Below are 57,246 nucleotides of genomic sequence, written 5' to 3'. Positions count from 1 at the left end.
TTCAAACCCCAAACTGTGTCACAACATACGGTGTTTTCGTGGCAAAACCTTCCGCAAATGAAATCAGGCTGCGCTGTCCAAGCAAGGAATCACGAGCTCTCACCCGTTCGATATAACCTTGATTCAGCGGCGTAGAAACAATGCCTTCACCCTGCTCAAACTGGGAGCGATAACAGCGAAGCGATGCTTCCTTCTGTTCATAGTGTTCCGTAATATCCACAATCAAATCCGTAGGACCGATATCGTTAATAAAATAAAAATATGTTGCCTCTACTTGCACAGCAGGCATATCCGGCAAGTAATTTCGTAGCTTTGCGTTAAATAACGCTTCCTGAACAAGTTTACTGCACATGATATGATCGGGATGCCGATCCTCCCAATAAGGAGCAAAAACGATGCGCGGTGCATGTTTGCGTATCTCCGCAGTAACCGCTTGTACCTGTTCAGGTGTAATATAAAGTCCGCGGTCTGGCAAGCCGAGATTGGTCCGACACGAAAGACCGAGGACGCGGGAGGCTTGCTCCGCTTCCTCGGTTCTGCGCTCGACTGTGCCATTGGAGGACATCTCCGCACGCGTCAAATCACATACACCTACCTTTAAACCGGCAGCTGTATGTTTCGCAATCGTTCCGGCCATTCCAATCTCGGCATCATCTGCATGTGCTCCGAAGATGAGAATATCCAGGCTCATTCAGCATCACCTGTTTGGATTCCAGCCTCAGGCTTGTACTTATGTACCAGCTCTCTCCAAGCAAAATCACCGCGATCCAGTGCTTTAACAAGAATCTCGGCGGTTGCTATATTCGTTGCCAGCGGTATCCCCTGTACATCACACAGGCGGAGCAGCGCATTGATGTCCGGCTCGTGCGGCTGAGCCATCAGCGGGTCACGCAGGAATATGATCAGGTCCATCTCGTTTTGCGCTACCAAAGCACCGATCTGCTGGTCGCCTCCCAGCGGTCCTGATTCAAAACGATGAATCTGCAGGGATGTGCCCTCCATAATACGAAGACCCGTCGTGCCCGTGGAATATAATTGATGATCCGTAAACACAGGCTCATAAGCGGTCACGAAGTTTACCATTTCTTCTTTTTTGCGATCATGGGCGATAAATGCGATTTTCAACATGACAATCTTGATCTCCTTTACATGACTATCTTTAAATTTCCTTCTAATCGATAAAGTTGTCAAAGCCGTATACGAGACCCGTATATTCCATGACCTTTTGTACACCGATCTTGACTCCCGGCATATAACCTGCACGTTCATATGAATCATGTCGTATTTTCAGCGACTGTCCGTAATCACCGAATACCACTTCCTGCTGAGCGAATACACCCGGCAGACGCACACTATGAATGCGGAACCCGTTGTAATATCCACCACGTGCTCCTTCAATCGTTTCTTCCTCATTCGGATTGCCTTGACGGATTTCTTCACGATTGGCCGCAATCAGCTCCGCTGTTTTGATGGCTGTTCCTGAAGGTGCATCCAGCTTCTGATCTCCGTGATACTCAATGATCTCCACGTTAGGCATGTGCTTGGCCGCCTGTGCGGCAAAACGCATCATCAGGATCGCTCCAATTGAGAAGTTAGGCGCAATCAGTCCGCCAATGCCTTTCTCCTGGCACTGCTTGTCCAGTTGTTCGATCTGCTCCGGCGTGAAGCCGGTAACACCCATGACAGGTCTTACGCCATGACGAATGGCAATCTCTGTGTGAGCAAAGGCAAATTGAGGCACTGTAAAATCAACCATGACCTGCGGTTTGGTTTCGGCAAAAGCCATTTCGATATCATCCGTTACCAGTACACCGCATTCCGGCAATCCTACAAGTGTCCCGGCGTCCGTGCCTGCTCCGGAGCGGTTGACAGCGGCTGCAAGCTCCAGATCCGGGTCCTGTAGTACCAGCTTCACCACTTCACGGCCCATTCGGCCAGCCGCTCCGATCACGGCAACTCTAATCACTTCACTCATCTTGGCTGCATCTCCTTCACTATGTTCGTTCATGTATTCGTCTCAACCCAGCTGATCATCTCAGACGGTAATCCAGACTGTGATGATCTCTTACTGCATGGATTTCATACGCTGCTTCGTATCCTGTAACATTTGATGCAGCTGCCCATTCTGCGGATCAAGCAGGATGGCATCCTGAAGGGCCTGCAGGGCACTCTCGTACTCATTCAGATCACTGCAAGCCAGCGCCAGCATAACATGAGCTTCCACCGACAGCGGGTCCAATCTGACCGCTTCTTTGAGAAGCGTAGCGGCATCGACATAAGGCGTGGTTGTTTCTTTCCCCGCCTGCTCTAGCAGCATTTTGGCCGTCACTGTCAGCTGCTTCGCCTCAAGTGTCTGCAGATGAAGCATATATTCTTCTACGCCTTCGGATAACTCCACTGCCTTGCGGGCGTATTCAAGTGCAGGCAGCAGATGATTGCTGCGAGCATGTGTAATGGAACAGCGATAATACAACTCGGCATGTTCCGGGTGAGCATGAATGGCCGTCTCAAACCAGCGAATGGCCTGCTCAAAATCATTTTGCAATATACAGCGGTAAGCCTGCTGCATATAATCTTCCGGTTTCATCATCAAGCTGACCCTCCCCGTGCGGGTGATGGTACAGCATATGTAATTTACGCCTAATCGGTGTTTTTTGGAGTCCACCGATTTGCGTCGCGGGTATTAAATTTATGCATGACTTTATCATGTGCCTCAGCCAAATCAATACCGAGCGAGTTTGCAAAACATATCGTGATAAACAAAATATCTCCGAGCTCAAGTTCAATCGAATTGGCAGCTTCGGAAGCCTTCTTCGGTTTCTCTCCGAACTCGTGATTCACTTCACGGGCAAGCTCTCCAACCTCTTCAGACATCCGGGCCAGCATGGCCAGAGGACTGAAATATCCCTCTTTAAACTGGGAAATATAGAGGTCAACCTCACGCTGCATTTCCGCCAGACTTTTCTCCATGAGAGCAGGTTCTCCTTCTATTCTGATGTCGTGTTTGTTCCTAATAATATCAGTTATTGAAGCTCACTTCCACCATCATCCGGCACAAATTCATTTTTAAGGTCCTGCATAATTCCATTTTCAAGCTCTTGAACAAACCATTTTTAAAGATTGAAGAAACAGGTATACTAATGTGGGAATGATTGCTTGCACATTCTAATTCATGTACAGAGAGGGATCTTATGAGCACTGCCAAAACATGGGTTCAACTAAAGCTCGTACTGCCCATTCTGCTGGGTACAGCCTTGTATGCTTTCGGGCTTCTCTATTTTATTATCCCCAATCAGCTGATGGAGGGCGGACTTACCGGGGTAACCGTATTAATCAACTATGCCTTCGGGGTTTCTCCTTCACTGACAACATTGATTCTGAACGTGCCGCTGTTTCTCATTGGCCTTAAAGTGCTGGGCGGCAGACAGATGATTTACACCGGCATCGGGGTCGGCGCGCTGACGGCATTTCTATGGCTTTTTGAGAAGCTGATCCATCAAGGCTGGATTGAACCGTTACATACCGAAAACGACCTTCTCTTGGCCGCTTTGTATGCAGGAGTAACCCTTGGAGCCGGCCTTGGCATCGTTTTTCGCTGGGGAGGCACTACAGGCGGATCTGATATTATTGCACGTATTCTGAACCGCAAATATGGCTGGAGTATGGGACGTGTGCTGTTAGGCATCGACTTTGTCATTATCGGGCTTTCACTCATCTACATTCCCAAGGAAAAAATTCTCTATACACTGGTAGCCGTATTTATTGCGTCCAAAGTAATCGACTTCATTCAGGAAGGCGCTTATTCTGCCCGTGCGTTTATGATCATCAGCGACCATGCCCCGCAGATTGCAGAGCAGATCACCAAAGATATGGACCGTGGTGTTACACTGATTCCCGCTATCGGAGCTTATTCCAAACAAGCCAAACATATGGCATACTGTGTTATTTCCAGACAGGAGTTCCGCAGACTTCAGACCATTGTGCGCTCGATCGACCCAAGAGCCTTTGTCATTATCAGCGATGTACATGATGTACATGGCGAAGGTTTCAAGGAAAGCTGACACCCGTTTTCGGAATGTAAAACATATAAGGAAAACCTCTTTCCGCATGTATAGCCATGAATCTGGCTGCTTGCGTTGAGAGGTTTTTTTATTAACGTCGATATGTAAAAATATCCTGCTGCTGTGCACGGTATTTGCGGTATCCCGCATAACTGAGCGCAGCGACAATGACCGAACTGATCACCAGTCCCGCGACCCTGCGGTCAGGCCCCTGTACAAAAGGAACAAATGCACTCTCATCCTTCTCACGTCCAAACAGCTGGTTCACCAATTCTTCTCCGTGAGCAGTCATGCTTCTCAGCTGCGCAGCATCAGGCTGCTTTGCCTGTGTCAGCCCTTTGATATGGGAGAGCCATGCATCTACCTGTGCAATCTGGTGCGGCTCCAGACGAATCATCGCAGCCGGCCGGATCGTTTCATAATGCTGCTCAAGTACCAGATATTGACTCGCGAGCGTGGTCGCGTTCTGGTTTTGATTAGCTGCGAGTGACAACGCGTCCAGATCATCCTTCATGATTTTATAATACTGCAGCCAAAGCGGCTTCACCGGGTGAGCTAAACTGTCCGCGGCAAGCCTGAGCTTGGCCGATGACTCCAGAAGCAGCTGTTTATCCGCCTGCAGTTTGACCGCAGCCTCTTTGACTTCGACTATTGTTTCAGATAAAGCATGAATGCCCTCAACCGAGGTTTGACCTTCAAACGAGATATGCTGCAAGCTGCTGCTGATGCGCAAAATGCTTGCGCGCACTTCCTCGATATTATTTTCCAGCGCTCGGCGATACAATACAGCGGCCTCTTCGTTCAGTTGTGCAATCGTATACTTGGAGGACACTTCCTGATTCCTGTTCGGACTGGATTCATCGTTTTGCGCAGATACTTGATTAGTTACATTCGTCCAAAGCAGCAGAGCCATGAGCGTTACGGCCAGAAATCCCGCTTTACTAATGCATCTTCTCTTCATGGACATCCCTCCCACCATCAATGTATGGCCAAGCGGTGTTCATTAGAACATGCAAAAAATCATACTGAAACACCTGCTTATTCGGGAACACAGCCTGCAGCGAAAGGGAGGGGCTTATCCTTCATCATGTGAAAATAATGAGAAGAAGCCCCAACGTCAAGGCATACAATCCTTACGTTAGAAAACTATACCTAATCCTGTTAACGTATTTCCGCTTTTCTGCAGGGCATACTTCATGATTTGACCATGATAGAACTCAACCTTCAGAATAAGAGCTCCGTTTGGAACAGAACTGTCAAAGGCATCTTTCAGGAGGCCAAGTGATCCATTGTTGTAGTCCGCTGTGAAATCGCTGCCAAACTTCATATATGGAAACCAGGAATTCCCACCTACTCTTTTGCCGGATGTATCAAGCAGAGAAGCTCTTCTAACTTTTGCACCGCTGTACTCCACCGGAATATGAATACCTTCGGTTATGTTTCCAGAAGCCGTTCCAAACACCGGAGTTGAATATCGAATGAAATACTGATGCCAGTCCGCACCTTTCGAGAACACAAAGACCAGATCGGCAATAACGCCATTTGCATGTTGATTGAATTTCTCATTTATAAAATTTTTCGAGATCGTAAGTGTTGAAGTTGACGAATTAAAGGAATAATGTTGTGGATTCACTCCCTCAATGTGTTTGAAGGTATTACCATTCATCGTAAGCTGAATTTGAATATCCTCTTGAACCGGCTGCTCGAAATAGAGTTCATTCAAACCTGTGGAATATGAGGAACGCTGTTTCTGATTCGCTGCTTGAATTGCGGCTCCGAATTCCGGATGCCAATCGAAGGAGGGAAGTCGTGAAAATGGACCTGGCCAGACCATTGAACTCACACCGTTTTGCGATGCCTTGTGATTCAGATATTCAAGATATTTTATCTTCTCACCCGACTGCATTTTTGCAGCTCCTTCGTCCGGGGACAACCAGCCGTATTCACCAATAACCACACCTACCCCTTTGGAGATAAATGTGTTGTTAAGTGTTTCAAACATCAAATCCACATTGCCTCTTGCGGTATCCATCCTGCCTTCATAGAGCGGTTCGTCAAATCCGGTAATCCCCAAGTTTCCACTAAATACCCAGTCGCTATAAAAATGCACTGTGGCAATTATATTCGGGTCATTCAACCCTGCAATAAAATGATAGGCTGCATCTGCATGTTGAACGTCTGCACTTGTAGAATAAGTTGGGACAACGATCATTCTTGTATTGTTTTTTCCGCCTGTGCTGCGAATGACATCATAAGCTGCCTGATTGATTTGATTCAATTTATCTTGTTTGGTGATCATGCCTGAATCACTCTCAAAATAAGGCTCATTGATTGTTTCAAACATGACCTTATGAGGTTCATCTTTAAAGTGATTTGCAAGCTGTGTCCACAAATCCACAAATCTTTTATATTCCTCAGATTCCTTATTTCCATCCCATGCTGAAAGCCACGACCAGGAATCATGATGAAGATTAATCATGACGTAAAAGCCAGCATCAACTGCCCAATCAACCACTTGCTTATATTTGTTTAGCCACTCGGCATTAATAACATAGTGTCCATCTGCCCCTAGCGTGTACCTTGTGTATGCAGTCATCGGAATTCGAATACTGTCAAACCCTTTAGCTTTGGCAGCCAATATCAACTCCTGAGTTACTCTTGGCTGCCCCCATGAGGTTTCATCCGAAAGCGAGAAGTCATCCGTTCTAAAACTGTCATAAGTATTGAACACATTCCAGCCCTTACCCATTTTCAGAACATAATCCTGAGAAGGAGATAATTTTGATGCGGCTTCTGTACTCACATAGAACGTGTGGAATGAAATAGAAAGCGTTATCAAAAAAATGGTAAGACTCCTTAACAATCTTGTTCTGTTCATTTTACATGTCCACCTTTCTTTTCGGTTAGTATGAGATTCCAGAAACCCTAATCAGAACTCAGGCCACCCCCTTCGCATAAAACATTAAAAGGAATTAATTACAATCATTATTATAATCCATTGCGAATCGACCACCTTCATTTTCGAGCCATAGGACAGCACAATATAGACACAAATTAGACAAAAAAGAAGCCCATCCCATGTCCCATAGGTCATAAATTGGATATAGAACGCTATGTTAAACTGTTAAAATTAAAAGAAACCGTTCCTTGGTCAGATGGGAGGCACAACCCATCATTCGAAAGGAGACGGTTTTTTATAGGTCACAATTTGAAATCATGTACGCCTTGCTTGCTTTAAGCTTAGCCATCCCAATAAAATGCTGATCAACGTTAGCGTAAAGGTGAAATCACGCACACCATCCACATGATTGTACAGCGTTGCGGGCAACCATGGATAGATGTCATATGTATAATCCATTGTATCGTTCAGCAGTGTCCAGAGACCAGCTACAATCAATGCTAACCAGCGAAAGCCAAAGAAACGCACATAAATCAGGGCTTCAATAGCCATCGCACTGTGAGAGGCAATCAGCATCCAGTCCTGCCAGTGCTGTGCCCCTCCTTGAAACCAGCCTGCAAAAATAACAGCCACGGCCCATACTCCGTATTTTACAGAGGTTACAACCGCAAGAGCCTGAATGACATGTCCGATTCGCTGAAGGACTACCGACTTGACCGGATAAAGTACCCATAACAGCGCTAATGTGAAAAACAAGCTTGCTGTTGGGCTATCTGGCACAAATACGATCTGCCACGCCGGCTGATGGGCAAGTGTCCACTTCATCTGTTCTCCGTACCAGATATAACCGTATACCGTGCCGAGCGCATTACACCAGAACAAAAGCCACAGGAAATAGCGATTGGTCAGAAACTCCCTGCTCCAAAAAAACGATAAAGCCACGCGCACCGCTCCTTCTTTCTTCTTCAAAATAACCGCATGCCGTTCTTCAACAAAAAAAGGCTTCAAAAAAACCTGATCGATGAACGATCAGGTTTTTTCATTAATTTGATTTTACTGTTCTGCCTTCTGTTTCGCAAGCCATTCGGCCAGATGAGTGATCTCCTCATCCGTAACACCTTGAGCTACAGCTTGGTCATACATTGGAGGCATTCCATTGTAACCTTCTTTAATAATCGTCACGATCTCTTCCTGGCTATGTTTGTCGCCAACGCCTCGAAGAGAAGGCGCATTGCCCTGACCTTTCATATCAGCTGCGTGACAGCCAATACATCCGGCTTTTTTGTACGTTTCCATTGCCGGGTCATCCTTGTCAACAATCGCAACTTCCTCCTGCTGCTGTCCTGGCGCATTGGAGGTAGGCAAGCCTTGCTCATGTTTCTCAAGAGCTTCTTCCTCCCGCTGAATATGCTCCGGCTTCTGACCTGACGCTTCAAGCTCATGCTTGTAGTGAGTCCAGGCTACGTTCGTGAGATAGAACACCGAAATTACAGACAGAAACATTAGAGCAGATGCAATCGGCCGTTTGTAGAAGCGACGCTCTTTTCCCGTGTCCAGGAAGGGAGCCAGCAGCAATGCCCCAAAAGCAACACCACTGACACCCAGCACGCCCAGCAGGACATAATCTCCGGATGCGTAAGGATATTTCAAATACTGATACAGGAATAAAAAGTACCAGTCTGGCATCGGAATAACCGATGCACTTGGATTGGCCGGATAGCCGAGAGGTGCAGGTTCTGATATGGTCAGCACCAGAATGCCGACCAGAACAACGACACCTACCATCCACTCCTTCAACAAGAAGTTCGGAATAAATGCTTCCGATTTGCCGGGATATGCCGTGTAGTCAGGTGGAGTGATAAACCCCGCCCCCTTGCGGACGCGTGAATCACCGACAAAGATAACCTTTTCCTCATCATTGTTCTTGTGCCCGTGAGCCATTACGTTTCCTCCCTTCTTTCGTTTATAGTGGTCCCGAAATGCCCTGTCTGCGGATCATAATAAAGTGTCCGACCAGAAGCACCAGAAGCACCGCAGGGAGGAAGAAGACGTGCAATGCGAAGAACCTTGTCAGTGTCTGTGCACCAACGATTGTTCCCCCTTGCAGGAACTCCTTGATAATTGGTCCGAGCCAAGGCACTGTGTTGGCAATCTCTAATGTTACTTTTGTTGCAAAATAAGCTTTGTTATCCCAAGGCAGCAAGTATCCTGTCAGACCCAGACCCAGCATGACGAAGAAAATCAGCATGCCAACGACCCAGTTCATTTCACGCGGAGCCTTGTAAGAGCCTGTAAAGAAAACACGCATCGTATGTAGGAACATCATGACGATAACCAGACTGGCTCCCCAATGGTGCATACCGCGTACAATCTGACCAAAAGCTACTTTCGTTTGCAAATACTCTACACTCGCATAAGCGTTAATAATATCTGGTACATAATACATCGTCAGGAACATCCCCGACAGGATCTGAATAACGGTAATAAAGAACGTCAATCCGCCAAAACAATAAACGAATGCGGAAAAGTGATGAGCCGGGTTAACGTGCTCTGGCACTTCATGATCCGCAACGTCCCGCCAGATCGGCGTGATGTCAAGACGCTCATCAATCCAGTCATAGACATTTTTAAACATCTGCGTTCACGCCTCCTATTTCACTCGGGTGTTCGGAACAATCTCGCCCAGATAAACCCAGCCTTGTTCCTCCTTAACCACATATTCATCCAGCGGTTTCGGGGCTACGGCAAGATTCTTCCCTTCCTTGTCATAGTGCGCGCCGTGACATGGACAATGGTACTCATTCGGATAATTTTTGTCGCTATTCCAACCTACTGTACATCCCAGATGTTTGCAGATCGGGGAAAGCGCATAAATTTTCCCTTGTTCGTCCTTACGAATCCAGGCCACCAGCGAGGCATTGCTCAAATACCATCCATCCTGCTGCTTCAGTTCAAACGTAAATTCTTGAGGTTCATTCGTAATTTTGCTGATTTCAGCCACTTTGACAGAGGTTCCTTCTCCCTTGTGCTGCAAAATCGGGTCCACCGCAAAACGGACCATAGGAAGAATTGCACCGGCGGCCATGTAGGCTGTAGCTCCACCAAGCGTGTAAGTCAAAAACTGCCTGCGTGACATTTCCAATCTGCTTGGCGGTTTCATCGAGGCTTCGTGCTGGTCATGCTCACTGCTCATACTGTCTCCAACCCCCTTTTAAGCCAACTCTCTCAATCGTTTTCATTATCATAAATTCCACGACTTACTAGAACATACATAATCATATAGTAGCCCTAGAACACCGTCAAGAATTTGTCACACATTTTTAAGGTTGAATTGTAAGCGTTGTTAAAAAACTGTTGGAAATTTGTCACATTTGTCATCAAGACGTCACTTTTTCCATAGTTCGCGAATACATTCCCCTACATATCGAGCGATGGACTCGTTTTCCATTTGTTGAAGAAGGTCCCGTTGACTCAATAACAAATCTGCATTCGGAATATGCATGTCCGCAAAAGATCCGTCTGCTGACATGATGACCACATATTTGAAACCCGAAGCTTTCAGTTCAGACGACAAGGTATTTAATGTCATTGACATTTCTGCACTTATGTAATGATAGGCCGGATATGTCATAATTCTGCCTTTGAACGGAATCTCTACTGTGTCTAAAAAATCTCTCAGCCTCTCCAATGCTTCAGTCGCTTCGACTGGGGATTGTTGACCGCTCATAGCCGTGAACGGAACAAGGCATGTATCCAGATAGAGCTGCAGTTCGGCCCAGCTATCCTGATTCATCTCACTGAATTTCAATTCCCTATATCCCCTTCCTATCCATTTTATTCCCATATTATATATGAGCATATGTTATAAAGCCAGATATTCATTTTTTTTCAGCATGCAAATTAAAAAAGGAACGCGCGGCTGCGCATTCCTTTAAGTTCAGCATTCACTCTATGTTTACCATTCGCTGATCTCTTAATTGATCGTCCTCAGTTCATCCGTCAGACTCCGGAAAGCTACTTCGTCTCCGGTAGCCAACGCTTTGTCGATTTCCAAATAAAGCTTCTCGCTGCGCTGTTTGCGAAGCGCCTCGTCCCAGACCATCTCAGCCGCCAGCCCCAACATGACTTCATACGTAACTTTCATTTTATCCAATAGGATGCACCTCCAAAACGGATTTAAGAGCTCCTATATTCTCTTCCTTTGATCACATAACCAAGTGTAGTTTTCGACATTCGCTGCAGATCAGCTTCAGTCAATTCTCGAATAACTTTGGCGGGTGTGCCCAAAGCGAGAGTATAGGGCGGAATTTTACTATTTTCAGTAACCACAGAGCCGGCGCCGATTAGTGAAAATTCACCGATTTCAGCCCCATTCAGCAGAATGGCTCCCATGCCGATCAATGATCCTGTGCCAATGCTGCAGCCATGAATGATGGCAGCATGTCCTACGGAAACATCGTCTCCGAGCACTAAGGGCTGATCGGTATTAACATGTCCAACCGTGTTATCTTGGATATTACAGCGCTTTCCAATCCTGATGGGTGCCAAATCAGCCCGCAGGACTGCATTGAACCATACGGAAGAATCTTCTCCCATAGTGACATCACCAATCAGTTTCGAGCCTTCAGCCATGTATATTGTAGGATGTAACTGTGGTTGTTTACCTTGATAAGAAATTATCATTCGTATCACTCCTTAATTTGGGAGTGATTTTAACAACTTGTCCCTCACTTGTCAAACAGAATCGGCTTGACATCTCCCGAGATGGAACGGCAGGAAGCCGCAAGTTTCGAACCCCAGGCTGTCATCTGCACCGTTCTTCCTTGCTCATGCTCACCAGCACGAACCAAACCGAGATGTAACATCATTTTGATGACTCGCTTGTCATAGATATCTTCCGCTGTATCGTAGTAGAAGGGCTGAATGAACGGTCCAATTTGCTGAAAGAGAGATTCGGTTGTAGACCAATCAGCGGCACACTCCCCCGTCCAATACACAATTGACGACAAGTTTGGAACAGCGCCTTTATAAAGTCTTAACCAAAACCGAAAAAGCTGTATCATTTCGGCCGCTTTATCCGCATTCAGCTTTTCTTCTCCCGCTGCTGTCATCCTTAGAAACCCTTGATCTTCCCGAATGAGCCGGTGATGAAATGCGTAATCATACACCAGCGCAAAGCGGTCAGGATAGTCCTTGAACGAGCGGCCATATCCGAATCGCCAGCCGCCTTTGCCAACCAGTTCTTCGGGGATATGCAGATGCTCCATCACTTGCTGCTGCGAACGGCGGTACATCATGCCTTCTGCATTGACTGCGATCTCATGCTGCTGCACAAATCTCAGAAAGAGCTTAAGGTCCTCGGCCATTAGATGATATTCTTCACGATACATGGCTGGCTCGGACGTTTTGGTGATGCCTGCTCGTAAATGTGCTGATAACACATCTCTGAACCTTAACTTCAAATCTTGAGGCACTTGATAGAGGTATCTTGTCTGCTGCGTTGTGCCACTGAACAACCAACCGCTTTTGGTAAAACGAATGATCAGATCACGCGGACTCGCACCAGCTTCACTCTCCTTCTTGTCCATAGATTGACGGGCTATGGCGATGAGCTCTTCCATGCCATAATACTGGCGGGGATCAAATAACAGGTTATTCAAAAACCGTTGGTCTGCCTGGGTTAGCTGCCGTACCTGGTTCTCAAAGAAAGGTTTGCTGCCCAATGTAGTGAGAATGCTCTGGATGAGTTCATGTTTGGAATTGGGCTTACATTCACATTGATAGTAATCTGCTATTCGATTTAACTGGCCAATATCAGCAAAAGTCAGCATATCTGCTAGATTCATGGGTCCATCGCCTCGCCCCTTCACTGCTTACGGCTGCTGATTAAAGCCTGTAACAGTGTGGTTTTGTAAACATCGTTGACGGATTCTCCACAATCTAAACCTCTTTTAGCGATTTTTTTTGATTTATCTCATTCTATGCCTGAACCTGGTCGATCAGAAGAAAAGAAGAGTTATTGCATTGTTTATGGCTTTTACTCTTGGAAACTTAGTATAAAAAAAACAACCTGAGTTTTATCACTCAGATTGTTCGGCAGTGTCCATAGACAAATGTTTTGTGCAATTATATAAGATTGGAATCCATTCATCAGCCTGCTGCTCCAGAATGGTCAACGACAGATTACCGATTCGTTCCGTGTACTTATCTTGGAATAACGCAGTTAACAGATTGGCAAGAAGTGCGCCATGCGTCACAATAAGCACATTTTCTTGCCCATGTGAAGACCATAAATCCTGCAAAAAAGCCATGGCACGTGCCTGAATATCCGCGATATGCTCCTGCCCTAAATCGAGCGTGTCCCACGACTCCCCGAAGCGTGTAACTCTTTCCTCCGATGTAAGCCCTTCGATCTGACCGAAGCCTCTTTCCTTCAAGCGTGCATCCGGTTCAAGCATTGGTACCTGAAGCAGCCTCGACAGGATCTCGCCTGTCTCCTGAGCCCGTGATAAACCGCTTGTAACAATATAATCCCAGTGGTAGTCTTCGGACTGCAGACGTCTACCCAGACGCTCGGCCTGCTTGCGACCTTCCTCATTTAAAGGAATATCCGTCTGACCTTGTATCCGCCCGGCAGCATTCCAATCTGTGAGACCATGACGAACAAGTCCGATCCGCACGTATATCCCTCATTTCTTCACACGGCAAACGTTAGGCTGAAATACCTATGCACGCACACCCTGTTTACGTTTATTCGTTGATCGATGCATGCGGCCAAGTGAATACAAAGCCATGCCGATAGCAAGCAATGACAGTCCCATCCAATACTCTGGATAAGTAGGAGCCATACTTACGACAAAGGGCTCGATGATGCTGCCCTTATCTGCTTGTGGAATGTTGTACTGGTACATTCCTGAAGAAGAAGAAGTACTTCCAGCAACTGCTGTCTCAAGTATGCCGGTTGTTACAACATTTGATTTCTCAGCCTCTGACACGTCTGGCTTGAACATAGCCATGTACAGAAAACTGCATAGAAAAATAGCCAGGAACGCCGCGATCCAGAGCGACATATGCTTACGGATCGCTGCAGAGAAACGATTAACCTTTGCCTCTTCCGGCAATAGCCATGGAGACTCCGCGTATATCCGGTCCATAACATTACGGTTGACTCTCTCTGCCTGTTGTTCGGTCACTGGAACAGGGATGCTGTGCAGCAGCATCTGGGCTTCCTCCCAGACTTCAAACTGCGCCGAACACTCTTCACAACCAGCGAGATGTGCATGAAATGCAATTCGCTGTGGATGAGATTCCGGCAAATCCCAGACCAGTGCAAACAATTCCTGGGCTTCATTGCAATTCATCGGTTCTTCATCCCTTCATATGGCTCGTACATCGGTTCGAAGAAATAAGGTTCCAACTGCGTTTTGACACTTGATCTTGCTCTGAATAGGAGCGATTTCACAGAACTTACGCTCTGTCCCAGAATTCCTGCAATCTCCTGGTAATCAAGCTGATCATACTCACGAAGAATGATTGCAGAGCGCTGCTTTTCCGGAAGATTGTTAATCGCATCTCGAACCAGCATCACCCGCTCGCTGCGTAGTACAGCATGCTCTGGAGCATTCTCCTGAGGAGCCACAGGCACGACACCGCTCTCTTCAAGCGGAACATTGCCACTGCGCTGTTTGCGAAGCTCACTCAGTACCGTATTTCTGGCGATGGTATATAACCAGGTGGAGAATGAAGCATCCACCTCACGGAACGAGTGTAAACTGCGGAACGCCTTATAGAATGTCTCAGAACAGAGATCTTCTGCAAGCAACTCCATATTGGAACTTTTCAACATATGATATACGAAAGCCAGTATTTTACGCTGATAACGACTCATCAGCTCGGAATATAACTCCACGTTACCTTCCTTGATCTCTCGAATCAACTGGGAATCCGTCATTTGAGTGCGACCCCTCCTCGCCCATCCATGTGCTTCTCCCCGTTCGACTCTATCCATGTATTACCGAACAGGCGTAAAAAAGTTGCGGTTTGCACCGCATAAAAAAAGCGTCCAGCGCCATTCTCGGCCCTTCCGCCAAATTCCCCTATGTAATGGCAATTTCCCCAACGTTTCTACATAACAGTAACATTGTACAACGGTCTGCATCATCCTGGCAAATCCATTGCTATCCACCAAAGCCCGACTTGACATACATATGCCGTCAATTTCACTGTCATGCTTCCTTTTATCGCTCTATGGAAAGCCTCGTATTATCGTTATAAAAAGCCTCACAAAATATAGACGTCGCAACCTTTGAAAAGGTTACAAAAATGAGATATTTTTTTGATTTATTTTTTTGCTGCTATACCAACAACTCTGTTTATGTGCCCTACACTTTCTCTTTAAAAGCTGGCCCTAGGTGAAATTAATAGGTATGTTTGTTCTCTATTTCCGCTGATGCTAAGTTTATACAAATAAATTTGTTCAAAGTGTTGACAAAATGAAAACGTATACATATAATAAAAGTACAGTATGGTTTCTCTCCACTCCTATCCAATAACTGTATTGCTCCAAGTGAGCAATGGCCGCTTATGTAAGCGGTCTTTTTTTTGTCTATAATTATGGTTTTCTCCTTCAAATACAAAAAAGAGGGCTCTCGCCCTCTCCTGCTTCTTACACCCACACCTGATATCCCAAAGAATCCAGCAGTGTTTTCGCCCGCTCCATGTCCTCTTCCTGACGGAAAGACAAACGCATGATTCCGGGCACATCCACCCGATTCTCAATAATTTCAAGGTTGCTCAGGTTGATGTCATTTGCCCCGAGCTCTGTTGCAATTTTACCAATCATCCCCGGCGCGTCCTGTACATCTGTATACAGATCAAACAGCGGGGAGATCATGCCCTTGCGACGCTCAGGCAGCACACTGCGGAACTCACGTGCCTGGCGGAACGCCTCTTCAATGCCTTCGCCGTTTTTTTGTTCAAGCATATTGGTAAACGACAGCATCTGACTGTTCCAGTCCTTCAGCAGTCCCAGCAGCACCTCACGGTTGCTAAGTAAAATATCCCGCCATACAATTGCGTCACTGGAGGCAATTCGTGTAATATCGCGGAAACCACCCGCTGCCAGCATTTTATACAGTGGATTGGATTCATTGTATTCACGCACCTGATTTACCAAGGCAACCGCGATGACATGAGGCAGATGACTGATGGCACCCACAATATCATCATGCAGCAGCGGCTCCACCCGGACAATCTGCGCACGTGTATAAGCTAACAGCTCGGATAACCGGCTGTACGCCTCCTCAGGCACATGTGCAGACGGTGTCAGTACATAATAAGCATTCTCAAATAAAACAGCCGAGGCCGCGTCTACGCCTGCACGTTCGGAACCTGCCATCGGATGTCCGCCGATGAAATAGGCATCCGTTAAACGAACATGCTCCGCACAAGCAGCAATGGAAGCTTTGGTGCTGCCAACATCTGTAATAATACAGCCTTTTTTGAGCGGCAATCTGGACAATTTTTCAAAATAAAATTCCAGCAGCCCCACAGGCACACACAAAAAAATGAAGTCGGCATCCTGCACGGCTTCTTCCAGAGAAAGCGTCGCATCGTCAACGACTCCGCTTGCTATGTACTTTTCTTTTAATTCTTCCAGATGTGCGTAGCCCATCACGGTTAAACCCGGCTTGCCTTTAAAGCAAAGCGCAAGTGAACCGCCGATGAGCCCTACACCAATCATTGCAATTTTTAATGTCATGGTTCCTCACTCATTTCATCGCCAGTATTAAGGGCGTGTTACTGCATTCTCCGCCAGTGTATTCTCCAGCGCCGCTATAAACATACGATTCTGCTCCGCTGTTCCTACGGACACACGAATATATGTTGGGTAGACATGGAAGCCAGCACGGACGATAATACCCTGCTTCAGCAAGGACTGGAACGCTGTGTCAGATGGCATGTTCAGGTCTACGAGAATGAAGTTGCCATGTGCCGGGAAATACGGCAGACCAAGCCGTGCAAATTCATTTTGCAGCCACTCCCGATCGGTTGCATTATGCTTAGCGCACTCTTGTACAAATGCCTGGTCCTGAAGTGCAGCGATTGCCGCAACCTGCCCGAAGCGAGAAGTGTTGAACGGTTCACGCACACGATTGATAAGGTCAATAACCTCGGGACGTGCAATGCCATAACCAATACGCAGCGATGCCAAGCCATAGATTTTGGAGAAGGTGCGCAATACAACCAGATTAGGATAACGATCAATCAGCGGAATGCTCTGCGGATAGGCTTCATCGGTAACAAATTCATAATAAGCCTCGTCCAGCACAACCATCACATTGGACGGCACTTGATCCAAAAACGTAACAAGCTCCTGTTCGGAAACAATGGTTCCGGTAGGGTTATTCGGATTGCATACCCAGATGGCTTTGGTTTTGTCGGTGATTTGAGCCAGCATTGCCGGCAGATCATGTGTTCCATTTTTCAAAGGCACCTCAATCGTTACAGCGCCTTCGATGTCCGCATTGCTTTTATATACGGAGAAGGTCTGATCCGCCATAATGGTTTCATCCCCAGGCAGGAAAAACGCACGTGTGATCAGAGCAATGATCTCATCCGATCCACAGCCAAAAATAAGGTTGCTCCGCTCCACACCCAGATGCTTTGCCAGCACCTCTGTCAGGTTAGCTGCGCTGCCATCCGGATATATACTCACACTCGCCATTTCCTTCGTAATAGCTTCCAGCACAGCCGGGGAGCTGCCAAAAGGATTCTCATTGGAGGCCAGCTTGATGACTTGCTCCAGCCCCAGCTCACGTTTCACTTCTTCAATCGGTTTGCCCGGCTTGTACACAGGCAGATTGACAATCTGGGATTTCGGTTTCAACTTGACCGCCTCCTGCTGTTCGAATTTAGCGTTCTAACAGAACACCTTTATCCTTTCAATTGTGCCACAAAGTTGCGAATTTGCAACAGTCCCGCCTCGCGTGTATCCGGATTCTCAAGCAGCGGTATCGCTTCCTCCACCTGGCGCACAATGGCACTGCCCACTACAACACCGTCACAAATGCGGGAGAAATGTGCCACCTGTTCATGACTTGAGATGCCGAATCCAACGGCAACCGGAAGATCGGTTAACCCTTTTACCGTTTCAATAAAACTTTCTACACCATCAAAAAAGGATGCGCGTTCTCCCGTTACACCCAGGGAAGAGACACAATAGATGAATCCGCGCGCACCGGTAACAATTCGTTCAATCCGTGCATTGGATGTAGGCGCCACGAGCGGAACCAGATGTACCCCGGCCTGATCGGCCCGGCGGCGCATGTCCTCTGCCTCTTCAATCGGCAGATCGGGAATAATCATACCGCTGATGTCATGTTTGACCAACTCGTCAAAAAATACATCCAGCCCGGTCTGCAGCACAGGGTTATAATACGTAAACAGAACAAAAGGCAATTTCACACCTGCCGCACGAGCTTTCGCCGCAGTCTCCATCACGGTACGAATCGTAATTTGACTCTTCAATGCACGTTCAGAAGCACGCTGAATAACAGGGCCATCCGCCAGCGGATCAGAATACGGAACACCGAGTTCCAGAATATCTGCTCCAGCCTGCTCGAGCTGTTTAATGATATCTATCGTTGTTTCCACATCAGGATCACCAACGGTCAGAAACGGGATGAGTGCTGTACGATTTTGTTCTTTTAATTGCTGGAAGGTCTGATCCATCAGATTCATTACAAGTTACCTCCCGTATATTTCATAATGGATTCTACATCTTTATCTCCGCGTCCAGAAAGACAGATTACGATAACATCCTCTGCAGACATTTCGGGTGCAAGCTTCACAACCTGAGCCACCGCGTGAGCCGACTCCAGTGCAGGAATAATGCCCTCCGTACGGCTTAACAGCTGCAATGCATCCAAAGCTTCCTGATCCGTAATCGGGACATATTGTGCACGCTTGATATCCTTGAGATACGAGTGCTCCGGTCCAACCCCCGGATAATCCAGCCCTGCGGAGATCGAGTGTGCAGGCTGTACCTGACCATACTCATCCTGCAGCAGATAACTCATGGAACCCTGGAATACACCGTGTGTGCCTTTACTCATCGTTGCCGCATGGTATTCGGTATCTACCCCTTTCCCCGCTGCCTCAACACCAACCAGCTTCACAGCCTCATCCCCGATAAAAGGATAGAACATACCGATGGCGTTACTGCCCCCACCAACAGCTGCAACGATGACATCAGGCAGTCGCCCTTCGATCTCCTGAATCTGACGGCGTGTCTCATCACCGATAACACGTTGGAAATTACGCACCATCATCGGGTACGGATGTGGACCAACAACAGAGCCGAGTACATAAAAAGTATCCTCCACATGACTAACCCAGTAGCGCAATGCCTCGTTACCTGCATCTTTCAGTGTACGTGTGCCAGAGGTCACCGGAATGACTTCCGCCCCCAGCAATTTCATTCGAAATACGTTCAGCTGCTGCCGCTCTGTATCTTCCTCGCCCATAAATACTTTGCACTCCAGACCCAGCAGTGCGGCTACCGTTGCTGTTGCAACGCCATGCTGTCCTGCGCCAGTCTCGGCAATAACCTTCTTTTTGCCCATACGTTTGGCAAGCAGTCCTTGTCCGATCGCATTGTTGATTTTATGTGCACCGGTATGGTTCAAGTCTTCCCGTTTCAAATAGATTTTGGGTCCGCCCAGATGGCGGGACAGCTGCTCTGCATAATAGAGCGGGGTCTCCCGTCCGGAGTATTCACTCAGTAAATAGTTCAGTTCCTTGTTAAACTCCTCATCTTCAGAAAAACGGCTGTACGCTTCCTCCAGTTCGATCAGAGCGTTCATTAGTGTCTCGGGTACAAAACGGCCTCCGAACGGACCGAAACGCCCATGCTGATCCGGCAATTGATGTGTCATGCCTGCTTCACCCTTTCAACAAATGCTTTAATTTTGGTTATATCTTTAAGACCTTCCGTCTCCACGCCGCTTGAGACATCTACGCCGTAAGGTCTGTACGTTCGTATTAATTGTTGTACATTATCTGCCTGAAGCCCTCCGGCAACCAACAACGCAATCCCGTGCTGATCAGCCCATTTCGCATACGCAGGTATGCGCTCCCAGGCGAATGTTTTACCAGAGCCACCGCCATACAGCGGATCAAACGTATCAAGCAATATTGCATCTATGCAGCCTGCATAAGTATTCAGACTATGCAGCGCCGTATGATCCGCGTCTTGTCCTGTTTCGTCTTTGGGAAAAGAAACTGCCTTGAATACGTGCGCATCCCAGCGCTCTTTCACCTGTTTACAAAATTCAGCACTTTCCTGTCCGTGCAGCTGGATTACATCCAGGGAAGCGGCTTGCATCACATACTCCAATTCTTGAAGTGTCGGATTCACAAACACACCCGCCAGCTTCGGCCGCTCTTCAGTCGACCACTCAAACAAAACCGTTCTCAGCTCTGCGGCCTGCTCAGCCGTAATCTGACGTCTGGAATTGGCAAACACAACCCCAATGAAGTCCACAGGCAAGTTTATCATTGATTTTAGCACTTCAACGTCCTGAAGTCCACATATTTTTACGGCCGCTGGAAGCAAGGGTTCCTGCTCCCCTTTACGGCGGCCTGCTTGATCAGATACCGAATTATTCATCATTTTGGCCCCATCAAGTCGTATACGGCGGCTTCCACATCCGCTTTGCGCATAAGATGCTCTCCAACGAGAATACCGTGAACGCCTGCTTCAATCAGCGGTTTTGTAGATGCAGCTCCATCAATTCCGCTTTCGCTGATCAGCGTTACATGGGATGGGATCAGCTCCATCAGATCCAGCGTTGTATTCAGACTGGTCTCGAACGTTTTCAGATTCCGGTTATTAATGCCTACAAGCGTTGCATCTGGAATCTCCAGTACCGTTTCCAGCTCGGCCCGGTCATGTACTTCAATCAAAGCATCCAGTCCAATGCTTTTGGCAAACGTCAAATATTGACGAATCTGCTGCGGTGTGAGAATGCTCGCAATCAACAGAATAGCGTCTGCTCCGAGCAGTCTGGCTTCAGCAATCTGCTTCTCGTCAATCATAAAGTCCTTGCGCAGGAGCGGAATGTTCACCGCCTGATGAATGGCCTGTAAATATTCGTTGCTGCCTTGAAAATAAGAAACGTCCGTCAGCACGGATATACAATCCGCCCCTGCCCGTTCATACGCAGAAGCAATATCCACCGGATGAAAATCCGGACGGATTAATCCTTTGGAGGGTGAAGCTTTCTTCACTTCAGCGATCAGCCCCAGCTTCCGATTCCGTCTGCTGGACAGCGCCTGTTCAAATCCGCGTGTTGCGGGTAATTGCTCAATTTTCTGAAGCGCTTCATCCATATGAAAAGTCTGTGCAAGCACCTCAACTTCCTTATGTTTTGTTGCTACAATGCGATCAAGATACATGATTGTACGCCTCCGTTGTATGAATTAACTGTGCCAGCTTACTTGCCGCTTTACCCGAATCCACTGCGTCAGCAGCGATTTTAACGCCGTCTGCAATGCTGTCCGCAAGGCCGGATACGTAAATACACGCCCCTGCATTCAGCAGCACAACATCCCGGTAAGCACTGCGTTCGCCCTGGAAGATCCGATGTATAATTTCGGCGTTCTGTGCCGCATCTCCTCCAAGCACTGCATCCAGCGGATGCAAAGACAGTCCCATATCGCGCGGATCAATGTCATACGTGCGAACTTCCCCGTTCCGCAGCTCGGAAACCTGAGTGGGTGCAGAGATGCTGATTTCGTCCAGCCCGTCATGACTCGCTACGACCAGCGCCCGTTTTAGTCCGAGGCGGTTCAGCACTTCCGCAATCATTGGAGTACGGGATCGATCATAGAGCCCGAGCAATTGGCGATCTGCACCCGCCGGGTTCGTTAACGGGCCGAGCATGTTAAAAATAGTCCGCACGCCCAGCTCTTTTCTCGGCGCGGCTGCATGCCGCATTGACGGGTGGTATACCTGGGCAAAACAGAAGCAGATTCCGATCTCATCCAGACATTGTCTGGCCTGCTCCCCATTCAGATGAATATTAACACCGAGCGCCTCCAATACGTCCGCACTGCCGGCTTTGCCGGAGGCAGAACGATTGCCATGTTTGGCTACCCGAACCGATACCGCTGAAGCGATAATAGCCGATGCAGTCGAGATATTGAATTTGTGAATGCCTGATCCACCTGTACCGCACGTATCCAGCAGGCCTCTGCCATCCGTCAAAATTCTTCCACCCTGGCCACGCATCGCCTGGGCAAAACCGGTGATCTCTTCCACCGTTTCCCCTTTCATGCGCAGCGCCATCAGCAAACCCCCGATTTGAGCCGGAGTCGCTTCACCTTTCATGATCGAATACATCAACTCACGCGCCTCGTCCTGCTCGAGATGACGTCCTTCCAGAATTTTGGCGAGGCCTTGCTTCATTCCTTCTTCATGGGATATGGATGCTTCCTGCACCACCCTTTGGTCTTTCAAGATCGGGTTCACGTTCATGTCCAGTCTCTCCTCTCTTAGTTTGTTGCAGATGTTGGTGTGACAAAATAATCAGCATTAGCCAGACTTAACTTGCGATCAGCGGCTTTTACCGGAAACATCGCTTCCGCTGTGCGAATTGCCTTTAACAAAGCTTTGGCTTTGTTCACGGTCTCTTCATATTCCTTCTCAGGCACAGAATCCCATACGATTCCTGCACCGGCCTGCACATACGCTTTTCCTTTTTTGAAAATAATCGTGCGAATCGTAATACATGCATCCATGTTTCCCGAGAAACCAAGGTAACCGATCGCTCCGGCGTAGGCTCCACGTGCCTCTTTTTCCAGTTCCGCAATAATCTCCATCGCACGCAGCTTCGGCGCTCCGGATACCGTTCCAGCTGGCAAGCAGGAGAGGAAGGCATCGAAGAAGTCCTTGTCTTCTCTAAGCTCACCTGTAACGTTCGATACCATATGCATGACGTGAGAATAACGCTCGATCTCCATAAACATGTCACATTTCACACTGCCAAAAGTAGACACCCGGCCCAGATCATTTCTTCCCAGATCAACCAGCATGAGATGTTCCGCACGTTCCTTCTCATCCTGCAGCAAGTCTGCCGCAAGTGCGCGATCTTCTGCCTCTGTTGCTCCCCTAGGCCGTGTACCTGCGATCGGACGTGTCTCTACGCGGTTGCCATCCACCTTGACGAGCGCCTCTGGCGACGTTCCTACGATAATCTCATCATCCATTTTCAAATAATACATATAAGGCGACGGATTCAGCGTCCGCAGTACACGATACACATGTAAAGGTGAAATTTCCGTATCAATATGGAAGCGCTGGGACAGCACCACCTGAAAAATATCGCCTGCGCGGATATACTCTTTAGCCTGCTCCACATTGTCTATAAATTGTTCTTTGGTCAGATTCGAACGAATGTCTCCAAGCTCAACATCGCCCGGAATCGAACGCGGATTCAGATTTTCACCGGGTCCTTGCTGCTGCAGCCGCTCTGCCGCCAGTTCAAGCTTCTCGGAAGTAGCTGCGTATGCTTGACGGATATCTTCATCCGTTGCCCCGTCCTTAACGTGAACATTGCCCACAAGCAGCATATGCTGCTTCACATGGTCAAACACCACGATCTGGTCGCAGAACATAAAACGAATGTCATCCATATTGAGATCATCCAGCGCGTGAGCGGGGAGCTTCTCATAATATTGCAGCAGATCATATCCAAAAAATCCAATAGCACCGCCGGTAAAAGGGGGAAGGTCATCCTGCTTCGGACTCCGATACTTGCGAAGCAGTGCTTTGAGCTCTTCGATCGGCTTGCCGGGCAACTCGCGAGTTTTTCCTGCTTCCTCCACCACGATGCGGCCTTTTTTGCCTGAAATCATCAGGAACGGATCTGTACCGATGAAGGAGTATCTGGCCCATTGGATGCCCCCCTCTACACTTTCGAGCAGGAATGCACGGTCATTATCCGCATAACGACGGAATATACGAATTGGTGTCTCCATATCAGCCAAAATTCGTTTGACAACCGGAATCAGATTATACTCACTTGCCATTTTCAGTACCTGATCAACGTTTGGCGTTATCATCAGATCACGTCCCTTCAGACTATTGTAATTTTTTTATAGCTTTTTATTGTAACTTTTCTATTGATTTCAAAGGTAGAAGTCTGTTATACGACAAAAAACCTCTACCATCAGGTAGAGGTTTGGTTTAATAAGCTGTATTCAGGCATGCTGCTTCATAAATAACAAGTCCCTATACTTCCGCTTAAGGATAAATGTCAGGCTACTGATCCATGTATCACATGGTTTCAGATATTGTTATAGAGAGAACATCATCCTGATAACATCTCGTTCACCATCATCTTGACGAATGCGAAACAACAAGCTGCAATGATGATGTAGAAATCACGTGAAATGTTACTTCATGATATGTGAATAAACAATGTCCTCTTGAACATGTCTACTCTCTCTTCCTGTACTTCCCCTTAGCACGACGTACCGTGAATGCGTTAACCGATTTCAGATGCATCGGCTACCAAACACTGGACTCTGCTATATACTCAACTATACTCAGCTGCTCTCAGCTCAATCTCAATCTCTACTCAACTGTTTCTCACTATACATGATATTTGTCACTTTGACAACCATTACCGTTCAAAAAGCTTATCGTGCAGCCAGATCAGGACGCAGTGCCTGCGCACCGTTCAAATACACATGATGGATCTCGTTTTGCGCTTTGGTTGTATTCACATGTACCATGAAACGGATGCACTTCGCCAATGCCCCCTCTACAGGCACCTCCAGTGCACACATCAGGGGTACAAGCTCCCAGCCGTCTAGTTGACGGATTACCTTTGCGGGAAAAGCCGCATCCAGATCTCCGGTCATCGTAATCCATACACTGCAGATGTCTTCCGGTACAATCTTGTTCCGATCCACAATCTCCTGCAGCAACACCGCTGTTTCTTTCAAAATCTCTTCTTCATTATTTTGCGTGACTGTCGTCGCCCCGCGGATTCCCCGTGTAACCATTGCTTTATTCTCCCTTCCTGAGAAGCTCGATAACTTCACGCACTGCCGTCACCGGCACATCCTTCACGATTCGGGCTGCTCCAATCCGATCAGGAACAATAAAGACCATATGACCTTCACGGAATTTCTTGTCATGCATCATCGCTTCCATCAAAGCATCCGTACTCAGATGTGCAGGCAGCGTTACCGGAAGGCGGAGTGCACGCAGCATGCGCACCGTCTCATCATACAGGCCTGCTGGCGCTCCAAGCCTCTCTCCTAACAGAGCTGAACCAGCCATGCCGATCGAGATCGCTTCACCGTGCAAAAATTCACCGTATCCGGCAATCGCTTCGATCGCATGTCCGATCGTATGCCCCAGGTTCAGGAGTGCACGTTCTCCGTTTTCACGTTCATCATTAGAAACAATCTCTGCTTTGATGCTGCATCCGCGTTCGAGACCGTAGCCGAGTGTATCCGGATCAAGCGCAAGCAGCCCCTCAGCATGCTCTTCACACCAATGAGCAAACGCTTCGTCACGAATCAGCCCATGTTTGAGCATTTCAGATAAACCTGCTGAAACATCTCTTGGCGGCAAGGATTGCAAGGTATCTACATCATAAAGCACAAGCTCCGGCTGATGAAAAGCGCCGATCATATTTTTGGCAAGCGGATGATTCACCGCCACTTTACCTCCAACGCTGCTGTCATGAGCAAGAATCGTTGTTGGAATCTGTATAAACTTGACGCCACGCATATATGTAGCAGCCACAAAACCAGCCAGGTCACCGACAACTCCGCCCCCGAGAGCGAGGATCGCCGAGCTGCGGTCGAGTTTGCCTTCAATTGCCGCTGTCATCATGTCCTGATATACAGCAAGTGATTTGGAAGTTTCTCCAGCAGGAACGACCGCAGAAACGACGGCATATCCGGCACTACGCAGTGTCTGTTCCAATGCTGCCAAGTATTTCGGAGCCACATTTTCATCTGTGATGATCATCAGCGGACTTTTTTTGGTCAAGCCATATTGCTCGAAAAATTGGGGAACTTGAGCCAGCAGACCGCTGCCAATCAGGATCGGATACGAGCGTTCCCCGAGCTGCACTGTCAACTGACGCATATTAATAGCTCTCCAATTGTGCCTGGTAGCTAGCAACGTTCGCCCGGATCTCCTCCATGGAATCCCCGCCGAATTTCTCCAGGAATGCCTTGGCAATTTCCCATGCAACAACATGCTCCATCACAACGCTGGCTGCCGGAACCGCACATGCATCGGAACGTTCAACCTGGGCTGAAAAAGCTTCTTTTGTATCAATGTCTACGCTTTGCAGCGGTTTGTACAAGGTTGGAATTGGCTTCATTACGCCGCGCACCACAACCGGCATACCGTTGGTCATACCGCCTTCGAATCCGCCCAAACGGTTCGTTGCCCGGTGGTAGCCACGTTCTTCGGAATACAAAATCTCATCATGCACCTGTGAACCGCGGATCGTACCCGCTTCAAAGCCAATCCCGATTTCCACACCTTTAAATGCGTTAATCGACATCACACCCTGAGCAATACGTGCATCCAGCTTGCGATCATATTGTACGTGACTTCCCAAACCGATAGGCACACCTTCAACGATACATTCCACGATCCCGCCGATGGAGTCACCCTCCTGCTTGATCTGATCAATGTAAGCTTCCATTTTTTTCTCGGTCTCGGCATCTGTCACGCGAACCGACGAAGCCTCTGTTACAGCGATCAGTTCATCAATTGGGAGCTCTTGATATGGTGCTTCAATCTCCCCGATGCGAATAACACGTCCTGCCACTTTAATGCCAAACTCAGCCAGAAACTGTCGTGCAATTGCACCGCATGCCACACGTACTGTTGTTTCGCGTGCACTGGAGCGTTCCAGAACGTTACGCAAATCTTTATGATTGTACTTCAAGCCGCCATTCAAATCGGCATGTCCAGGACGCGGGCGATGCACTCGGCGTTTCTCCTCATCGCTGCCTTCGATCGGCTCAATGTTCATAATTTTCTGCCAATGCTTCCAGTCATTATTTTCAACAACGAGCGCTACGGGCGCACCTGTCGTATATCCGTGACGAATTCCGCCAACAAAATTGGCCTGATCCTTCTCAATCTGCATCCGGCGTCCACGACCATATCCCTTTTGGCGGCGGTGAAGCTGGAAGTTCAATTCTTCAAAATCAATATTCAGGTTACTTGGCAACCCCTCAATAATTGCGGTCAATTGGGGTCCGTGCGTTTCCCCTGCGGTCAAATAACGTAAACTCATAATACGTTCCCCCTTTAAACTGTTAAACTTCACATTGCTAAAATCCCATAATTTCTTTGCTTATTATAGTATAGCTGACCCACTTTGACAAGAAAGCCGCCTTTTCTTATGCAAACAACCGCCTGAGTACATCTGCATGTACCTCAGGCGGTTGGTCTTTATGATGCTTTACTTTTTCCGATAGAAAAACGTCTCTGCCGTCTCCAGTCCATATTGACCTGGGGAGAAAATCTGCTCTGTACTGCCTACGAACAGCATACCACCCGGGCGCAAGCTGGCTGCGAATTTGTGATACAACAGATTTTTGGCTTCCTCGGTAAAATAAATCATGACATTCCGGCAGACAATCAGATCATAGCCATCATCAAAGCGGTCCACCAGCAAATTCTGTTTCTTAAAGTTGATTGCACTTTTCAGTTTTTCATCAATTCGATACATCATGCCATCCTGTTTAAAATAACGGCTTGCTGTTTCAGGAGGTACATCCTTCAACGAACGCTCCATATAACGGCCTTCCTTGGCCTTCGCAAGCGCTCCTTCATCCAGGTCACTTGCCGTAATGGAGCTTTCTCTCAGAATACCCATCGTATCCAGAATCATCGCAATGGTGTAGGGCTCTTCGCCTGTAGAGCAGGCAGCACTCCATACCTTGACCTTGCGTTTGGAACCTACCAATTCAGGCAAAATCTCATCACGCAGCACTTCCCAGCGGTTCGGGTTTCGCCAGAACTCGGATACGTTAATGGTCATGCGGTCAAGAAACTCATAAAATAACGCCTTGTCCTTCTGCATCGCATCAAAAAAGACGGCAAACGTATTAAACCCGTTTTTGTTGCGAAGTGTAGTCAGCCGTCTTTTCATCTGGCCTTCCTTGTATTGAGCAAGATCAATGCCTGTGCTCTCTTTCACTTTACGAATGAATCCGGCATAATCCGGGTCTAGTTGTTCTTGCTCCAGCATCGTATATCACCCTTTGGCTAATAATTACAACCAGGCTGCGATGCTCTTCTCGTAACTTACCAGCTCGTCAGGGCTGAAAAAGTTGGCTGCTTCACGAGTTGCACTTTCCGGCGAGTCTGCCCCGTGAATGAGATTATGCGGTGTATGGCTGGCGAAATCTCCACGAATTGTCCCTGGAGCCGCTTCCTTTACATTCGTCTTTCCAATGACAATACGTGCAAGCGCTACAATATCGTCACCTTCCCATACCATGGCAAATACGGGACCAGACGTAATAAACCGAACCAAATCATCAAAGAAAGGCTTGCCCTCATGCTCGGCATAATGACGCTTGGCCTGTTCTTGTGTCATCTGTACCAGTTTCCCTGCCACCAGCTTAAATCCTTTGTCTTCCAGACGGCTGATAATACGGCCGATCAAACCACGCTGCACACCATCCGGCTTCACCATCAAAAATGTACGATCCATTGCCTGTTCACTCCTCACTCACGGTTCAAAGTTAATCACTATGTAAACGCAATCCCTTTGATTGTAACATACAACTCTATTTCCTCCCAATGAGGAATTTCACAAACCTATGTTACAAGTGAGAAATGATTAAAGAGCAACATAGCACATAACGGTGACCGCTAGTTGCAAACTTCAAACGATAAACGCTGCACAATCAATGTGTACGCTTAACGACAAAATGAGCAATATCACGCAGGTTTTTGGTGGTCTTGATGTTAGGCAGCTGATCGAGAGCATCGAGCGCTTTCTTCATATATCGGTCAGCCAGGGCTTCCGCTTTAGCAATTCCTTGACTTTGGCGAATCATTCCAATTGCATCCGATGCACTGGCCCTTCCGTCCTCATGGTGCACACGGGTGATTTCCTTGAGCAGCGGCTCACGCAGATGCTCTTCCTCCAGTGCATACAATACGGGAAGTGTGATATTGCCTTGTTTCATATCACTGCCTGGAGGCTTGCCAAGCTGCTTCTCCGTGCCGATCAGGTCTAGCACATCATCCTGAATCTGAAAAGCCATACCGACATTATATCCGTACGTGTACAGCAAGGACGAAATGTGTGCAGGCGCACGTGTAGCAAGAGCACCGAGCTGGCAGCTAACCGCAATGAGCAGTGCGGTTTTACGACGAATTCGCAGCAGGTAGTTACGTACACTCTGTCCTGTGTTGAAGAAGTCGCGAATCTGCTCCATCTCACCAATCGACATCTGTACCATCGCTTTGGCAAGAATGCGATGAATGGCTGGATCAGACAGCCCCGCTGTCATCTCCAGGGCTTTGCCATAGATGTAATCTCCAGTGTACATCGCAATGCGATTATCCCATTTTGACTTGACTGTAGGTTTGCCACGGCGTGTCTCTGCATTATCAATGACATCATCATGAACGAGGGATGCCGAATGTATCAGTTCCAGCGGAACGGCGATGAGCTTCAAGCGCTCAATATCATATGTACCAAACTTGCCGCCTAACAGCACAAAAACAGGCCGCAGCCGTTTCCCTCCTGCCTTGAGCAGATGAAGTGAAGTTTCACTTAACAGCTTTTGTTCACCTTGAACGCTGCGGTACAATTCCTTTTCAATGTAATCCATGTCCTTTTTTAACAATCCGAAAATGTCCAATAGTTTCATTCGTTCACCCGTATCCGCGTATTGTCATTCCAAAATTCCATGCTTACCTTCCCCTCCAGCAAGCCGGGCCTTGCAGGTTAAACATTCACCAAGGCTTGCCGTTCCTGCTTGTCTTCTTAAACACCACGACTAGTTCTGAATCACGTAAGTACAGAAGTTGCCGGAGCATGGGTCAAGGCTGTGGTTGCTACATACGGTCATCAGCACTCACCAACACCCCGGGAGTCGGGGGATTCTACTACCAAGATAATCAAATCTGCTAAGCTAAACAGACCTGCTGCTTCGCGTATCATCCCCGTTCGTCCGGTTCTCCCCACCTTGCAAACAATTGATGCGGAATACGCAAGCTGTCCAGCACTTTCCCCACCAGAAACATGATCAGATCATCCATGGTCTGAGGTTTATAATAAAAAGCTGGCATAGCCGGTATCATTCGCACACCGAGGCGTGAGAGCTTCAGCATATTTTCCAGATGAATGGCATGCAAAGGCGTCTCACGCGGTACAAGAATTAACGTTCTGCCCTCTTTCATCATAACGTCAGCAGCACGCGACATCAGATTATCCGAAGACCCGTTCGCGATCGATGAAAGAGTGCCCATGGAGCAAGGCATGATAATCATGCCTTCAGCCAGATAGGAGCCGCTTGCAATGGAAGCACCGATGTCACTCACGGGATGATAGACAAGGGCTCCGGCACGATGACCGAATTGCTCCTGTAGCACACGCTCCCGATTCGTGACGTCCCAATCCATTTCTTCTTTTAACACACGCCAGCCTGCATTCGAGATAACCAAATGAACGGTATACTCCAGATCAAGCAGCGTTTCAATCAATCGAATACCATATATACTGCCGCTTGCTCCGGTAATTCCGACAACAAGTCGTTTATTCTCCGGCTGCTGCATCTTTACTTCACCGCCAAATCGATGAGTGTAAATGTAAATACGACTAGGCTAAGCACACTATTCATCGTAAAGAACGCCGTTTGTACACGGCTCATATCGTTAGGAGATACAATATAGTGCTCATATAACAATATACCGTACGTAATCAACATACCTGCACCATACCACCAGCTCAGATCAGTCATTAACAGCAACGCGAGGAAACCGATGGCTGTGATGACATGAAAGAACTTGGCAATCTGCAGCGATTTAACCAGTCCAAAACGGGATGGAATCGAATGCAGCCCTTCGCCTTGGTCGAACTCCAGATCCTGACATGCATAGATGATATCAAATCCTGCGGTCCAGAATACAATCGTAACGTACAGCACAATCGCTGTCCAATCCATCGTTCCGGTAACTGCAACCCAGCCGCCAAGTGGAGCCAGGCCAATAGTCATGCCCAACACCACATGACAAAGCCAGGTAAAACGTTTGGTGTATGAATAGAGCACCAGCATAAATACTGCGATGGGCAGCAGCTGCATAGATAATACGTTAAGATTGGAAGATGCCCAGAACAGCAATATAAACGAAATGATGATGAAAACAATCACTTCACCGTTCTTCAGCAAACCTGCCGGAATAGCTCTCATTGCCGTGCGCGGATTTTTGGCGTCGATCGCCTGATCAATAATCCGGTTCAACCCGAATGCCGCACTCCGTGCACCCACCATCGCGAGCAGCACCCACATAATCTGCATCCAGCTCGGGAACGTATTGTTTACAACCATCGACCCCAGAATGGCGCCCATAAATGCAAAAGGTAAAGCAAAAAGCGTATGTTCAATCTTGATCATTTCTAAAAAGATGCGAATTTTCCTAAACATTCTGATTCTCCTTGGTTCCAATATGCAGTGCCGCGATGCCTCCGGTCAGAGGATAGGCCTGCACCTGCTGCAATCCGGTTTCAACAAAAATGTCTGCCAGTTCCTTTCTTCCCGGGAAAAGTGCCAGAGAGTCCGGCAGCCATTTATACTGCTCATAACGCTTCGCAAATAATTTGGCCATGTTAGGCAGCACATGTTCGAAATAAAAATAATAAATGCCTTTAAACGGCTGCCAGGTCGGTTTGGACAACTCCAGACAAACCACCATACCGCCAGGTTTTACAACACGCTTCATTTCAGACAAAACTTGTCTAAGATCAGGCACGTTACGCAAGCCGAAGCCAATTGTTACATAATCAAACGTATTATCGCCAAACGGCAGTGCCATGGCATTTCCCTGAACCAGCGTAATTTGCTTTGATCGTTTGACAGCATCGATTTTCTTCTGGCCTACTTCGAGCATGTTACTGCTGAAATCCAGCCCGTGCATGTGCCCTGTTTCACTTGCTTCTGCCATCGCAAGGGTCCAGTCACATGTGCCGCAGCACAAGTCGAGCCCGGTGTCCCCTTTAGACATATTCATCTTTTTCATCGTGAATTTACGCCAGGCTTTATGCCTGCGGAAACTCAGGATATCATTCATAACATCATACTTGCCGGCGATACTCTGAAAAACCGAATGGACAAATTCTTCTTTCGGTTTCGTCTCTCCGCTCCCCATTCGTCTGTCTCCCCCTCAATCTTCCCTAACTGCCACATGTGAAGTCTTTACATAGGTCAGGTAAGGATCAAGAATTGCATCGAACTCACGTAGACCTTGGCGCACCCCCTGCTCATCCTGAAGCAAAAGCTGAATGCGTTGTACAGACTCGCGAAGCTTGTCCAGCAAAACCTCACTGACACTGTATTTCAGCACCATAACATCCCATGCACGTGCGTTAATTTGTGTCTGGCGTAACTCGTCACGTTCTGAATCGTTACCGTTCTCATACACATGCCAGAATGCATAACTCTCAGTATGCCGCTGCTCATCACGCATCCGGTTCAACTCATCCGCAATCGTTTCACAGGTGCTAAATTCAGTTAACAGGCTGTTCCATAAAGACTTCTCTTCTTCGCGGATCATGTCTGAAAATGAAAGAAACAGCTGCATCCTCAGCTGTACCGTTTCACGCAAATATTCATCAGCCGAAACGAGCAGTTTTTTCATCCGTTCATACAGCGTCATCTTGCGCGCGTTCACTTCAGCAACAGCACCGCTTAACTTACCGATCATCTCAATTTTGCCGGCATGAGCTAACAATTGATAGAAACGGCTGCTCAGATAATCTCCAGCGAGCACATTCAACTGACGTGAACGCATCTCCTGTTCTCTCCGATCGCCGGATATCGTATCGATTCGATCATGCGTATCCATAGCCAACTGAACGAGCGATGTTGCAAGCGAATATAACTCATGATGCACCTTCTCGTCTGTACGGCCCACAAATACCTGTAACAGACGCGCCCGGCTATCCGGAAATGACGGGATTTCCGTATGTTGTCGAATCATGTCGTAATCCGTATATTTCTTTGCTAGTTGGGGTACGCGATATGAATTCATTTTCATCCTCCGAGGCTATGCTTTGTCAAACCATTTATGCACTACAATCTTATATATTATAGCATATGTTTTTCGGACACGCACTGAAACCTGCTATTTGATTACCCCTGACTTGTCATTTCAAACTGTTTCCTCCACAGTTCGGTCTGCATCAGATGAAACCAGTCTTTTAATTCCTCCGAGAACACTGCGCTTTTCCAGGTGCGAAGCATGTCGATAGCATACATCGGCCATTCCCCCCGCCGAATATCTGCAGCAAGCAGAAGATGGCGCTTATGCATCCATTCATCCTCGGCCATGACACGAAGCAGCACCTGTTCCACGTTTTCCAGACCCCGGAAGCTCAGATCGGCTACAGCAGCCATACTTTCATAGATTTCGGTATACGTTGTATCCGTGCCCTTTACTTTGAGATCAATCGTTAATATGGACTGTTTCCATTCCACTCTGGCAATCGGCGTTGACATATGTAGAGAACGAAGCACATCCACGAGATTGTCATTTGTCAGCTGGACCGGCTGGTGAGAAGCTGTAACAGGCTCTGCCTTTTCCCCGCCCCATGTACGTGTATGCAAGCTCTGAAGGGCCACGAGCAAAATGACCGCCGCAATCGTCGTCAGCATCGATGCAGTCACAATCATTCCCGGTTTCATACGCGCCTCCTCGCCTTTACCTGTTAGTGTAGTCTGTCCGATAAAGGCTCATACCTCATTGTACAATGAAAAAAAGCAGGCTATGCCTGCAATTTTTATTGGGTCCATAATCTTTTGACTATTCGGATTCGATCTCCCCATGCTTTGTAATCAACGTCGCTTTGCCACGAATTTTAATAGCAGAGGTGTGTGTTGTGAACTGGGCAATCATCACTTCACCCTTGTCCAGCTTCTCGGTATGATGAAAACGTGTATCCTGTCCGCGAGTTAGTCCAATCACTTGAACACCATTTTCTTCTGCTTTGATTACGATATAGTCATTGCCCGTAGATTGATCCATCGCGCACGTCTCCTTTTCTAATATCCTTAGCGTTAATGATGATCAAGATCATTCCATTTGTCAACCAGCCCGCCAGAGGAAATGGAGCGCAAGAAACGGTCATTTCCCGGCCATACTAGAACAGAACAGCCAGGAAAGGAGAATCAACATGAAATACACCCCAGCTCTGCTTACGGACGAGCATGTACAACAGATTCAGGAGATGGAACAGCATCTGTCCATTGTTAGCGGCAAGGAACTGGTATTAATCGCCTACAGTAGTCCGCCGGAGCATTCGAACGAAATCGTAGACGCTGAGCAAAAGGATGCAAACATCCCCCGTTTATAGGCTGTATGACTCTATAGACAAAAGAAAAGGCCGTGAACAAGTCACGGTCTTTTTGTTGACATATGGAATATGTAGAAATCTTATTTAATTCCGTCTTTGAGCGCTTTACCTGGTTTGAACGCAGGAATTTTGCTCGCAGGAATTTCGATTTCTTCACCTGTTTGCGGGTTGCGTCCTTTACGTGCGGAGCGCTCGCGAACTTCGAAGTTCCCAAAACCAACCAATTGTACTTTGTCTCCGTTTTGAAGTGCCTCAGAGATCGCTTCGAATACGGCATCAACCGCTTTCGTTACATCCTTTTTGGACAATTCAGTTGCTTCGGATACGTGTGTAATCAAGTCTGATTTGTTCATTTGTTTTTCACCTCCTGAATCAATGTCCTGAATGTTATACTGTGTTTCCGTTTTATAGGAAAATATACGTTCATACGCAAAAAACGTAAGGACATCCTGAGCGATGAACATGAATCTCCTTCTGCGGTAGACAGTCATTTCCGGCAAATACCGCCAGAAACAACGGGTGTTTCTGGGGTCGAACAAATTTTATACTAATACAGACAGCACACAATTTCAAGTGCGACTGCGGTTTAAAACATAAAATGTAACCGCCAGAGCCAGTACCAACACTCCGCCTTTGACGATATCATGTGTAAAATACTGCACATTCATCATCGTCAAACCGTTGACCAGCACGCCAATCAGAACCGAACCAATAAACGTACCAATGACATTGGGTTTACCTGCACCAAAAACGGAGAAGCCTACAAACACGGCTGCCACGGATTCCATTAACAACGGTGAACCCGCATCAATCTGACCAGATCCAACCTTGGACGCGTAGATAATACCCCCGATTGCCGCAAAGATACCTGCTGCTACATAGGCAAGGGTACGCACCTTTTTCACCTTGATTCCAGAGAGTCTTGCCGCCTCCTCGTTACCGCCTGTGATATACATCTGCCGACCATATTTGGTATACGTCAAAAAGATATGAACCGCAGCTACCGTAATCAGCAGCAAAATAACCGAGATCGGCATGCCCAGCCATTTCCCTTGTCCAATCAGCAGAAACGTCGGGTCCATCTCGCCGGCAGCCTTGCTACCATCCGGGAACTGCATATGGTTGTAGATGGTATACCCTTGAGCATAGGTTTTGTGAATCCCCCCGATGATGTACATCGTTGCCAGTGTTGCCAGCAGGTCGGGAATACGCAGTTTAACAATAAGCAGCGCATTCAGCAGACCAATGACAGCTCCAATAACTAATGGCACAATAATGACAACAGCCAGCGGCTGCTGGTACCAGATCATTAGCGATGCTGTAACTACCGTTGTCAGAGACACGGTCGCTCCAACGGAGAGATCAAAGCCATCCACGATAAGAGACAACGTCACACCAATCGCCACAAACGTAACGATCGAGATCGAACCCAAAATGTCCGTCAGGTTACTGTAGGTAAAGAAATATGGCAGCTTGATCCCAAAAAATGCAATAACCCCTATTATGACAACAATCGCGCCATATCGAAACGCAAAATCCATTGATTTATCCTTCATGCTTCCACCTCATGTCCACCGCTTGCATAATATAGCAGCTGTTCTTGGCTTGTCTCGCCACGTTCGAACTCCTTTACAACAATGCCTTCACACATCACCGCAATACGGTCCCCGATTCCCAGACCTTCATCCAGTTCGCAGGTGAAATAGATGACGGCCTTACCTGCGAGAGCCAGTTCGTTGATAATGCGGAAAATATCGCTTTTCGCACCGATATCTACACCTTTTGTAGGTTCGTCGAAAATAAAAACATCCGCTCCGGTTTCCAGCCATTTGCCGATCGCAACCTTCTGCTGATTGCCACCGCTCAAGTACTTCACTTCCTGTTTCACAGAAGAGGCCTTAATGCCCAGCTGACTTACGAGTGAATCTGCATGCTGGCGCTCACGCTTGCGATTGACAAATCCAAATGTGCTGAGGCGTGAAAGCAACGGCAAACTCAAATTCCGCTCTACATTTTCGTGAATCAATATGCCCTGCTTGCGTCGTTCCTCCGGCACAGAAACGATGCCCAGAGCAGCAGCATCCGCAGGCTGGGACAAGCGCACAGAACGGTTCTTCAGCAGAATCTCTCCTGCTTCCAGCGGGTCTGCTCCAATCAACAGGCGGGAGCATTCCGTCTTCCCCGCACCTACAAGCCCTACGACCGCAAGCACTTCACCCCGATGCACCTGAAGATTAACCCCCTTGACCTTGACACCCCGGCGCAGTCCGCGCGCTTCCAGCAGTAATTCACCCACCGCAGCTTCCGTCTTCGGAAACTCCTCCTCAAACGGCTTGCCCAGCATCTGTGTAACCAGATCATTGATCGTCAGTCCGCTCGTCTTGCCTGTAAATACATGACTGCCATCCCTCATAACTGTAACCCGGTCACAATGACTCATAACTTCCGCAAGGCGATGTGTGATGAAGATACAGGCTACCCCTCGATCCTTCAACAGATGTACGATGCGAAAAAAAGCATCGGTCTCTTCCTGACTCAAGGGTGCTGTGGGCTCATCAAAAATAATGACCTTGGCGTCCTGAATCAGGATACGGGCAAGCAGAATCATCTGCTTTTCAGCCAGTGTAAGATCCGCGACCTTGCGATGAATGTTTATGCTGTCAGCACCCAGCTGCTGTAATGCTTCCTTGGCACGCTGCTGCAGCGCTCTCGGACTCTTCCACCAGCCACCGTCAGCGGAAGCGAGCTGATCCAGCATAATGTTCTCGGCAGCAGTCAGCTGCGGCACAAGCGCAGCATCCACCTCCTGATACACGCAGTGAATGCCGCTGGCCTTTGCCTCTCGCGGTGAGCCAAGCTGGAGCTTATAGCCATTCAGACGAATTGACCCCTCATCCAGTTGATACGCTCCCGACAATATTTTCATCAACGTGCTTTTGCCAGCTCCGTTAGCTCCTAACAGCGCATGAATCTCTCCACCCCTGACAGAGAAATGTACGTCCTTCAATGCAGGCACGCCTGAAAACTGTTTAGAAATGTGCTCCATGTCCAGCGATATCGGGTCCTTTGTCATGATGTTGCCTCCCATCTGCCGTAATACCTGTGTATTGAAAAAGCGCACCTTCCGGCGCGCCCATAACGCAATTTACTTCGCAGTAATGCCGTATTCGCTCATCCAGTCCTTGATGCCCTGTGTACTGCCGCCCCAGCCTTCGACATATTCGGACAGCTCTGACGTCGAGATTTGTTTGTCAGGCAAAGCCTCACGCTGCACATAAACAGGGTTAAGCACTACGGAATCTTCAGTCTGGTCTCCATTCAGCTTCTGGTATGCATACCGTACCTGTACACGTCCAATATCCGTCGGATCTACAGCGGCAGAAGCAACCCAAGGATTTTTCGGGTCCTGAATCATTTGCAAATCCTCGTCACTCATATCAATACCGTATACCTTGATTTCATCACGGCCAGCTTGTTGAATGGCGCGTGCTGCACCTTTGGCGAATTCATCCCATGCTGCCCATACAGCTGTAATTTCACCCTTTGGATATTGCTTGAGAATCGCTTCCATTTTCGCCTGAGTATCCAGAGCGGGGTTCTGAGCAGAACCAAATGCTGCAATTTCCTTGATTTCCGGGTTGGCTTTCAGGAAAGCACCGTAAGCAAGCTGACGACGTTCCATTGGCGCAAAACCAGCTACCCACACTTTAACGATGTTGCCTTTGCCGTTAATATCTTTTTTCATCTGCTCCAGCGTCAGCTCGGCCATTTTCTGGTCGTCCTGAGACAACACTGTAGCTCCCGGCACACTGATGTCTGCATCGAATACAACAACCGGGATCTTTTGCTCTACCGCTTTTTTCACACCCGGTTCCAGAAGCGAATCCCCGTGATCCGTCAGAATCACATCGAATTTCTGGTTAATTGCACTGTCAAGCAAAGACACCATTTTGGCTTTATCGTTGTCTGCGACAAAAGTGGTAAGTTCACCACCGAATTTGGCAATTTCCTCTTTGACCCCTTGCACATACTGCTGTGAAAAGGTTCCTGTATTGAACTCCATAATCAGCGCCACCCGTTTACCGCTTAAAGGCCCTGTTACAGCTTCCGTTTTAGGCGTTTCCCCTGCATCGCCCGTTGCCGAAGATGATGCCGGTTCCTTTTTGATTCCGCATGCGGATAATGCCAATGTAAATACCAGTAATACGCTCAGCCATAACCATTTTGAACTTGTTTTTCTCATGTCGGATTCCCCCTGTTTCGCTCTCTGTGTGACTTCAATCACAATCGTTGAATATTAATATAACGACTAATCCCCAGTATGTAAATATGTTTTAATGATTTAAAGCTGAAACTTGCTAAGTTTTTTAAAAAACATGCTTCTTTCTACCCATTTCATCCAGTATTAAGAAAAAAAGAGACAGAAAAAGACCATGAGGTTATGCCTCACGGTCTTTTGGAAAATTAAAGGATGATGGCGATCAAGCCGCCTGAACCTTCGTTAATAATTCGTCCCAGTGTCTCCTGCAATTTATATCTGGCATTGTCCGGCATCATGGCAATTTTGCCCTGAATACCTTCACGCACAATGGAGTGCAGTGAACGGCCAAACATATCTGAATCCCATACCTTGATCGGATCGTTCTCGAAGTCCTGCATGAGATATCTGACCAGTTCCTCGCTCTGCTTTTCTGTTCCGATAATCGGTGCAAACTCTGACTCCACATCCACACGAATCATATGAATAGATGGCGCCGTTGCTTTCAGACGAACACCAAATTTGGTTCCCTGACGAATCAGTTCAGGTTCATCCAAGGCCATCTCGGCCAGGGATGGAGCTGCTATGCCATAACCCGTCGTTTTGACCATCTCCAGCGCCTCCGCAAAGCGGTCATATTCTCTCTTCGCATGAGAGAACTCCTGCATCAGCTGCAGCAGATGATCTTTGCCCCGAATTTCGATGCCAACGACCTCTATGAGAATCTGATCATACAGTTCATCCGGCGCATAGAGATCAATCTCTGCTACCCCCTGCCCCATATTCATGCCGCTGAGACCCGCACGGTCAATGAACTCGTATTCCATGAACTGTGCCACGACCCGATCTACGTCACGCAGTCTGCGAATATCTTTTACCGTGTCCCGTACCGAATTTTCATAGTTGCTGCGAAGCCAGTGTGTATCATTCAGCACCATCACCCAGCTCGGCAGGTTGACATTCACTTCGTGTACAGGGAACTCATACAGCACCTCACGAAGCACACCTGTAACATCATCTTCCGTCATGGTGGCAGCGCTTAGTGTCATTACCGGGATGTCGTATTTCGCTGCCAGCTCGCTTCGGAGCTGCAAAGCTTCTTCACTGCGAGGACGTGTGGAGTTGATCACAAGTACAAACGGTTTGCCCACTTCCTTCAGCTCGGCGATAACTCGTTCTTCAGACTCCACATAGGAACTGCGGGCAATTTCGGCAATTGTGCCGTCTGTTGTAACCACAACTCCTAGTGTTGAATGCTCCTGTATCACTTTCCGTGTACCAATCTCGGCCGCCTCCTGAAACGGAATCGGCTCTTCGAACCACGGCGTAGAGATCATACGTGGACCATTTTCATCCTCGTAGCCCTTCGCACCCTCCACAGCGTACCCTACACAATCCACCAAACGTACATTAACATCGAGCCCTTCAGCCACTTTGATCTGGACTGCGTTATTCGGCACGAATTTCGGCTCGGTGGTCATAATCGTTTTGCCTGCTGCACTCTGTGGAAGTTCATCCACTGCACGGGCACGATCAGCCTCACTTGCGATGTTTGGCAGTACGATCGTTTCCATGAATCGTTTAATAAATGTTGATTTCCCCGTCCGGACTGCGCCGACAACCCCGAGATAGATATCCCCTCCGGTCCGCTCAGCTATGTCCTTAAAAATGTCCACTTTCTCCAATGAAATCCCCTCCTTAAATTACTCCGAAGGAAAAATGCTAAAGAGCATCCGCTTCGTTTTTTCAATCAGAAGACTGAAATCCCTGCAACGGTAGAGCCGCCTTTGTGAGTGCCCGGAAGTCGTCCGCCGCCGAACGTTGCATTCTGATGAAACCGGCGAGAGCGGCGTTAACTCGTACATGCAATTGGACTAGTATCATCTTATGTATCCGTATGCGGCAATATGACGTGTTTTTTTGTTTTTTTATCTCATGATGATGACATTCAGAACATCCCCCGATCCCGGACTGCGCGTCTTTATTTCAATCTACTTTATGAGAAAGGGCCCTTGTTTATGACACCTCTCTCCAGTGCCCCTATTTTGAAACGATAAAAAAAGACATCCCGTCGTTTACGGAATGCCTCTCTTTACCCTCTTCGCCCTCTTTACGGTTCGTTCTATCGTGGTTTTAATCTGCCTGTGCGACAGGGATATTGTTCTGCAACGTATAAGGAAGTGATTTGACAGGCACAAAAAACGATTGGGCCAAGAGATGCTCACGTAAATCTGAAGCAAACTTATCCTTGGATGCACCGTCTGTCTTCTCTAAAGCCTGCATAATATCAAAAGCATAGTCTACGTAGACCGTACCTTCGGCGTCCATTATAAAAGGCAGCTCCTGACCTGAATACACACTATTCAATGTAATTGCAGGAGCCCCTGCCTGCGCGGCCAGTTTCATATCCACTTCGACCAATCCCGGATACAGCTCTTCACCTGCAGGCAGCTTCTGATTATGTACGGATTGATACTGCTTCACCATACGCTGTACATCATTTACCTTCTGTACCGTCTGTAAATCCATCACCTTTACCGTCGGTTCAACCTCTTCGTTCTGCACCAAAAAGTAAGCGCTGCCGCCATTCTCAAAAGCAGTCCCTGGTATGTCGTCAAGATAGCCGAGCTGTTTCAGTTTGGGCAGATCGATTCTGAACTTTTCATATTTCGGCGTATCGGCATCTGCATTCAGAATGGGCAATACGCCCTGATCCTTCTGAAACGCATCTATTGCACTCTGAATGCGGTTCACGCTTTCACGGTAAGCTGTTTTGGGATCCGTGTTGTGCTGAGCCTGATACAAGCAGCCACTCGTTGTCATGACGAGCAGCATCAGCAGGAACATACCTAACAACCGCTGCAACAGGCTTCTGCTTTTTGTTATCCGGCCTGACTTACTTCCATTAGTCATCATCTGTATCCCCCTCAAACATCTAACACATTAATATAAGCCTTCTCTGCCTCCTGCCATCATACAAACCAGTCGTCATCCTGCTCTTGCTGCTGCCGTTCAAGCTGCTTGCGTATCGCGGCTTTGAGCGGGTCTTCAGGAACATGCACAGACAACGAACCACGCACTTTAGCCTGACATGAGAGTCTTGTTCCAGCCTCAAGCAGCCGTCCCAGCTTGCGTTTCTCAGCGTCCGTGGGAGGCAGTAAAGCCTTCAGCTCGTCCTGCTCCACCCCTACCTTGCACATCAAACATGCTGCTTTACCATCGCAGCGGGTCGTAATCCGTACACCCGCCCGTCGGGCCGCATGCAACAGGGTCGTTCCTGGCTGGACCTTAATCGATTTGTTCATGGGTAAAAATGTAACAACCTCTTGCATTATTGATCCTCCCCGGCTTCTTCCGACCAAGCAAAGCCTACCAGCTCCTCCACTTCCGATCTGAAGCGAGGTGTCCATACGTTATGCCGACTTAGTTCAATCATTACAGGCTGATGCATCTCTGGCTCTCTACGCATTACTAAAGAGATCGGTACATACCGATCTTCACGTCCACGAAGCAGATTAAATAACAGTTCATGTGCCAGCGGCATCAGTCCCAGCCGGTAATCATGAACTTTGGCCTCAGCCGCATAAGGAGCAAGCACATGCTCGATTTGCGTACGATACCAGCTTTGGCGGGCCCATATCTCAAACCCGCCTACCAGTTCGAGTGAGCATTCACCCACCTGATAGTGACTTAGCAATGAAGCATACGGACCTGTTGTGTCCACTACAGGCTCGTCCAGTCTTCTCCCCGGAGCATAGTGATGCAGTGCTTTAGCCGCAGCAATATCTGCGTATACGTCAATATCCCTTGGCGCTTGACTCAGCTGCACGCCTTGAAGAAGCAAGCTGCAGCTGCCTCCCAGCAGCCATGTATGCGGTCGACCGTGCCAGGCTTTGGCCTCTCCAGCAATGCCGAATGTAATTCCGGGTAACGCTCCGTCCAGCCCGGCGTCTCATTTTGCCCCACAGGCACACACTCCTCTCATCCGTCTTATCCTTATGTCCGTTCATTAGATGCGCTTATGCGGATGTTCTCTCTCCCGAAAGGGAAATCAAGTCAGAGAAGCGATCCCACCAAAAAAACCGATGAGCATAATTAAAAATGCAATAATCGAAAGGATGCCTCGCACGAGCCCTTTTGTTTTGGCACGAGCAAATGTAATCAGAAATACAGATAACCCCATAATGAGGATGGCAACCAATGACAGCCACATCTTGTCCATAGCGCTCATAAACCAACAGTCTCCCCTTCAAGTCCGATATTCATCACTGACAATGTGACAATTGCAATTATTATAACATGAAATCATGCGTATTTTTCCAATAAAAAGACAAAAAGCAAGTCAGCAGCTGCTGACTCACTTTTCGTTAACGCATTGCCCACTACTCGGAGCAGGTATGATCTATTATTTTTTTATCATCATTTTCATCAACGATTCCATATTGCTTGGATTCAGTCCGCTTTTCTTGACTGCACTCACAATATCCTGAACCGTATCCTCAGATACCGGTATTTTCGCCATGGCGGATACTTGTTTGATCAGTTGGCGCAGCTGAGCCTCGTTCTGCATCGTTGTTGGTTTCACTGTGCTCGCCAGCTTTTTGACAGCACCTTCCGTGATGGTTTTACCTGTTTTTTTGTTAATAGCCTTCAGCGCTTCTTTCGAGATGTTGTTACCCATTCGTCTCCCCTCCTCCGGCAATACTCATGTGTATCATATGAGTCTGGTGCGGAAAAGGTGAATAAGCTTCATCACTTCATACTAGGCTGACAACACGCTGAACTGATAAACTCAGGAATGCCATTGTTCCCAGGTTTCCAGCTTCATCACTTCCATCTCGGTTTTCGGATCACGGCCCATCAAGGCCTCAACCGCATCCCTTGGCTGTCTGTTCTGGAATAATACATGATACAATTGATCCGCAATCGGCATCTGCACCCCATATTTCTGAGCAATAAAATAGGCGGCCTGCGTTGTTCGAATTCCTTCGACAACCATGCCCATGGATTGCAGCACATCGTCAAGCTTATGGCCCTGTCCCAGCATGGAACCCGCTCTCCAGTTCCGACTATGCTGACTTGTCGCGGTAACGACCAGATCCCCGATGCCAGCAAGCCCTGAGAAGGTTAATGGATTCGCTCCCATCTCAACACCAATACGTGTTATCTCGGCAAGACCACGGGTTAACAGAGCCGCCTTGGCGTTATCACCAAATTGAAGCCCGTCTGACATGCCCGCCCCAAGCGCGATAATGTTTTTGAAAGCTCCCGCCAGTTCAACGCCGAGCATATCACGGTTCGTATACACACGAAAATAGGCATTCATAAACAATCCCTGAACTGCCTCAGCAGACTCCTTATCAAGGGCTGCTACAACAACCGTTGTTGGACAGCGCTTTACCACTTCTTCCGCGTGACTCGGACCTGACAATACAACGACCTTACCCTCTTCACATTCCAGTTCTTCCGAGATGACGGTAGACATGCGTTTCAGACTCTCGGTCTCAAAGCCTTTGGTTGCATGAATAATGAGCATCTCCGGTTTGTAGAAAGGTCTGAACTGATGCACGACCGCACGCATTGCAGATGAAGGCGCAACAATTAACACCGCCGCTGCATCTGCAACCGCCGTTTTCATATCACTGGTTGCCCGAATGCGGGGAGACAGCTCCGCACCAGGAAGGTAACGTGTATTGGTATGCTGTGTATTGATCTCGGCTGCCTGCTCTTCACTGCGTGTCCACATGACCACGTCCAGTTCATTTGCGGCCAGTACACTGGCCAGGGCTGTTCCCCAACTGCCGGCAACCAATACAGCAACTTTTTTAGACAACGCGTTTTCCCCCTCCAGGGTTCTTTGATCCCAATTTATTTTCCTGTCCTTTGGCGAGCTTCACAATGTTCGTGCGATGTCTCCAGAAGGCAAACAGACAAATAATCAGACTGCCCCAGAAAATACTCATTGAATACCCGGGCAAAATCAAGATGAAAACAGGAGTTAATGCAACGAAAATCAAGGAGCCAAGCGATACATAACGTGTCAGAACAATCGACAAAATCGCAATGACTCCTGCGCAAAGCGCAGGCAAAAAGGCAAGGCTTACCATCACACCGATTGCTGTAGCAATGCCTTTTCCTCCACGGAAGTTAAAATAGAGCGGCCAGTTGTGACCTGCAATCGCAGCAATACCGCTGAATGCAGCAATCCACGGTGAGCCACCGCTCAACCATAGGCCAATCCATACTGCAGCAATACCTTTGATTACATCCAGCAGCAGCACGCAAATAGCGGGCCCTTTACCCAGAATACGCAATGTATTCGTGGCCCCGGCATTGCCGCTCCCGTGCTGACGTATATCAATCCCCCGTATTGCTTTTGCAAGAAGAACACTAAAGCTGATTGAACCGAGCAGATAGCTCAGCACAATCGCAGCGATTGGTAAAATCACAAACTTCTCCCCTAACCTTCGTCGGACTTCCTCCGAGTAAATATACGAATTGGTGTGCCTTCGAAATCAAACGCTGCCCGGATTTTGTTCTCCAGATAACGCTCATACGAGAAGTGCATCAATTCAGGGTCGTTCACAAAAATGACCATAGTCGGCGGTTTAACCGCAACCTGAGTCACATAGTTAATTCTCATTCTGCGTCCTTTATCCGTTGGCGGTGGATTAATGGCAACCGCATCAGACACGACATCGTTCAGCAGGTGAGTCTGAACGCGCAACGAGTGCTGTTCTGCTACACGCTGTACCACAGGCAGCAATTTTTGTAAGCGTTGTTTTGTGAGAGCGGACAAAAAGACAATCGGAGCGTACGTCATAAAGAGGAAGTGGTCCCGAATTTTCGTCTCAAATTCTTTCATCGTTTTATCCGTCTTATCTACGATATCCCATTTGTTCACCACGAACAATGACGCTTTGCCCGCTTCAAACGCATAACCTGCAATATGCTTGTCCTGCTCAATGATGCCTTCTTCGCCATTAATGACGATGAGCACGACATCAGCACGTTCAATGGCACGCATTGCACGCATCACGCTGTATTTCTCCGTGGTTTCATATACTTTACCGCGCTTCCGCATACCCGCTGTATCAATCAGCACATAACGCTGCCCGTCTTTTTCAAAAGGAGTGTCAATCGCATCACGGGTTGTTCCGGCTACGTCGCTGACAATTACACGTTCCTCTCCCAGAATCGCGTTCACCAGTGAAGATTTACCGACATTAGGTCGTCCGATCAGAGCTACACGAATGACATCATCATCGTATGTCTCTTCCTCTAGTTCAGGTAATTTCTCCACAATGGCATCAAGCAAATCACCAATACCTGTACCGTGACTACCGGATACCCCGATCGGATCGCCAAAACCGAAGCCATAGAACTCATAAATCAGCTCACTGCGTCCAATGTTATCCACTTTGTTCACGGCTACAACGATCGGTTTGCCTGAGCGATAAAGCATCTCTGCAACTTCCTCATCAGACTGCGTAATGCCTGCTTTGGCATCACACATAAATACAATCACATCCGCCTCTTCGATCGCGAGTTCCGCCTGCATACGGATGGATTTCATAATGACGTCTTCACCGTCAATTTCGATACCGCCTGTATCAATAATGCTGAATGCTTTACCGTTCCATTCACCGATTCCGTAGATTCGGTCGCGGGTAATGCCCGGTTTGTCTTCCACAATGGCCAGTCTGTCGCCGATAATTCGATTGAAAATGGTGGATTTACCCACGTTCGGTCGGCCGACAATTGCCACAACTGGTCTTGCCATACATTCCACTCCTCCTGTCCATACTTACGTTTCTCATCATAGCAAAAAAGCTATGTCTTGGCTAACGTTTCGTGGCAAAAATCTCGCAATAACAACAATCGGCGAACCCGCTAGGGCTCGCCGATCTTGCTTTTATTGTCAGCAAAATATGCAGTATATAACTAAGAACCATGCATGTATAACTTATTTGAATTTGCTGAGTTTGTCGCCAAACAGTTCGCCGAGCGTAGTGCTCATACCTTGATTGTTCAAGGACACGTTAGGGTTGTTGATTTCCTCACGCGGCGCGTTGTTTCTTGCTGGTCTTTCTGCTTTTTGCGGTTGAGCAGGAGCTTCTTCTGTTTCCTTGATGCTCAGGCTTACACGCTGTTCAGCAGGGTTCATGTCCAGAATTTTAACTTGAACCTCTTGACCTTCTTTCAGCACTTCATGCGGAGTGCCAATGTGTTTGTGGGAGATTTGCGAGATGTGCACAAGTCCCTCAACACCAGGAGCAATTTCAACGAATGCTCCGAAGTCAACCAGACGTTTAACAACACCTGTTACGATGTCGCTAGTGTTGAATTTGTCGCCAGCTGTTTCCCAAGGTCCTGGTTGTACAGCTTTCATGCTCAGGCTGATTTTTCCTTTTTCAGGGTCAACTTTAAGCACTTTAACGTTAACTTTGTCGCCTTCAGACAATACGTCAGATGGTTTGTCAACGTGAGTCCAAGCCAGCTCGGATACGTGAACCAAACCGTCAACTCCGCCTACATCAACGAATGCACCAAATTGAGTCAAACGTTGAACAGTACCTTCGATCACTTGGCCTTCTTGCAAACCAGCCATAACCTGTGCTTTGTTTGCTTCGAATTCTTGATCCAGAACGTCTTTTTGGGAAAGGATCACTTTGTTGTTCTCACGATCGATCTCTTTCACTTTAACACGCAATGTGCGTCCTTTGTAGTCGCTGAAATCTTCAACGAAATGACGCTCAACCATAGAAGCCGGAATAAATCCACGAACGCCAACATCTGCAACCAGACCGCCTTTAACAACGTCGCCTACAACAACTTCGAAGACATCTTGATCTTCAAAGTGCTTTTGCAGTTGCTCCCAAGCGTTCTCACTGTCAATTGCACGTTTGGACAGAACGAGTTTTTCTTTCTCGTCGTCGATGCTAAGAACTTTAGCTTCAACTTCTTGTCCAACCTCTACTGCATCAGACGCGCTGCCAACGTGAAGCGAAGACAGTTCGCGAATTGGAATAACACCGTCATATTTATATCCAATGCTTACATAAGCTTGGTTATCTTCCAATTTGACGATGGTTCCTTTTACAGTATCTCCTTTTTTCAAGGAAACGAATTGATCCAACTCATCTTGGGTTGCTTCTTGATTTTTCATTTCTTCCGACATGTCAAATACCCTCCTCAATTCAAAAACCCCATTATATTCAAACCTGCCTTGGCAGAGTTCAAAACACTTTCATGCGAATGCATTTGTTATAGCTTCCCACAAAAATATGGAAACATGCATTCATCACAGACAGCCTTATTTGCTCGGCACGCCTGTTTTCACCATTTCATTAATTTTGGACATAATCTTCTCGGTAGCTCGCTCCAGAGCATCTCCAGATGTATCTTCCTTGAACTCGTCCAGATTAACCGGTGCACCATATACTACTTTCATCTTACGAAATAACTTGTAGTTACCGATAATAGCAGTAGGGATGACCGTAGCACCGCTGCGGAGAGCAAAGCTCGCTGCTCCTTTTTTGCCAATTCCTCCATCATTGTGACGGCTTCCCGCAGGGAATATACCGAGCACTTCACCACCTCGCAGAATGTTGAGTGAGGTTTTGATGGATTCCTTGCTGACGCCTCCTCGTTTCACGGGGAAAGCACCTACAGCCTTGATGATTGGCCCCAGTACCGGAACATCAAACAGTTCGCTTTTAGCCATAAATCTCACTTGACGGCGAATCTTGATGCCAACGGTTGGCGGATCAAAGTTACTGATATGATTGGAGCATAGAAGTACGCCGCCGTCTTTCGGAATGTTCTCCCGTCCAACTGCCTCCAGGCGAAAAAGAATGGTGTACAAGATCCGCAGTACTGTTTTGCAAAACGTGTAAATCATAGACCGCCCTCTCCTCTGACCATTGTGCAATAAGATACGATTTTGTCAACCACTTCATGGATGTTCATCTCCGTTGTATCCAGAACGATAGCGTCCTCTGCACAACGCAGCGGGGAAACCTCCCTGTTCTCATCCAGCTTATCGCGGGTGGCAATGTCTCGTTCCAACTGCTCCAACGTCAGACCATCGGATGGCTCCAGTTCTTTGAAGCGGCGAAGCGCACGCTCCTCCACACTGGCCGTCATGAAAATTTTCACTTCCGCATCGGGCAGTACTGTTGTTCCGATATCGCGTCCATCCATTACGACGCCCTTGCGCAAAGCCATTTGCCGCTGAATATCCACTAACTGCGTACGCAGCCCCTCGATTTGCGCATATCGAGACACGATTCCCGTTACTTCACGGGAGCGGATTTCCGAGGTTACATCCTCCCCATTACAGAACACTTTCTGTCCACCCCGATCCGGCTGTAAATCAATAACCAAATCCTGAGCTTCCTGAAGTACCTGAGTCATATCATCCGGAGAGATATCTTTCCGAAGCATATGCAAGGATACTGCACGGTACATTGCGCCTGTATCGACATAAATGTAACCAAGTGCTTCTGCAACCAATCGGGCTACCGTGCTTTTTCCGGCACCAGCAGGTCCGTCAATTGCAACGTTCATTTTCCCGTTTTCTGATGTGTTCTGGCTTGTCAACGGGGCATTCCTCCTCAAACGATAAACCTCAATAAAAAAACAGGCATTGCCTGTCATCGTGAAAATTATACCACACTCTACACATGGATGCAAAAACAGACAAATCACCCAACCCGATCTGCGTTTGTACTTTGCAAATGAATCGGGGTGCCTTCAAGGCGATCAATCGATGTCATTATTTTCTTCAAACCTGGTACGAGCAGCAGGAGCTGGCTCAGCAGAGCAAGAGGAATGCAACGAGACGCAGCATTCTTCGCTCCATTCGTTTGGAAAACAGAATGTAGAGCCGTTCAAATCTCCGGGCGGCAAAACGTTTGTTCATTGGAAGGCATCTCCTTTTTCGATGGAAGTCATCTCGTTTTCGCCTTACGTTGCCCTGGAGAAACTCGCTTTATGCTCGCTTGCAATTCCTGATAGGTTTTATTTTATTTATTTCATTCGATAGTCCAATTGTCGCTCAAAACAAAATTTAATCACTTTCTGACGTTCGGAATCCATAATTTGCGAAAATTTCAGCATAGCCAGATCACGGCCCGATTCCAGCTTTTTGATACGAACCACCTCGGCCTCGAACTGAACATGGTCGATTCCGCCATTACGATAAGGCACCAGCAGCCAGCATTTCAACTTCTGCCCTTCCTTGATTTTGAATTCTGGCTCGCAGTAGACAGACAACCCCCCACCGCCGATATCTTCAGTCAGCATTACTGCACGGGTAAGATCCTCGCTCTGAACGGCCAGCTCAAGGCTGGCATGCACACGCAGAAAGCTGCGACGCTGAATTTTCGAGATTTCTTCAAGCAGCGGTTTTCTGATGCGAACAAGGCGAATGACATCCTCCTCAAACCCGGTAACATACGTGTTGAAATAATGGCGGACACCGCTCTCATTTATGTAAGATATGGACAGTTCTTCTCCGAAAAAAAGTTTCTTCAACCGGCTGTTGCCTTGCTGCATCGGGACTTCAATCAAAAAACTGTTGTCATCCGTGTCTGCGATACGTGACTTGTATTCTTTATGTTCTTCTTTTTCATCAGCCGATGCGATCTGAATGTATAACACTTCGTTTATTTTAGGAAACAATCGGTTCACCGCCACTTATGTATTTATCTTCTTAATTGCAAGCATTATTATATCATGACCGATCTTACATGGAACAAGAAAAAAAACAGGCCAGCTAACTGACCTGTTTTCAAAACCCCTTATGATGCTTTAGCAAATTGCGTTCACCTGATGCTTTAGGAAGTTGCGTTCACCGGTTTAATTTCCTCCACAGCTTCTTCCATTCCGGTATTTGCATTAATGTAAATCCGGTAACGCGAACCGTTAATTCGTCCACCAAACTCATGACAAAGCACTTCTTTGCCGTATTCATTCTCGATTAACGATTTACGCACATAATTTTCTTTGAAGTCGGGATTCAGCTTTTGGCGTGCCTGCTCAGCTGTAAGACTTGCTTTTGGAATCTGGCGTTTAGCGTTATGCTCATACACATAATCACTTGCCTCGAAGCCCGTTACCTCACCTGTATCCAGACCTACACGAACGGACATTTTCTCAGGATAAATGAGTGTATCGCCTTGTTTCCGCACATACGTAAGGTTTCCGAGATTGCCAAATTCATCGTAATTGACAGCCTGCATATTTTTATACCCTTTATTCACCAGAAATTGATCTGCCTGCTTCATTGCCTCTTGTCTGGAAACCTTTTTAGCACCTACCGGCCGGGTGTCACTATATGAGATAAGCATTCCACCGTTTCGGGTGAAATCCATCATCAATTTTCCGTTTCTCGCATGCTCAGCAGTAGCTGTATACGATTCCCAGTCCGTTCCCTTCCCGTTCTCTTGAATCTGAATTTTACCTGTTTCCATATCCGCAAATTTGGCTGCTTTCGCTTGAATTTGTTCTTTAGATACAGGAAGCCCGCTCAGCTTTTTCACAGATCGTTTGGCAAAAACATTGGCAACCGACGGACCCCAATCAAGCTCAGGGTATTCCTGCACCTTTTTGTTCATTGTGCGGAAGCCATCCACGATTGAATTATCGCTTGTCTGCTCCTGCGTGGCCATAGCCGTTTCTGCATCCATCCAGCGCAGCCGGTCTGACAGCACTTTTTGCTGTACTTGCTTCAGGTTCTTTGTAATTTCCGAAGAATTTTGATACAGCGTCTTCAGATTGCCTACTTCCTTTTCACTAAGAGGTTCTTTCGTTAAGTCACGCATGGAAGCATGATACGCAAATTTTGAAATGCGAGAGAGAAACTCTTCCGTTTCGTTAAAAGGCAGCATCGTCAGCGGCAACTGATTAATCTCATTTTGTGCTTCACTGGTAAGCCTCCAGACATTCATAAGCCCTTTACGATGCATGCCTTGTGAAGTTGCATGCACCGCAAGTGTATTGCCAATCTCCGAATGCAATTTGTCCATATGAAACGAGAGATCATGAAATGCACGCTGGTACTGGTTCTCCGCCTTAATCAGTATCGCATTTTTTTCCTGATTCTCCTGATACCCCCACACCAGTGCGCCGATGAGGAGAACTGCAAATATCGGAAACATTACTGAACTTAGTCGTTTGTACACGGTAGATTCTCCTTTCTTCTAAACCACTGCCTTTATTGTGGATCGAAGAAAGAGCTCTTATGCATGCGATTTCCAGTCAGAACGAATTTTGACTTGTAAGAGCATGGCTCATGCCCCATTCGGCGCTAACCCTGTTTAGTTCAGTTGAAACCCGGTGACCATACCTTCTTCTTCAATCTCAAACTGGTCCTTGTTATCGCAAAGACACTGCTTGAACCCTGTTTCAATCCGATTTCGTTCCTTCTTGCCTCTCAGCGTAAATCGCTCACCACATTGCTTGCATCTGATTTTGATTTTGATTCTGCTCATCTGACATCCCCGTTTCATTTCGTCGTTCCCCAAGTGGTGAATACAAAAAGACACACCAGGGTCTAGGCGTTTTGACGCTTTATGTCCACCAGTGTGTCCGTATTTTTATAATTTAACCTCTTCCTCGCGCTTCACGAAACGAAACGGCGAACGATTGTTGGCCCGTGTAATCTTGCCTACTGCTCCGTACCACAGACCGGCCATCAGAGGCGCGATAAACCATAACCAATGATTCACCATCGTATTCATAATGACATCGTACAAGGCATGCCAGAAGAACGGCAGAACCAGCGACAGTATAAGATACCATCGTTTCTTCTTCTCATCATCAATAAATTTGGCCTTACCCATGTAATATCCCATAATCACTGCAAACATCGCATGCCCTGATACCGGGAGAAGCGCCCTGAGAAACATGGCCGATACGGATGCATTGCCCGCAATTGCATACAGTACATTTTCGACCGTGGCGAATCCCAGTGATACAGCAACAGAATATAATATTCCGTCATAAGGCTCGTCAAATTCGGTGTGATTATAAATAATATGATAGATCACAAACCATTTGACAAACTCCTCAACCCCGCCCGAGATCAGAATAGATTCGAGATAGGGATTATCCCCAAGCCACAACATCATGCCCCGCTGAATAATCATCACAGGCAACACAATCAGTATACCCATCAGGAAAACCCTCAGAATCATGTGAAGCGGCTCGTAATCATACCGGTCTTTGAGATAGAAGTATGTTAACAAGGCGAGACCCGGAGCAACTGCTGCAGCTAAGACCGAAAACAAAAGCACCGAACTTCCCTCCTCTGACTTGTAACGCGATTAGAACCGGTGTTTAATCCTGACGTTTGAAGTGTGTGCAGATCAACTCAACTGCTTGTTCAGACATAACCACTTTCCCGTACTCTTCCATTACTGCAGGAGTAACGGAGGAACCTTCACCAAACTCTGCAAGCAAAGCAATCAATGCGGCATGTTTGGAAGTGTCTACGTCATCCGGTTCAAAATGCAAGAACCATTTATTTTTATAAGAATACAGTTTTCCCGCATCCGTAACATGCTGACGTAACATATGGGCAGCCTCGATCAATACCTCAAAATCCTTAAATGCGTATACGATGGAATCACTTTGCTCCAGTGTAACTTCCATTTCATATACTTCTTCAGGAAGATCGTCTTCATGACCTGAACCATATTGTTGCGGATCATATTTTCCACGAGTAACGATGACAACCATCCCTTGAGCGGGAAGTGCGAATACTTCAACAGCCAGCGGACCTGTAGCATCAAAGCCAAGTTCAGAATAAGCCTGGTCCATCATTTCAGTGAACAGTTCATGTACCTTCGGTAGCTCCTGCCACATATCTTCTTTTTGTATTCCGCGCTCGCTCAGATCGTCAAAGGTCAGGAAAATCCGTATCTTATCGTGACTTAGTCGTTCTATTTTCATACAGGATCTCCCCTTTATAAGCAAGTCTTATAACAGATTATGAAGCACAAAACAATATGTGCTGAAAATAAATCTATGTAGTTATGTTATCATTTTATACCTCTAAATGCACGCAGTAAAATCAACAAAAAAAAGAATCAATCCACATCAAATCAAGACTGTGGATGATTCTTAATGGATGCTGTGGGTTATAAACCCGGTACTGTTGTATTTGTTTGACTTAAAATTTGCTCTACCTCATGTTTAACATCCGGGTTGGTACGAATAAAATCTTTAAGCATGTTCATATTTTCTTCTTTTTCTTTTGGTGAAATTACTCTGCTGGTTTTTGATGCTGTCTTATGCGGTTCACCATGGTGATCAGGCTTGCTGCTGAAGCTATCCATACCCGGGAAAGTCATCTCCATCATTTTATGTTTGGCCTGGTCAACCATGTTTCGGGATGAACCTGAAGACAACATGGGCATTCTGCCTTTAGCTAACCAGGAACTGGCTGCAACGCCAACGACAATACCCCAGAAAAAGGATGACGCCTTCATTACTCCAACCTCCTTTAAGTGTTAAATCACAAGTAGTGTTTGCTGGAGCGGTCGATCTCATTCCGCATAAATACAGGAAAACAAAAAGCCCGGCTTACTGATCCGGGCATTTTGCAGCAGGTGAACGCAATGTGATGAGATGTACCTCGGCGGGACAACCTAGTCTTAAGGGAAGATGATTTGTGCCAAACCCCCTGCTCACCAGCATTTTGCCATTTCGACTATCTTGTTTGTGCCTCTTTAAGAAGAACCAGCCGGATGACACCTTGCGGTAAGCCCTGTTCAGAAATACGGGCCCGAACCATGGCAGCACCAGCTGTCCCCCATGGGTATGGCCACTTAATACGAGATCAGCATGCACTTCCAGTCTCAGAGCTTCCAGCGGATCGTGAATCAAAACAATTGTGCATTCGTCATGTCCCTGATTTCGAAGCAGCTCTTCTGACTGTTTAGAACGATAATCCAGCCCGATCAGCCTTAGCTGATCCGATCCCTTTTGCAAATAAACCGTCTTATCCTGTAGAAGCAGCACGTTGGAATCATCTAAAATCCGTTTCAAATGAGCAGTACCCGCTTTTTTGTCATGATTACCATACACCGCAAAAGCCGGTGCTACCCTCGAAAGCAGATTCATATTGTGTCTTACAATCGACCAAGGAATTCCCTCCTCAGCGATATCCCCGCCAATCAGCACCCAGTCAGCCTTCCCCTTCCACTTCTCGAAGTCCGTGGTTCTCAGCAGGCGTTTATGCGTATCCGATACATACAAAATGGTGGCGCCGTCAAATGCTGCTGGAAGATTAAACAGCTCTACGTCATCCTGAATTAGATCGTATGCTCTGGCTTGAAGCCACATATGCAGCAGCAAGGCTGCTGCTGCTGAAATAACGATAAAAATGGTGAACAGCATTACCACGGTAGTGGCAGGAAGGTGTTTAGCGGAGGCGCTCCTTTGATGCCCCACCACACCAATCCAACGGTTAACATGATGAAAATAAAAATAAGTGAGTTAACAAATCTTTTGCTTAACCTCAAACGTCTTGAAGGATGCAATTCGGTCCGAGTGGGCAAGGATCTTGCCTCAGAAACCGAGTCCTCCTGCTGGTTAGCCTTTTTTTTGGAACGAGTCGGTGCTCGCTGCGGTAAAACAGGGCTTTCCAGTGCAGATGCATAGGATTGACGCTGTGACCGAGGTAAAGTGATTGAAGTAATGGGTGGAGTACCACCTGTTTCGGCAGCAGCCGCCGTTTCAGCGACCAGACTGGTCTGGGAAACTGTGCGGCGCTCGATTTTCTCTTTTTTATCCGAGTGACGCTGACGTTGACTGCCATATGTTTTCATTCTGCTTAGTGGCTGACTCATGATCCCCTCCGAAAACGTATCGCCAAGCCGGATACCAAGTCAATTACAAAATGACATAGAATAGGTGCCCACAACGTACCGGACTGCAAATAAATCCAGCCCAATCCGTAACTTGAGAGAAACACCCAGCCTGTAGGAATCCAGTGGCGAAGATAACGAATGTGAATAACTGCAAATAAAATACTTGTCCAGTATGGACCTATGACATGTTGTATCGCGCCCCGGAACAGCAGTTCCTCGCACACAGCCACTATGGCTGCTATACATACAATATGCCAGATTGGACGCCCGCGAAACAAAAGCTCGTTAATGCCGCCGTCATCCATACTTTCCTGCGGTATAACATAGGACAGCACCAAATCCATGACAAGCATAATACCAGCCAGACCAAGACCCCACCATAAAAATTGAAGATGCTCGGGCAAGGCCAGAACCTCTAATACATTCCTCTTTTGCAGCAGAATCCATACAACACCAATAATTAAAGTCAACCCCTGGGTAAAATAAAGGTTAATTAATAATAAGCGCTCGGTTAACTGCTGCGGTTCGGCCTTCCGAATTTTGAATTTTGGAAACTTCTTGTTTTTCATTGCATGCGTCTGTCCCTTGAGTTATTTGATTTCAATAATTGTTTCAATGACTAATCCGAAGTTATTTCATCGACTAATCCAAAATAATGTCCATTCAACTATCCAAAATCACTTTCATTCGCCCATTCAAAATTATTTTCTTTCGCCAATCCGATAGTATACTAAATGATAGCCAAAAAACCAATCCGGTTCAAGACCTGTCCCAAGTCCCGGATATTCACCCTGAAACGTTACTTCATTAATGCGATGAAATTAGTTTTATTAACGCGATGAAATTGGTTCGCGAAACAGCAGGATTAAGTCGTTTTCACTCGGATTTCAGCCCTCTTTGCAAAGAGGCACAGCTCTATAAATGTGCGGCAAGCTCCACAAAGGACGCGTGTAATTAAAACATTTAAGCCTATTGACATGCTCATGTCAGCCATGATACATTATGAAAAAATTAGTCACCTCAAACACGGTGATAAAAAAGATGTTAAACACGATGATGGAAAAAAGACGTTGCAGTGTCCTTCAGAGAGCCGATGGTTGGTGCAAATCGGTGGCAGGCAAATGTTCTTGAGCGCTCCTGAGTTATTGCATTGAAACTGGAGTAGGTGCAATCGGTTTAGACCCGTTATCCTCTTCGGTCTTTCATTAGACCGCTAAGACTGTCGTTGCGAAACGGCAGTGAATTAGGGTGGTACCACGACAACTCTCGTCCCTTATTGCGCAAGCAGTATGTGGATTGAGAGTTTTTTTGATTGTTTTCGATAAAAAGAGTCCTGTGGAATCAGAGGCCACTGAAGAACTAGCAGTTTTTCTACAGATGTTATTTAGTTTACAGAAAAGAAGACATTCGGAACGAATGTCTTCTTTTTATGGGTCTAAATTAGCTGCGGTTTCTAGTAGACCTTAGTCCACTAGCTTTAATATTCGTTTCAGATTTACAG

The 57,246-nt window shown here is 47.3% G+C and carries 66 protein-coding genes and 1 other annotated feature; of the genes, 2 read left to right on the top strand and 64 right to left on the bottom strand.

Translation table 11 applies throughout. The annotated features are described in order from the left end of the window. Position 1 precedes the first annotated feature (1 nt). The 5 genes from bshB1 to HNR77_RS18130 all read right to left on the bottom strand — a co-directional run bounded on the left by bshB1 (position 2) and on the right by HNR77_RS18130 (position 2,970). Entirely contained in the window at positions 2-691 is a 690-nt protein-coding gene (gene bshB1 / locus HNR77_RS18150; protein WP_184187306.1) for a bacillithiol biosynthesis deacetylase BshB1, read from the bottom strand. Further along, positions 688-1,128 (bottom strand): methylglyoxal synthase, encoded by a 441-nt coding sequence (gene mgsA / locus HNR77_RS18145; protein ID WP_110894267.1) that lies wholly within the window; start codon positions 1,126-1,128, stop codon positions 688-690. The genes bshB1 and mgsA overlap by 4 nt, the downstream gene beginning before the upstream one ends. Positions 1,129-1,171: 43 nt before the next feature. Further along, entirely contained in the window at positions 1,172-1,975 is an 804-nt protein-coding gene (dapB, locus tag HNR77_RS18140) for a 4-hydroxy-tetrahydrodipicolinate reductase (RefSeq protein WP_110894269.1), read from the bottom strand. A gap of 90 nt (positions 1,976-2,065) precedes the next feature. Continuing rightward, on the bottom strand, positions 2,066-2,590 hold the full coding sequence (locus HNR77_RS18135; protein WP_184187303.1) for a tetratricopeptide repeat protein: 525 nt from the start codon (positions 2,588-2,590) through the stop codon (positions 2,066-2,068). Between the two features lie 50 nt (positions 2,591-2,640). Next, positions 2,641-2,970: a nucleotide pyrophosphohydrolase gene (locus tag HNR77_RS18130; protein WP_111271388.1), complete on the bottom strand. Its 330-nt coding sequence runs from the start codon at positions 2,968-2,970 to the stop codon at positions 2,641-2,643. A 221-nt stretch (positions 2,971-3,191) separates the two neighbouring features. Between HNR77_RS18130 and HNR77_RS18125 the strand changes: the two genes are divergently transcribed. Beyond that, complete coding sequence (locus tag HNR77_RS18125; protein ID WP_111271389.1) at positions 3,192-4,061, top strand: YitT family protein; 870 nt, start codon at positions 3,192-3,194, stop codon at positions 4,059-4,061. 91 nt (positions 4,062-4,152) lie between these two features. Here HNR77_RS18125 and HNR77_RS18120 read toward each other — a convergent pair whose 3' ends face one another. The 33 genes from HNR77_RS18120 to mtrB all read right to left on the bottom strand — a co-directional run bounded on the left by HNR77_RS18120 (position 4,153) and on the right by mtrB (position 34,276). Continuing rightward, positions 4,153-5,022: a sporulation protein YpjB gene (locus tag HNR77_RS18120; RefSeq protein WP_184187300.1), complete on the bottom strand. Its 870-nt coding sequence runs from the start codon at positions 5,020-5,022 to the stop codon at positions 4,153-4,155. Between the two features lie 177 nt (positions 5,023-5,199). Further along, positions 5,200-6,939, bottom strand: a complete 1,740-nt coding sequence (locus tag HNR77_RS18115; protein WP_184187297.1) for a cellulase family glycosylhydrolase — start codon at positions 6,937-6,939, stop codon at positions 5,200-5,202. 336 nt (positions 6,940-7,275) lie between these two features. Continuing rightward, positions 7,276-7,902, bottom strand: a complete 627-nt coding sequence (locus HNR77_RS18110) for a DUF1405 domain-containing protein (RefSeq protein WP_184187480.1) — start codon at positions 7,900-7,902, stop codon at positions 7,276-7,278. Between the two features lie 111 nt (positions 7,903-8,013). Then, complete coding sequence (locus HNR77_RS18105; RefSeq protein ID WP_184187294.1) at positions 8,014-8,901, bottom strand: menaquinol-cytochrome c reductase cytochrome b/c subunit; 888 nt, start codon at positions 8,899-8,901, stop codon at positions 8,014-8,016. 22 nt (positions 8,902-8,923) lie between these two features. Beyond that, the gene (gene qcrB, locus HNR77_RS18100) at positions 8,924-9,595 is read right to left on the bottom strand and encodes a menaquinol-cytochrome c reductase cytochrome b subunit (RefSeq protein WP_017687726.1); all 672 of its coding nucleotides are present in this window, start codon (positions 9,593-9,595) and stop codon (positions 8,924-8,926) included. A 15-nt stretch (positions 9,596-9,610) separates the two neighbouring features. Beyond that, positions 9,611-10,153, bottom strand: a complete 543-nt coding sequence (locus tag HNR77_RS18095) for a QcrA and Rieske domain-containing protein (RefSeq protein ID WP_111271394.1) — start codon at positions 10,151-10,153, stop codon at positions 9,611-9,613. A 192-nt stretch (positions 10,154-10,345) separates the two neighbouring features. Next, a complete protein-coding gene (locus tag HNR77_RS18090; RefSeq protein WP_184187292.1) occupies positions 10,346-10,768 on the bottom strand; it encodes a DUF2487 family protein in 423 nt (140 codons plus the stop codon). 165 nt (positions 10,769-10,933) lie between these two features. After that, complete coding sequence (locus HNR77_RS18085; protein ID WP_017687723.1) at positions 10,934-11,113, bottom strand: IDEAL domain-containing protein; 180 nt, start codon at positions 11,111-11,113, stop codon at positions 10,934-10,936. Between the two features lie 23 nt (positions 11,114-11,136). Then, the gene (locus tag HNR77_RS18080) at positions 11,137-11,643 is read right to left on the bottom strand and encodes a gamma carbonic anhydrase family protein (protein WP_184187289.1); all 507 of its coding nucleotides are present in this window, start codon (positions 11,641-11,643) and stop codon (positions 11,137-11,139) included. Positions 11,644-11,687: 44 nt separating this feature from the next. Continuing rightward, on the bottom strand, positions 11,688-12,806 hold the full coding sequence (locus HNR77_RS18075; protein WP_184187286.1) for a hypothetical protein: 1,119 nt from the start codon (positions 12,804-12,806) through the stop codon (positions 11,688-11,690). 234 nt (positions 12,807-13,040) lie between these two features. After that, on the bottom strand, positions 13,041-13,640 hold the full coding sequence (locus HNR77_RS18070; protein WP_184187284.1) for a histidine phosphatase family protein: 600 nt from the start codon (positions 13,638-13,640) through the stop codon (positions 13,041-13,043). Positions 13,641-13,685: 45 nt separating this feature from the next. Beyond that, entirely contained in the window at positions 13,686-14,321 is a 636-nt protein-coding gene (locus tag HNR77_RS18065; protein ID WP_184187281.1) for an anti-sigma factor family protein, read from the bottom strand. Next, complete coding sequence (locus tag HNR77_RS18060; RefSeq protein ID WP_111271400.1) at positions 14,318-14,911, bottom strand: RNA polymerase sigma factor; 594 nt, start codon at positions 14,909-14,911, stop codon at positions 14,318-14,320. The genes HNR77_RS18065 and HNR77_RS18060 overlap by 4 nt, the downstream gene beginning before the upstream one ends. A 714-nt stretch (positions 14,912-15,625) precedes the next feature. After that, on the bottom strand, positions 15,626-16,720 hold the full coding sequence (locus HNR77_RS18055) for a prephenate dehydrogenase (protein WP_184187278.1): 1,095 nt from the start codon (positions 16,718-16,720) through the stop codon (positions 15,626-15,628). Between the two features lie 27 nt (positions 16,721-16,747). Beyond that, entirely contained in the window at positions 16,748-17,848 is a 1,101-nt protein-coding gene (hisC, locus tag HNR77_RS18050; RefSeq protein WP_184187275.1) for a histidinol-phosphate transaminase, read from the bottom strand. 47 nt (positions 17,849-17,895) lie between these two features. Then, entirely contained in the window at positions 17,896-18,702 is an 807-nt protein-coding gene (gene trpA, locus HNR77_RS18045; protein WP_184187272.1) for a tryptophan synthase subunit alpha, read from the bottom strand. Beyond that, a complete protein-coding gene (gene trpB / locus HNR77_RS18040; RefSeq protein ID WP_184187269.1) occupies positions 18,702-19,898 on the bottom strand; it encodes a tryptophan synthase subunit beta in 1,197 nt (398 codons plus the stop codon). Before trpB ends, trpA begins: the two co-directional genes overlap by 1 nt. After that, a complete protein-coding gene (locus tag HNR77_RS18035; RefSeq protein ID WP_397367099.1) occupies positions 19,895-20,578 on the bottom strand; it encodes a phosphoribosylanthranilate isomerase in 684 nt (227 codons plus the stop codon). The genes trpB and HNR77_RS18035 overlap by 4 nt, the downstream gene beginning before the upstream one ends. Before the next feature lie 53 nt (positions 20,579-20,631). Next, positions 20,632-21,420, bottom strand: a complete 789-nt coding sequence (trpC, locus tag HNR77_RS18030) for an indole-3-glycerol phosphate synthase TrpC (protein ID WP_184187263.1) — start codon at positions 21,418-21,420, stop codon at positions 20,632-20,634. Next, on the bottom strand, positions 21,410-22,450 hold the full coding sequence (gene trpD / locus HNR77_RS18025) for an anthranilate phosphoribosyltransferase (protein WP_145403626.1): 1,041 nt from the start codon (positions 22,448-22,450) through the stop codon (positions 21,410-21,412). The genes trpC and trpD overlap by 11 nt, the downstream gene beginning before the upstream one ends. A 68-nt stretch (positions 22,451-22,518) precedes the next feature. Further along, positions 22,519-24,087 (bottom strand): anthranilate synthase component I, encoded by a 1,569-nt coding sequence (gene trpE / locus HNR77_RS18020; RefSeq protein ID WP_184187261.1) that lies wholly within the window; start codon positions 24,085-24,087, stop codon positions 22,519-22,521. Between the two features lie 579 nt (positions 24,088-24,666). After that, on the bottom strand, positions 24,667-25,035 hold the full coding sequence (gene aroH / locus HNR77_RS18015) for a chorismate mutase (protein WP_110894307.1): 369 nt from the start codon (positions 25,033-25,035) through the stop codon (positions 24,667-24,669). Positions 25,036-25,039: 4 nt separating this feature from the next. Beyond that, complete coding sequence (gene aroB / locus HNR77_RS18010) at positions 25,040-26,134, bottom strand: 3-dehydroquinate synthase (protein WP_184187258.1); 1,095 nt, start codon at positions 26,132-26,134, stop codon at positions 25,040-25,042. Position 26,135: 1 nt separating this feature from the next. Then, positions 26,136-27,305, bottom strand: a complete 1,170-nt coding sequence (gene aroC, locus HNR77_RS18005; protein ID WP_111271409.1) for a chorismate synthase — start codon at positions 27,303-27,305, stop codon at positions 26,136-26,138. Between the two features lie 168 nt (positions 27,306-27,473). Further along, positions 27,474-28,265: a CheR family methyltransferase gene (locus HNR77_RS18000; protein ID WP_111271410.1), complete on the bottom strand. Its 792-nt coding sequence runs from the start codon at positions 28,263-28,265 to the stop codon at positions 27,474-27,476. Between the two features lie 24 nt (positions 28,266-28,289). Then, a complete protein-coding gene (gene ndk / locus HNR77_RS17995) occupies positions 28,290-28,733 on the bottom strand; it encodes a nucleoside-diphosphate kinase (RefSeq protein WP_111271411.1) in 444 nt (147 codons plus the stop codon). Between the two features lie 196 nt (positions 28,734-28,929). Next, on the bottom strand, positions 28,930-29,904 hold the full coding sequence (locus tag HNR77_RS17990) for a polyprenyl synthetase family protein (protein ID WP_184187255.1): 975 nt from the start codon (positions 29,902-29,904) through the stop codon (positions 28,930-28,932). A 289-nt stretch (positions 29,905-30,193) separates the two neighbouring features. Further along, entirely contained in the window at positions 30,194-30,811 is a 618-nt protein-coding gene (locus HNR77_RS17985) for a UbiX family flavin prenyltransferase (RefSeq protein ID WP_184187252.1), read from the bottom strand. A gap of 2 nt (positions 30,812-30,813) precedes the next feature. Then, entirely contained in the window at positions 30,814-31,680 is an 867-nt protein-coding gene (locus HNR77_RS17980) for a UbiA-like polyprenyltransferase (RefSeq protein ID WP_184187249.1), read from the bottom strand. Continuing rightward, positions 31,673-32,401, bottom strand: coding sequence for a demethylmenaquinone methyltransferase (locus HNR77_RS17975; protein WP_184187247.1), 729 nt, complete (start codon positions 32,399-32,401; stop codon positions 31,673-31,675). The genes HNR77_RS17980 and HNR77_RS17975 overlap by 8 nt, the downstream gene beginning before the upstream one ends. A gap of 15 nt (positions 32,402-32,416) precedes the next feature. Continuing rightward, positions 32,417-33,283 carry a heptaprenyl diphosphate synthase component 1 gene (locus tag HNR77_RS17970; RefSeq protein WP_184187244.1) on the bottom strand — a complete coding sequence of 289 codons (867 nt, stop codon included), beginning with the start codon at positions 33,281-33,283 and terminating at the stop codon, positions 32,417-32,419. Positions 33,284-33,384: 101 nt separating this feature from the next. After that, positions 33,385-33,936, bottom strand: a complete 552-nt coding sequence (locus HNR77_RS17965) for a hypothetical protein (RefSeq protein ID WP_184187242.1) — start codon at positions 33,934-33,936, stop codon at positions 33,385-33,387. Between the two features lie 118 nt (positions 33,937-34,054). Next, entirely contained in the window at positions 34,055-34,276 is a 222-nt protein-coding gene (mtrB, locus tag HNR77_RS17960) for a trp RNA-binding attenuation protein MtrB (protein ID WP_111271418.1), read from the bottom strand. Positions 34,277-34,424: 148 nt separating this feature from the next. Here mtrB and HNR77_RS17955 point away from each other — a divergent pair, with 148 nt between their 5' ends. Further along, positions 34,425-34,604, top strand: a complete 180-nt coding sequence (locus HNR77_RS17955; protein WP_184187239.1) for a hypothetical protein — start codon at positions 34,425-34,427, stop codon at positions 34,602-34,604. Positions 34,605-34,684: 80 nt separating this feature from the next. Here HNR77_RS17955 and HNR77_RS17950 read toward each other — a convergent pair whose 3' ends face one another. From HNR77_RS17950 to HNR77_RS17825, 26 genes are all read right to left on the bottom strand, one after another. After that, entirely contained in the window at positions 34,685-34,957 is a 273-nt protein-coding gene (locus tag HNR77_RS17950; protein WP_090917341.1) for an HU family DNA-binding protein, read from the bottom strand. A 216-nt stretch (positions 34,958-35,173) separates the two neighbouring features. Next, positions 35,174-36,160: an ABC transporter permease gene (locus tag HNR77_RS17945; protein ID WP_184187236.1), complete on the bottom strand. Its 987-nt coding sequence runs from the start codon at positions 36,158-36,160 to the stop codon at positions 35,174-35,176. Then, on the bottom strand, positions 36,157-37,677 hold the full coding sequence (locus HNR77_RS17940; RefSeq protein ID WP_184187233.1) for a sugar ABC transporter ATP-binding protein: 1,521 nt from the start codon (positions 37,675-37,677) through the stop codon (positions 36,157-36,159). The genes HNR77_RS17945 and HNR77_RS17940 overlap by 4 nt, the downstream gene beginning before the upstream one ends. 72 nt (positions 37,678-37,749) lie before the next feature. Then, positions 37,750-38,847 (bottom strand): sugar ABC transporter substrate-binding protein, encoded by a 1,098-nt coding sequence (locus HNR77_RS17935; protein WP_184187230.1) that lies wholly within the window; start codon positions 38,845-38,847, stop codon positions 37,750-37,752. A 221-nt stretch (positions 38,848-39,068) separates the two neighbouring features. Further along, positions 39,069-40,547: a stage IV sporulation protein A gene (gene spoIVA / locus HNR77_RS17930; RefSeq protein ID WP_111271423.1), complete on the bottom strand. Its 1,479-nt coding sequence runs from the start codon at positions 40,545-40,547 to the stop codon at positions 39,069-39,071. 448 nt (positions 40,548-40,995) lie between these two features. Further along, positions 40,996-41,775 (bottom strand): hypothetical protein, encoded by a 780-nt coding sequence (locus HNR77_RS17925; RefSeq protein WP_260410628.1) that lies wholly within the window; start codon positions 41,773-41,775, stop codon positions 40,996-40,998. A gap of 59 nt (positions 41,776-41,834) precedes the next feature. Then, the gene (locus tag HNR77_RS17920; protein WP_184187227.1) at positions 41,835-42,194 is read right to left on the bottom strand and encodes a 2Fe-2S iron-sulfur cluster-binding protein; all 360 of its coding nucleotides are present in this window, start codon (positions 42,192-42,194) and stop codon (positions 41,835-41,837) included. Continuing rightward, positions 42,194-42,706 (bottom strand): hypothetical protein, encoded by a 513-nt coding sequence (locus HNR77_RS17915; protein WP_184187224.1) that lies wholly within the window; start codon positions 42,704-42,706, stop codon positions 42,194-42,196. Before HNR77_RS17915 ends, HNR77_RS17920 begins: the two co-directional genes overlap by 1 nt. Next, positions 42,682-42,828, bottom strand: a complete 147-nt coding sequence (locus HNR77_RS17910; protein WP_184187219.1) for a hypothetical protein — start codon at positions 42,826-42,828, stop codon at positions 42,682-42,684. The genes HNR77_RS17915 and HNR77_RS17910 overlap by 25 nt, the downstream gene beginning before the upstream one ends. A gap of 85 nt (positions 42,829-42,913) precedes the next feature. Next, on the bottom strand, positions 42,914-43,093 hold the full coding sequence (locus HNR77_RS17905) for a DUF2768 family protein (protein WP_184187216.1): 180 nt from the start codon (positions 43,091-43,093) through the stop codon (positions 42,914-42,916). Positions 43,094-43,267: 174 nt separating this feature from the next. After that, positions 43,268-43,543: a stage VI sporulation protein F gene (locus HNR77_RS17900; protein ID WP_090917250.1), complete on the bottom strand. Its 276-nt coding sequence runs from the start codon at positions 43,541-43,543 to the stop codon at positions 43,268-43,270. A gap of 111 nt (positions 43,544-43,654) precedes the next feature. Next, positions 43,655-44,695 carry an NAD(P)H-dependent glycerol-3-phosphate dehydrogenase gene (locus tag HNR77_RS17895; RefSeq protein ID WP_184187214.1) on the bottom strand — a complete coding sequence of 347 codons (1,041 nt, stop codon included), beginning with the start codon at positions 44,693-44,695 and terminating at the stop codon, positions 43,655-43,657. After that, on the bottom strand, positions 44,688-45,311 hold the full coding sequence (plsY, locus tag HNR77_RS17890) for a glycerol-3-phosphate 1-O-acyltransferase PlsY (RefSeq protein ID WP_111271429.1): 624 nt from the start codon (positions 45,309-45,311) through the stop codon (positions 44,688-44,690). The genes HNR77_RS17895 and plsY overlap by 8 nt, the downstream gene beginning before the upstream one ends. 11 nt (positions 45,312-45,322) lie before the next feature. After that, on the bottom strand, positions 45,323-46,645 hold the full coding sequence (gene der / locus HNR77_RS17885) for a ribosome biogenesis GTPase Der (protein WP_110894352.1): 1,323 nt from the start codon (positions 46,643-46,645) through the stop codon (positions 45,323-45,325). A 183-nt stretch (positions 46,646-46,828) separates the two neighbouring features. Further along, a complete protein-coding gene (gene rpsA / locus HNR77_RS17880; protein ID WP_111271431.1) occupies positions 46,829-48,043 on the bottom strand; it encodes a 30S ribosomal protein S1 in 1,215 nt (404 codons plus the stop codon). A 135-nt stretch (positions 48,044-48,178) separates the two neighbouring features. Beyond that, entirely contained in the window at positions 48,179-48,766 is a 588-nt protein-coding gene (locus HNR77_RS17875; protein WP_184187211.1) for a lysophospholipid acyltransferase family protein, read from the bottom strand. Next, positions 48,763-49,467, bottom strand: coding sequence for a (d)CMP kinase (gene cmk, locus HNR77_RS17870; RefSeq protein ID WP_397367055.1), 705 nt, complete (start codon positions 49,465-49,467; stop codon positions 48,763-48,765). The genes HNR77_RS17875 and cmk overlap by 4 nt, the downstream gene beginning before the upstream one ends. A 429-nt stretch (positions 49,468-49,896) precedes the next feature. Then, positions 49,897-50,550 (bottom strand): flagellar brake protein, encoded by a 654-nt coding sequence (locus HNR77_RS17865; RefSeq protein WP_184187208.1) that lies wholly within the window; start codon positions 50,548-50,550, stop codon positions 49,897-49,899. A 155-nt stretch (positions 50,551-50,705) separates the two neighbouring features. Next, positions 50,706-52,052 carry a germination protein YpeB gene (ypeB, locus tag HNR77_RS17860; protein ID WP_145403867.1) on the bottom strand — a complete coding sequence of 449 codons (1,347 nt, stop codon included), beginning with the start codon at positions 52,050-52,052 and terminating at the stop codon, positions 50,706-50,708. 135 nt (positions 52,053-52,187) lie between these two features. Further along, a complete protein-coding gene (locus HNR77_RS17855) occupies positions 52,188-52,361 on the bottom strand; it encodes a hypothetical protein (protein WP_167434050.1) in 174 nt (57 codons plus the stop codon). A gap of 105 nt (positions 52,362-52,466) precedes the next feature. Beyond that, positions 52,467-53,165, bottom strand: coding sequence for a glutamic-type intramembrane protease PrsW (prsW, locus tag HNR77_RS17850; RefSeq protein WP_111271437.1), 699 nt, complete (start codon positions 53,163-53,165; stop codon positions 52,467-52,469). Between the two features lie 43 nt (positions 53,166-53,208). Continuing rightward, the gene (locus tag HNR77_RS17845) at positions 53,209-53,823 is read right to left on the bottom strand and encodes a genetic competence negative regulator (RefSeq protein ID WP_145403869.1); all 615 of its coding nucleotides are present in this window, start codon (positions 53,821-53,823) and stop codon (positions 53,209-53,211) included. 188 nt (positions 53,824-54,011) lie between these two features. Then, entirely contained in the window at positions 54,012-54,362 is a 351-nt protein-coding gene (locus HNR77_RS17840) for a hypothetical protein (protein WP_184187204.1), read from the bottom strand. 94 nt (positions 54,363-54,456) lie between these two features. Then, positions 54,457-55,272, bottom strand: coding sequence for a metallophosphoesterase (locus HNR77_RS17835; protein ID WP_184187201.1), 816 nt, complete (start codon positions 55,270-55,272; stop codon positions 54,457-54,459). Next, entirely contained in the window at positions 55,272-55,724 is a 453-nt protein-coding gene (locus tag HNR77_RS17830) for a hypothetical protein (RefSeq protein WP_184187198.1), read from the bottom strand. The genes HNR77_RS17835 and HNR77_RS17830 overlap by 1 nt, the downstream gene beginning before the upstream one ends. Further along, complete coding sequence (locus HNR77_RS17825) at positions 55,721-56,314, bottom strand: type II CAAX endopeptidase family protein (RefSeq protein ID WP_184187195.1); 594 nt, start codon at positions 56,312-56,314, stop codon at positions 55,721-55,723. Before HNR77_RS17825 ends, HNR77_RS17830 begins: the two co-directional genes overlap by 4 nt. A 475-nt stretch (positions 56,315-56,789) precedes the next feature. Beyond that, positions 56,790-57,022: a binding site (T-box leader), on the top strand. Positions 57,023-57,246 lie beyond the last annotated feature (224 nt).

This window comes from Paenibacillus sp. JGP012 (assembly GCF_014203995.1).
GTDB lineage: Bacteria > Bacillota > Bacilli > Paenibacillales > Paenibacillaceae > Paenibacillus > Paenibacillus silvae.
Note: the sequence above shows the minus strand (reverse complement) of the source record. Positions and strands in the feature narration are given on the sequence as shown.

Coding starts and splice junctions, on each gene's coding strand:
- bshB1 (WP_184187306.1), bottom strand. CDS start 691: ATGAGCCTGGATATTCTCATCTTCGGAGCACATGCAGATGATGCCGAG.
- mgsA (WP_110894267.1), bottom strand. CDS start 1,128: ATGTTGAAAATCGCATTTATCGCCCATGATCGCAAAAAAGAAGAAATG.
- dapB (WP_110894269.1), bottom strand. CDS start 1,975: ATGAGTGAAGTGATTAGAGTTGCCGTGATCGGAGCGGCTGGCCGAATG.
- HNR77_RS18135 (WP_184187303.1), bottom strand. CDS start 2,590: ATGATGAAACCGGAAGATTATATGCAGCAGGCTTACCGCTGTATATTG.
- HNR77_RS18130 (WP_111271388.1), bottom strand. CDS start 2,970: ATGGAGAAAAGTCTGGCGGAAATGCAGCGTGAGGTTGACCTCTATATT.
- HNR77_RS18125 (WP_111271389.1), top strand. CDS start 3,192: ATGAGCACTGCCAAAACATGGGTTCAACTAAAGCTCGTACTGCCCATT.
- HNR77_RS18120 (WP_184187300.1), bottom strand. CDS start 5,022: ATGAAGAGAAGATGCATTAGTAAAGCGGGATTTCTGGCCGTAACGCTC.
- HNR77_RS18115 (WP_184187297.1), bottom strand. CDS start 6,939: ATGAACAGAACAAGATTGTTAAGGAGTCTTACCATTTTTTTGATAACG.
- HNR77_RS18105 (WP_184187294.1), bottom strand. CDS start 8,901: ATGGCTCACGGGCACAAGAACAATGATGAGGAAAAGGTTATCTTTGTC.
- qcrB (WP_017687726.1), bottom strand. CDS start 9,595: ATGTTTAAAAATGTCTATGACTGGATTGATGAGCGTCTTGACATCACG.
- HNR77_RS18095 (WP_111271394.1), bottom strand. CDS start 10,153: ATGAGCAGTGAGCATGACCAGCACGAAGCCTCGATGAAACCGCCAAGC.
- HNR77_RS18080 (WP_184187289.1), bottom strand. CDS start 11,643: ATGATAATTTCTTATCAAGGTAAACAACCACAGTTACATCCTACAATA.
- HNR77_RS18075 (WP_184187286.1), bottom strand. CDS start 12,806: ATGAATCTAGCAGATATGCTGACTTTTGCTGATATTGGCCAGTTAAAT.
- HNR77_RS18065 (WP_184187281.1), bottom strand. CDS start 14,321: ATGAATTGCAATGAAGCCCAGGAATTGTTTGCACTGGTCTGGGATTTG.
- HNR77_RS18060 (WP_111271400.1), bottom strand. CDS start 14,911: ATGACGGATTCCCAGTTGATTCGAGAGATCAAGGAAGGTAACGTGGAG.
- HNR77_RS18055 (WP_184187278.1), bottom strand. CDS start 16,720: ATGACATTAAAAATTGCAATGATTGGTGTAGGGCTCATCGGCGGTTCA.
- trpA (WP_184187272.1), bottom strand. CDS start 18,702: ATGAATCTGATGGATCAGACCTTCCAGCAATTAAAAGAACAAAATCGT.
- trpB (WP_184187269.1), bottom strand. CDS start 19,898: ATGACACATCAATTGCCGGATCAGCATGGGCGTTTCGGTCCGTTCGGA.
- trpC (WP_184187263.1), bottom strand. CDS start 21,420: ATGTATCTTGATCGCATTGTAGCAACAAAACATAAGGAAGTTGAGGTG.
- trpE (WP_184187261.1), bottom strand. CDS start 24,087: ATGATAACGCCAAACGTTGATCAGGTACTGAAAATGGCAAGTGAGTAT.
- aroH (WP_110894307.1), bottom strand. CDS start 25,035: ATGGTTACACGGGGAATCCGCGGGGCGACGACAGTCACGCAAAATAAT.
- aroB (WP_184187258.1), bottom strand. CDS start 26,134: ATGCGTCAGTTGACAGTGCAGCTCGGGGAACGCTCGTATCCGATCCTG.
- aroC (WP_111271409.1), bottom strand. CDS start 27,305: ATGAGTTTACGTTATTTGACCGCAGGGGAAACGCACGGACCCCAATTG.
- HNR77_RS18000 (WP_111271410.1), bottom strand. CDS start 28,265: ATGCTGGAGCAAGAACAACTAGACCCGGATTATGCCGGATTCATTCGT.
- ndk (WP_111271411.1), bottom strand. CDS start 28,733: ATGGATCGTACATTTTTGATGGTGAAGCCGGATGGTGTGCAGCGTGGT.
- HNR77_RS17990 (WP_184187255.1), bottom strand. CDS start 29,904: ATGAAACTATTGGACATTTTCGGATTGTTAAAAAAGGACATGGATTAC.
- HNR77_RS17985 (WP_184187252.1), bottom strand. CDS start 30,811: ATGCAGCAGCCGGAGAATAAACGACTTGTTGTCGGAATTACCGGAGCA.
- HNR77_RS17980 (WP_184187249.1), bottom strand. CDS start 31,680: ATGTTTAGGAAAATTCGCATCTTTTTAGAAATGATCAAGATTGAACAT.
- HNR77_RS17975 (WP_184187247.1), bottom strand. CDS start 32,401: ATGGGGAGCGGAGAGACGAAACCGAAAGAAGAATTTGTCCATTCGGTT.
- HNR77_RS17970 (WP_184187244.1), bottom strand. CDS start 33,283: ATGAATTCATATCGCGTACCCCAACTAGCAAAGAAATATACGGATTAC.
- HNR77_RS17965 (WP_184187242.1), bottom strand. CDS start 33,936: ATGAAACCGGGAATGATTGTGACTGCATCGATGCTGACGACGATTGCG.
- mtrB (WP_111271418.1), bottom strand. CDS start 34,276: ATGGATCAATCTACGGGCAATGACTATATCGTAATCAAAGCAGAAGAA.
- HNR77_RS17955 (WP_184187239.1), top strand. CDS start 34,425: ATGAAATACACCCCAGCTCTGCTTACGGACGAGCATGTACAACAGATT.
- HNR77_RS17950 (WP_090917341.1), bottom strand. CDS start 34,957: ATGAACAAATCAGACTTGATTACACACGTATCCGAAGCAACTGAATTG.
- HNR77_RS17945 (WP_184187236.1), bottom strand. CDS start 36,160: ATGAAGGATAAATCAATGGATTTTGCGTTTCGATATGGCGCGATTGTT.
- HNR77_RS17940 (WP_184187233.1), bottom strand. CDS start 37,677: ATGACAAAGGACCCGATATCGCTGGACATGGAGCACATTTCTAAACAG.
- HNR77_RS17935 (WP_184187230.1), bottom strand. CDS start 38,847: ATGAGAAAAACAAGTTCAAAATGGTTATGGCTGAGCGTATTACTGGTA.
- HNR77_RS17925 (WP_260410628.1), bottom strand. CDS start 41,775: ATGACTAATGGAAGTAAGTCAGGCCGGATAACAAAAAGCAGAAGCCTG.
- HNR77_RS17920 (WP_184187227.1), bottom strand. CDS start 42,194: ATGCAAGAGGTTGTTACATTTTTACCCATGAACAAATCGATTAAGGTC.
- HNR77_RS17905 (WP_184187216.1), bottom strand. CDS start 43,093: ATGAGCGCTATGGACAAGATGTGGCTGTCATTGGTTGCCATCCTCATT.
- HNR77_RS17900 (WP_090917250.1), bottom strand. CDS start 43,543: ATGGGTAACAACATCTCGAAAGAAGCGCTGAAGGCTATTAACAAAAAA.
- der (WP_110894352.1), bottom strand. CDS start 46,645: ATGGCAAGACCAGTTGTGGCAATTGTCGGCCGACCGAACGTGGGTAAA.
- rpsA (WP_111271431.1), bottom strand. CDS start 48,043: ATGTCGGAAGAAATGAAAAATCAAGAAGCAACCCAAGATGAGTTGGAT.
- HNR77_RS17875 (WP_184187211.1), bottom strand. CDS start 48,766: ATGATTTACACGTTTTGCAAAACAGTACTGCGGATCTTGTACACCATT.
- HNR77_RS17855 (WP_167434050.1), bottom strand. CDS start 52,361: ATGAGCAGAATCAAAATCAAAATCAGATGCAAGCAATGTGGTGAGCGA.
- HNR77_RS17845 (WP_145403869.1), bottom strand. CDS start 53,823: ATGAAAATAGAACGACTAAGTCACGATAAGATACGGATTTTCCTGACC.
- HNR77_RS17840 (WP_184187204.1), bottom strand. CDS start 54,362: ATGAAGGCGTCATCCTTTTTCTGGGGTATTGTCGTTGGCGTTGCAGCC.
- HNR77_RS17835 (WP_184187201.1), bottom strand. CDS start 55,272: ATGCTGTTCACCATTTTTATCGTTATTTCAGCAGCAGCAGCCTTGCTG.
- HNR77_RS17830 (WP_184187198.1), bottom strand. CDS start 55,724: ATGAGTCAGCCACTAAGCAGAATGAAAACATATGGCAGTCAACGTCAG.
- HNR77_RS17825 (WP_184187195.1), bottom strand. CDS start 56,314: ATGAAAAACAAGAAGTTTCCAAAATTCAAAATTCGGAAGGCCGAACCG.